At 67.4% G+C, this 57,671-nt stretch carries 51 protein-coding genes and 2 pseudogenes (2 of these 53 only partly in view); 20 read left to right on the top strand and 33 right to left on the bottom strand.

Going from position 1 to position 57,671, the window contains the following annotated elements; all coding sequences use genetic code 11:
• From CVA01_RS07445 to CVA01_RS07455, 3 genes are all read right to left on the bottom strand, one after another.
• Positions 1-270 carry the beginning of a regulatory protein RecX gene (locus CVA01_RS07445; RefSeq protein ID WP_141329712.1) on the bottom strand. It extends 348 nt beyond the left edge of the window, so only the first 270 of its 618 coding nucleotides appear in the window; the start codon lies at positions 268-270; the stop codon falls past the left edge of the window.
• Between the two features lie 3 nt (positions 271-273).
• On the bottom strand, positions 274-1,413 hold the full coding sequence (gene recA / locus CVA01_RS07450) for a recombinase RecA (RefSeq protein WP_073883651.1): 1,140 nt from the start codon (positions 1,411-1,413) through the stop codon (positions 274-276).
• A gap of 169 nt (positions 1,414-1,582) precedes the next feature.
• Positions 1,583-1,789 (bottom strand): DUF3046 domain-containing protein, encoded by a 207-nt coding sequence (locus CVA01_RS07455; RefSeq protein WP_041630597.1) that lies wholly within the window; start codon positions 1,787-1,789, stop codon positions 1,583-1,585.
• A gap of 105 nt (positions 1,790-1,894) precedes the next feature.
• Between CVA01_RS07455 and CVA01_RS07460 the strand changes: the two genes are divergently transcribed.
• Genes CVA01_RS07460 through CVA01_RS07470 form a run of 3 tightly spaced genes read left to right on the top strand, consistent with a single transcriptional unit; the run spans position 1,895 to position 3,878 of the window.
• Entirely contained in the window at positions 1,895-2,542 is a 648-nt protein-coding gene (locus tag CVA01_RS07460) for a biotin transporter BioY (protein WP_141329714.1), read from the top strand.
• Positions 2,542-3,249, top strand: a complete 708-nt coding sequence (locus tag CVA01_RS07465) for an energy-coupling factor ABC transporter ATP-binding protein (RefSeq protein ID WP_041630042.1) — start codon at positions 2,542-2,544, stop codon at positions 3,247-3,249. Before CVA01_RS07460 ends, CVA01_RS07465 begins: the two co-directional genes overlap by 1 nt.
• The gene (locus CVA01_RS07470) at positions 3,246-3,878 is read left to right on the top strand and encodes an energy-coupling factor transporter transmembrane component T family protein (protein WP_073883649.1); all 633 of its coding nucleotides are present in this window, start codon (positions 3,246-3,248) and stop codon (positions 3,876-3,878) included. Before CVA01_RS07465 ends, CVA01_RS07470 begins: the two co-directional genes overlap by 4 nt.
• 3 nt (positions 3,879-3,881) lie before the next feature.
• Here the strand turns inward: CVA01_RS07470 and CVA01_RS07475 are convergent, their stop codons facing one another.
• The 14 genes from CVA01_RS07475 to CVA01_RS07540 form a co-directional block, all read right to left on the bottom strand.
• On the bottom strand, positions 3,882-4,727 hold the full coding sequence (locus tag CVA01_RS07475; protein WP_141329716.1) for a PspA/IM30 family protein: 846 nt from the start codon (positions 4,725-4,727) through the stop codon (positions 3,882-3,884).
• A 55-nt stretch (positions 4,728-4,782) separates the two neighbouring features.
• Positions 4,783-5,193 carry a helix-turn-helix domain-containing protein gene (locus tag CVA01_RS07480; protein ID WP_014010142.1) on the bottom strand — a complete coding sequence of 137 codons (411 nt, stop codon included), beginning with the start codon at positions 5,191-5,193 and terminating at the stop codon, positions 4,783-4,785.
• Between the two features lie 78 nt (positions 5,194-5,271).
• Complete coding sequence (locus tag CVA01_RS07485; protein ID WP_073883648.1) at positions 5,272-5,832, bottom strand: CinA family protein; 561 nt, start codon at positions 5,830-5,832, stop codon at positions 5,272-5,274.
• Positions 5,833-5,838: 6 nt separating this feature from the next.
• Positions 5,839-6,489 (bottom strand): CDP-diacylglycerol--glycerol-3-phosphate 3-phosphatidyltransferase, encoded by a 651-nt coding sequence (pgsA, locus tag CVA01_RS07490; protein ID WP_014010144.1) that lies wholly within the window; start codon positions 6,487-6,489, stop codon positions 5,839-5,841.
• A gap of 51 nt (positions 6,490-6,540) precedes the next feature.
• Positions 6,541-7,596: a TerC family protein gene (locus CVA01_RS07495; RefSeq protein WP_141329718.1), complete on the bottom strand. Its 1,056-nt coding sequence runs from the start codon at positions 7,594-7,596 to the stop codon at positions 6,541-6,543.
• Between the two features lie 238 nt (positions 7,597-7,834).
• The gene (locus CVA01_RS07500; RefSeq protein ID WP_141329720.1) at positions 7,835-11,194 is read right to left on the bottom strand and encodes an FtsK/SpoIIIE family DNA translocase; all 3,360 of its coding nucleotides are present in this window, start codon (positions 11,192-11,194) and stop codon (positions 7,835-7,837) included.
• Between the two features lie 68 nt (positions 11,195-11,262).
• Positions 11,263-11,886, bottom strand: a complete 624-nt coding sequence (locus CVA01_RS07505; protein WP_141329722.1) for a TIGR03085 family metal-binding protein — start codon at positions 11,884-11,886, stop codon at positions 11,263-11,265.
• A gap of 76 nt (positions 11,887-11,962) precedes the next feature.
• Positions 11,963-14,098: a ribonuclease J gene (locus CVA01_RS07510; protein ID WP_141329724.1), complete on the bottom strand. Its 2,136-nt coding sequence runs from the start codon at positions 14,096-14,098 to the stop codon at positions 11,963-11,965.
• A gap of 8 nt (positions 14,099-14,106) precedes the next feature.
• Complete coding sequence (gene dapA / locus CVA01_RS07515; RefSeq protein ID WP_014010149.1) at positions 14,107-15,009, bottom strand: 4-hydroxy-tetrahydrodipicolinate synthase; 903 nt, start codon at positions 15,007-15,009, stop codon at positions 14,107-14,109.
• A 127-nt stretch (positions 15,010-15,136) separates the two neighbouring features.
• Positions 15,137-15,907 (bottom strand): FAD-dependent thymidylate synthase, encoded by a 771-nt coding sequence (gene thyX, locus CVA01_RS07520; RefSeq protein ID WP_141329726.1) that lies wholly within the window; start codon positions 15,905-15,907, stop codon positions 15,137-15,139.
• Positions 15,908-15,922: 15 nt separating this feature from the next.
• Positions 15,923-16,693, bottom strand: coding sequence for a 4-hydroxy-tetrahydrodipicolinate reductase (gene dapB / locus CVA01_RS07525; RefSeq protein WP_073883645.1), 771 nt, complete (start codon positions 16,691-16,693; stop codon positions 15,923-15,925).
• Between the two features lie 51 nt (positions 16,694-16,744).
• Positions 16,745-19,033 carry a polyribonucleotide nucleotidyltransferase gene (locus CVA01_RS07530; protein ID WP_141329728.1) on the bottom strand — a complete coding sequence of 763 codons (2,289 nt, stop codon included), beginning with the start codon at positions 19,031-19,033 and terminating at the stop codon, positions 16,745-16,747.
• 303 nt (positions 19,034-19,336) lie between these two features.
• Positions 19,337-19,606: a 30S ribosomal protein S15 gene (gene rpsO, locus CVA01_RS07535; RefSeq protein ID WP_014010153.1), complete on the bottom strand. Its 270-nt coding sequence runs from the start codon at positions 19,604-19,606 to the stop codon at positions 19,337-19,339.
• Positions 19,607-19,704: 98 nt separating this feature from the next.
• On the bottom strand, positions 19,705-20,721 hold the full coding sequence (locus CVA01_RS07540; protein ID WP_244938194.1) for a bifunctional riboflavin kinase/FAD synthetase: 1,017 nt from the start codon (positions 20,719-20,721) through the stop codon (positions 19,705-19,707).
• 46 nt (positions 20,722-20,767) lie between these two features.
• Between CVA01_RS07540 and truB the strand changes: the two genes are divergently transcribed.
• Both truB and CVA01_RS07550 read left to right on the top strand, forming a co-directional pair.
• The gene (truB, locus tag CVA01_RS07545) at positions 20,768-21,742 is read left to right on the top strand and encodes a tRNA pseudouridine(55) synthase TruB (RefSeq protein ID WP_141329732.1); all 975 of its coding nucleotides are present in this window, start codon (positions 20,768-20,770) and stop codon (positions 21,740-21,742) included.
• Positions 21,743-21,872: 130 nt separating this feature from the next.
• Positions 21,873-22,652, top strand: a complete 780-nt coding sequence (locus CVA01_RS07550; RefSeq protein ID WP_014010156.1) for an L-threonylcarbamoyladenylate synthase — start codon at positions 21,873-21,875, stop codon at positions 22,650-22,652.
• A 43-nt stretch (positions 22,653-22,695) separates the two neighbouring features.
• On the opposite strand, the gene CVA01_RS07555 is transcribed toward CVA01_RS07550, so the two are convergent.
• From CVA01_RS07555 to rimP, 8 genes are all read right to left on the bottom strand, one after another.
• Positions 22,696-23,454 carry a 4'-phosphopantetheinyl transferase family protein gene (locus tag CVA01_RS07555; protein WP_244938195.1) on the bottom strand — a complete coding sequence of 253 codons (759 nt, stop codon included), beginning with the start codon at positions 23,452-23,454 and terminating at the stop codon, positions 22,696-22,698.
• Positions 23,451-24,275 carry a metallophosphoesterase family protein gene (locus CVA01_RS07560; protein WP_073883640.1) on the bottom strand — a complete coding sequence of 275 codons (825 nt, stop codon included), beginning with the start codon at positions 24,273-24,275 and terminating at the stop codon, positions 23,451-23,453. The genes CVA01_RS07555 and CVA01_RS07560 overlap by 4 nt, the downstream gene beginning before the upstream one ends.
• Before the next feature lie 80 nt (positions 24,276-24,355).
• Positions 24,356-25,708 carry an MATE family efflux transporter gene (locus CVA01_RS07565; protein ID WP_373862666.1) on the bottom strand — a complete coding sequence of 451 codons (1,353 nt, stop codon included), beginning with the start codon at positions 25,706-25,708 and terminating at the stop codon, positions 24,356-24,358.
• On the bottom strand, positions 25,701-26,180 hold the full coding sequence (rbfA, locus tag CVA01_RS07570; protein WP_141329734.1) for a 30S ribosome-binding factor RbfA: 480 nt from the start codon (positions 26,178-26,180) through the stop codon (positions 25,701-25,703). Before rbfA ends, CVA01_RS07565 begins: the two co-directional genes overlap by 8 nt.
• 120 nt (positions 26,181-26,300) lie before the next feature.
• Positions 26,301-29,171 (bottom strand): translation initiation factor IF-2, encoded by a 2,871-nt coding sequence (gene infB, locus CVA01_RS07575; RefSeq protein ID WP_141329736.1) that lies wholly within the window; start codon positions 29,169-29,171, stop codon positions 26,301-26,303.
• 126 nt (positions 29,172-29,297) lie between these two features.
• Positions 29,298-29,615 carry a YlxR family protein gene (locus CVA01_RS07580; RefSeq protein ID WP_014010162.1) on the bottom strand — a complete coding sequence of 106 codons (318 nt, stop codon included), beginning with the start codon at positions 29,613-29,615 and terminating at the stop codon, positions 29,298-29,300.
• 129 nt (positions 29,616-29,744) lie between these two features.
• Entirely contained in the window at positions 29,745-30,779 is a 1,035-nt protein-coding gene (gene nusA / locus CVA01_RS07585; protein WP_141329738.1) for a transcription termination factor NusA, read from the bottom strand.
• Positions 30,776-31,336 (bottom strand): ribosome maturation factor RimP, encoded by a 561-nt coding sequence (gene rimP, locus CVA01_RS07590; RefSeq protein WP_141329740.1) that lies wholly within the window; start codon positions 31,334-31,336, stop codon positions 30,776-30,778. Before rimP ends, nusA begins: the two co-directional genes overlap by 4 nt.
• A gap of 42 nt (positions 31,337-31,378) precedes the next feature.
• Between rimP and CVA01_RS07595 the strand changes: the two genes are divergently transcribed.
• Positions 31,379-32,263, top strand: coding sequence for a hypothetical protein (locus CVA01_RS07595; protein ID WP_141329742.1), 885 nt, complete (start codon positions 31,379-31,381; stop codon positions 32,261-32,263).
• Between the two features lie 35 nt (positions 32,264-32,298).
• On the opposite strand, the pseudogene CVA01_RS15580 reads toward CVA01_RS07595, so the two are convergent.
• Positions 32,299-32,394, bottom strand: a pseudogene (locus CVA01_RS15580) (PTS nitrogen regulatory IIA subunit); the annotation flags it as partial.
• 135 nt (positions 32,395-32,529) lie between these two features.
• Positions 32,530-34,287 (bottom strand): proline--tRNA ligase, encoded by a 1,758-nt coding sequence (locus CVA01_RS07600; protein ID WP_141329745.1) that lies wholly within the window; start codon positions 34,285-34,287, stop codon positions 32,530-32,532.
• 50 nt (positions 34,288-34,337) lie between these two features.
• On the opposite strand from CVA01_RS07600, the gene yaaA reads away from it, so the two are divergent.
• Together yaaA and CVA01_RS07610 are read left to right on the top strand one after the other, a co-directional pair.
• Positions 34,338-35,153 (top strand): peroxide stress protein YaaA, encoded by an 816-nt coding sequence (yaaA, locus tag CVA01_RS07605; protein ID WP_141329747.1) that lies wholly within the window; start codon positions 34,338-34,340, stop codon positions 35,151-35,153.
• Between the two features lie 140 nt (positions 35,154-35,293).
• A complete protein-coding gene (locus CVA01_RS07610) occupies positions 35,294-36,424 on the top strand; it encodes an ATP-binding protein (protein ID WP_141329749.1) in 1,131 nt (376 codons plus the stop codon).
• Positions 36,425-36,441: 17 nt separating this feature from the next.
• Here the strand turns inward: CVA01_RS07610 and cobA are convergent, their stop codons facing one another.
• Together cobA and mqo are read right to left on the bottom strand one after the other, a co-directional pair.
• Positions 36,442-37,449, bottom strand: coding sequence for a uroporphyrinogen-III C-methyltransferase (gene cobA / locus CVA01_RS07615; protein WP_170209723.1), 1,008 nt, complete (start codon positions 37,447-37,449; stop codon positions 36,442-36,444).
• A 98-nt stretch (positions 37,450-37,547) separates the two neighbouring features.
• Complete coding sequence (gene mqo, locus CVA01_RS07620; RefSeq protein WP_174775617.1) at positions 37,548-39,047, bottom strand: malate dehydrogenase (quinone); 1,500 nt, start codon at positions 39,045-39,047, stop codon at positions 37,548-37,550.
• 188 nt (positions 39,048-39,235) lie between these two features.
• On the opposite strand from mqo, the gene CVA01_RS07625 reads away from it, so the two are divergent.
• A complete protein-coding gene (locus CVA01_RS07625; RefSeq protein WP_141329755.1) occupies positions 39,236-40,297 on the top strand; it encodes an alpha/beta hydrolase in 1,062 nt (353 codons plus the stop codon).
• A 105-nt stretch (positions 40,298-40,402) separates the two neighbouring features.
• On the opposite strand, the gene CVA01_RS07630 is transcribed toward CVA01_RS07625, so the two are convergent.
• Entirely contained in the window at positions 40,403-41,410 is a 1,008-nt protein-coding gene (locus CVA01_RS07630) for a putative endonuclease domain-containing protein (protein ID WP_244938196.1), read from the bottom strand.
• 344 nt (positions 41,411-41,754) lie between these two features.
• Between CVA01_RS07630 and mtr the strand changes: the two genes are divergently transcribed.
• The gene (gene mtr / locus CVA01_RS07635; RefSeq protein ID WP_174775619.1) at positions 41,755-43,248 is read left to right on the top strand and encodes a mycothione reductase; all 1,494 of its coding nucleotides are present in this window, start codon (positions 41,755-41,757) and stop codon (positions 43,246-43,248) included.
• Positions 43,249-43,255: 7 nt separating this feature from the next.
• Positions 43,256-44,176, top strand: coding sequence for an SDR family oxidoreductase (locus tag CVA01_RS07640; protein WP_141329759.1), 921 nt, complete (start codon positions 43,256-43,258; stop codon positions 44,174-44,176).
• Between the two features lie 117 nt (positions 44,177-44,293).
• On the opposite strand, the gene CVA01_RS07645 is transcribed toward CVA01_RS07640, so the two are convergent.
• Entirely contained in the window at positions 44,294-44,650 is a 357-nt protein-coding gene (locus CVA01_RS07645) for a hypothetical protein (protein WP_170209724.1), read from the bottom strand.
• 360 nt (positions 44,651-45,010) lie between these two features.
• On the opposite strand from CVA01_RS07645, the gene CVA01_RS07650 reads away from it, so the two are divergent.
• Together CVA01_RS07650 and CVA01_RS07655 are read left to right on the top strand one after the other, a co-directional pair.
• Entirely contained in the window at positions 45,011-45,799 is a 789-nt protein-coding gene (locus CVA01_RS07650; RefSeq protein WP_141329763.1) for a YoaK family protein, read from the top strand.
• 401 nt (positions 45,800-46,200) lie between these two features.
• A complete protein-coding gene (locus CVA01_RS07655) occupies positions 46,201-47,703 on the top strand; it encodes an MFS transporter (protein WP_141329765.1) in 1,503 nt (500 codons plus the stop codon).
• Positions 47,704-47,754: 51 nt separating this feature from the next.
• Here CVA01_RS07655 and CVA01_RS07660 read toward each other — a convergent pair whose 3' ends face one another.
• Entirely contained in the window at positions 47,755-48,828 is a 1,074-nt protein-coding gene (locus CVA01_RS07660; RefSeq protein ID WP_041630050.1) for a hypothetical protein, read from the bottom strand.
• Positions 48,829-48,930: 102 nt separating this feature from the next.
• Here CVA01_RS07660 and CVA01_RS07665 point away from each other — a divergent pair, with 102 nt between their 5' ends.
• From CVA01_RS07665 to CVA01_RS07695, 7 genes and pseudogenes are all read left to right on the top strand, one after another.
• The gene (locus tag CVA01_RS07665) at positions 48,931-50,337 is read left to right on the top strand and encodes a lipase family protein (protein WP_141329767.1); all 1,407 of its coding nucleotides are present in this window, start codon (positions 48,931-48,933) and stop codon (positions 50,335-50,337) included.
• 109 nt (positions 50,338-50,446) lie between these two features.
• The gene (locus tag CVA01_RS07670) at positions 50,447-51,265 is read left to right on the top strand and encodes an ABC transporter ATP-binding protein (protein WP_141329769.1); all 819 of its coding nucleotides are present in this window, start codon (positions 50,447-50,449) and stop codon (positions 51,263-51,265) included.
• Positions 51,262-52,197: an ABC transporter permease gene (locus tag CVA01_RS07675; protein WP_141329771.1), complete on the top strand. Its 936-nt coding sequence runs from the start codon at positions 51,262-51,264 to the stop codon at positions 52,195-52,197. The genes CVA01_RS07670 and CVA01_RS07675 overlap by 4 nt, the downstream gene beginning before the upstream one ends.
• On the top strand, positions 52,197-53,222 hold the full coding sequence (locus CVA01_RS07680; protein ID WP_141329773.1) for an ABC transporter substrate-binding protein: 1,026 nt from the start codon (positions 52,197-52,199) through the stop codon (positions 53,220-53,222). Before CVA01_RS07675 ends, CVA01_RS07680 begins: the two co-directional genes overlap by 1 nt.
• The gene (locus CVA01_RS07685; protein WP_141329775.1) at positions 53,219-54,640 is read left to right on the top strand and encodes an LLM class flavin-dependent oxidoreductase; all 1,422 of its coding nucleotides are present in this window, start codon (positions 53,219-53,221) and stop codon (positions 54,638-54,640) included. The genes CVA01_RS07680 and CVA01_RS07685 overlap by 4 nt, the downstream gene beginning before the upstream one ends.
• Before the next feature lie 290 nt (positions 54,641-54,930).
• A pseudogene (locus CVA01_RS07690) lies at positions 54,931-56,400 on the top strand (anion permease); the annotation flags it as partial.
• A gap of 6 nt (positions 56,401-56,406) precedes the next feature.
• A complete protein-coding gene (locus tag CVA01_RS07695; protein WP_141329777.1) occupies positions 56,407-57,402 on the top strand; it encodes a hypothetical protein in 996 nt (331 codons plus the stop codon).
• Here CVA01_RS07695 and CVA01_RS07700 read toward each other — a convergent pair.
• Positions 57,381-57,671, bottom strand: the 3' portion of a protein-coding gene (locus tag CVA01_RS07700) for a YpsA SLOG family protein (protein WP_141329779.1). It continues 228 nt past the right edge of the window; 291 of the gene's 519 nt are visible here — the last part of the coding sequence; the start codon falls outside the window, past its right edge; the stop codon is at positions 57,381-57,383. The two genes, CVA01_RS07695 and CVA01_RS07700, sit on opposite strands and share 22 nt — an antisense overlap.

Below are 57,671 nucleotides of genomic sequence, written 5' to 3' on the forward strand. Positions count from 1 at the left end.
CCCGTTGTCCAGGCAGCGGCTGACGACCGTGTCCACCAGACGGGGTTCCTCCCCCTCCTCCAGCGCCTCGGTGAGCCGATGACGCAGTTCCGCCTCGGAGCGGTCCCGGTGGTTGATCAACCGGGTGGCCTTGGCCACCAGCGGGGCGAGTTTCTTCTCGAGCTCGCGGTCCACGATCGGCTCAGCCTGCCCCTGGCCGACCTCGGAGACCGCCCGCCGCAGCCGGTCGATCAACTCCGGGTCCGGCTGCCCCGACGTCTCCCCGGACATGGTCTAGTCGTCGTCCTCGTCATCGTCGAAGGTCGGCACGACGTCGATCGGCGCATCGGCCGGGTCCATGCCGGGCACGTCCATCGGGGCGTCCTCCTCCGCGGTGGCGTCAGCCTTGGCGTAGGGGCCGACCTTGAGGGCACGCATGATGCCGTCTTCGATCTCCGCGGAAAGCTCCGGGCTCTCCTTGAGGAACTCGCGGGCCTTCTCCTTGCCCTGACCGAGCTGGTCACCCTTGTACGTGTACCAGGAGCCGGACTTCTTGATCAGCCCGTTCTCCACGCCGAGGTCGATGATCGAGCCCTCGCGGGAGATGCCTTCGCCGTAGACGATGTCGAACTCGGCGATCTTGAACGGCGGCGATACCTTGTTCTTGACGATCTTCATCTTGGTGCGGTTGCCCACCGCGTCCTGGCCGTCCTTGAGGGTCTGGATGCGACGCACGTCGCAACGCACCGAAGCGTAGAACTTCAGGGCCTTACCACCGGTCGTCGTCTCCGGGGATCCGAACATGACGCCGATCTTCTCGCGGAGCTGGTTGATGAAGATCGCGGTGGTGCCGGTCTGGCTCAGCGCGCCGGTCATCTTGCGCAGTGCCTGGCTCATCAGACGGGCCTGCAGACCGACGTGACTGTCTCCCATGTCGCCCTCGATCTCGGCCTTCGGTGTCAGCGCGGCGACCGAGTCGACGACGATGACGGAGATCGCGCCGGAGCGGACCAGCATGTCGGCGATCTCGAGGGCCTGTTCACCGGTGTCCGGCTGGGAAACCAGCAGGTTGTCGGTGTCCACACCCAGCTTCTTGGCGTACTCGGGGTCCAGGGCATGCTCCGCGTCGATGAACGCGGCGATACCGCCGGCTTTCTGGGCCTCGGCGATGGCGTGGAGCGCCACGGTGGTCTTTCCTGAGGACTCCGGTCCGTAGATCTCCACGATGCGGCCACGGGGGAAGCCACCGATGCCGAGAGCGACATTGATGGCGATGTTGCCGCTGGGGATGACCTGGATCGGCGGGCGCTCGTCGTCACCCAGACGCATCACGGCACCCTTGCCGTAGTCCTTCTCGATCTGGGCCATCGCCAGGTCAAGCGCCTTCTGCCGGTCGGCGCCTGCCCCGCCCGGACCCTTCTTCTTAGCAGCCATGGTTCTCTCCTTCACGTGTGTACGGGCTCAGACCCTGCGGACTGTCCCGGGACAGGTCCGGTTGACCTGCCCCACTGTTCTAAGACTCCGCGGAGCCCTCCGTGGTTCACTACAGTTTTACCGTCACCACCGGACTACCAGAGACAGTACACGAACATCTTTTCGAATGTCACTCATCCTCGCCGAGCCGTCGCTCCTCCGGGACATCGAAGTCGTCACACAGTGCCCACCACAGCTCACGGAGGTCATGACCCCGTTCTATGAGCTGGGCGGATGTCGCCCCGAGACCGGAGAGGACATGGGATCCCGCGATCCAGGATCCGAAGGAGTCACCGAACTCTCCTGCGACCAACCGGTCGAATTCTGTGCGACGCATGTCCACCACGCTAACAGAGCACCTGACCACCTCCTTCCGCGTCCCCGGGTTACTTCGGACACGGTCGCTTGAACACCGTACAGTCAGATGACTAGAATCCTTCGCATGTCGAACAGAACTTCCACCGCGCGTGCGTCACGACCCGTCAGCGCCGCCGATATCGCGGTGATCGCGGCCTTCGCCGCCCTGATCATCGTCCTCGGTGCCGTCTCGATCCCCGTCGGCAGCGCCGGCGTGCCGATCGTCCTGCAGAACATGGGCGTCCTCCTGGCAGGCATGATTCTCGGCTGGCGCCGCGGTGGCCTGGCGGTCCTGCTCTTCCTCGGGGTCGGTTTCCTCGGCGTCCCGAACATGGCGGGCTGGACGCCCGCCCTGACCTCGGTCTCCGGCCCGACCGTGGGCTACCTCGTCGGCTACGCCGTCACCGGCATCCTCGTCGGCGCTCTCTGCGAGTTCGCCCCGCGCCGCCCGCAGTGGCTGCAGGTCACCTGGTTCATCGTCGCCGGAGCACTGTGCGTCGGTGTCCAGTACCTGTCCGGTTCCGTCGGCCTGATGCTCCGCACCGACATGGACTTCGGCGCCGCACTGGTCTCCAACGGCCCCTTCATCCCCGGAGACGCCGCCAAGGTCGTCGTCGCTGCCCTGGTGTCCGCCGCGGTCCTGCGTGCTGTCCCCGATCTGCGCCGCGACCGCCGGTCGCGCGTCACCGACAGCGCCGAGGCCGCCGGACGTCCCGTCACCCCGGTCGCCTGATGCCCGCCCTCTCCTCCCCCGTGACCTTCACCGACGCCGGTGTCACCGTCGACGACCAGGTCCTGCTCCACCCCGTGTCCTGCACACTGGGCGACCAGCGCATCAGCATCATCGGGGCCAACGGCTCCGGGAAGTCCACCTTCATCCGGATGATCAACGGACTGACCACCGCCACCAGCGGGCAGGTCACCGTCGACGGTCTCGATGTCGCGAAGAAGGGCCGGAAGGTCCGCCAGCGCGTCGGGTTCCTCTTCTCCGACCCGGACAACCAGATCATCATGCCCACCGTCGGCGAGGACGTCGCGTTCTCCCTGCGGGGCACCGGGCTGTCCCGCAGCGAGACCGCGGACGCGGTCGCTGAGGCTCTTACCTCAGTCGGACTGTCCGGTAAGGAAGACCAGTCCCCGCACCTGCTGTCCGGAGGCGAGAAGCAGATGCTCGCCCTGGCGTCGGTCACTGCACTGGAGCCGGCGGTCATCGTCGCCGACGAACCGACCGGACTTCTCGACCTGGTCAACCGCAACCGGCTCCGTCGCCGGTTCGACGCCCTGACCCAGCAGCTCATCGTCGTCACCCACGACCTGGAGCTTGCTGCGGACGCCGACCGCACCCTGTGCATCGACGACGGCCGGATCATCGATGACGGAGCCCCCGCCGAGGTCATCAGCGGCTACATCGACCGGATGGAGAGGCGGGCACTGCTGTGATCAGTCCCTCCCGTGTCCCCCTGGGGCTCTACGTCCCGGGCACCAGCATCGTCCACCGTGCACGTCCGGGTATCAAGATGCTCGTCCTGGCAATCTTCCTCATCACCACGGCGATCGTCGTGAAGTCCTGGCCGATGGCGGTCGGCTGCCTCGTCGCAGTCGTCCTCGTCGCCACTGTCATCGCCCGTGTACCGCTGCGGGCACTGCTGCGACAGCTGACCCTGGTCCTGCCGATCCTGCTGGCGGTGGGCCTGCTGCTGTGGTGGCGCACGACCGGGGAGAAGGCGCTGACCACCGTGCTCGTACTCCTCGCCTCCATCTCCGCGGCACTGCTCATCACGTTGACGACGCGCGTCGCGGCGATGATGGACTCCTTCGAGAGAGGGCTGCGGCACCTCGCCCGGTTCGGCCTGCCGGTCGACCAGATCAGCCTCGCACTGACCCTCACCCTCCGACTCATCCCACTGCAGGTCCAGATGGTCGGGGAGGTCCTGGACGCGAGAAAGGCCCGCGGATCACGGTCCGCGGGCCTCTCCCCTGTGGCGTTCGGCGTCCCGGTCATCGTCCGGACGATCCTGCGTGCCCAGGGCGTCGCTGACGCACTGCGGGCCCGGGGCGCCGCCGACTGACGGTTACTCGCCGCGCAGCTGCCGCATCTTCTCGGCGACGGCGTCGGCGCTGACGTTCTGCGCGGTCGGCTGGGCCGGGTCAGCCTTGGCCTGACCGATGGCCTGCTGGTCGTTACCCTCCACAGCGGCAGGCTGGTTCATCTCGGCACGCAGCTGCTCAAGACGTGAGTGGCCTGCCATCTGCACGCCGGCCTGCTGGACCTCGGCCATGCGCCCCTGGACCGAGTTCTGGGCGAGTTCGGCCTGGCCGAGGGCGTTGGAGTAGCGGCGCTCGATCTTGTCCCGCACCTGGTCGAGGTTCGGGGTGCTGCCACCGGCGACCTGGTCCATGGTCTGGAGGGACTCGGCGACCTTCTCCTGCATCTTCGCCTGCTCCAGCTGACTGAGCAGCTTGGTGCGCTCGGCGGCCTTCTGCTGCAGCTGCATGGAATTGCGCTCGACAGCCTTCTTGGCCTGGTCGGCCTGCTGCAGAGCCTGGTCGTGGAGGGTCTTGAGGTCCTCCACAGACTGCTCGGCGGTGACCAGCTGCGCGGCGAAGGCCTCAGCCGCGTTCTCGTACTCGGTCGCCTTCTGGTTGTCGCCACCGGCCCGTGCCTGGTCGGAGAGGGTCAGGGCCTGCCGGGTGTTGGCCTGCAGCTTCTCGACCTCGGCGAGCTGACGGTTCAGCTTCATCTCGATCTGGCGCTGGTTGCCGATCACCGCAGCGGCCTGCTTGGACAGTTCCCGGTGCTGGTTCTGAGCCTCCTGGATGGCCTGCTCGATCTGCACCTTCGGGTCGGCGTTCTCCTCGATCTTCGAGTCGAACAGGGCCATGAGGTACTTCCAGCCCTTGGTGAACGGGTTAGCCATGGGTTACAACGTCTCCTTACAGGGGGATCTCACCGGCGATAACGGGCCGAGTATATCAGTGGGTCTGACCGGACTGCGCGGCCTGGGCCTGGTCCATTCCGGCAGCGAGTTCTGCGGCTGCGACATCGAAGGCCATCATTTCGGCGGCCTCCAGGATCACCCGGGACACATTCACACCGAGTGCGTGACAGATGCTCGCGAGCAGTTCCGAGGAGACTTCCTTGCGCCCACGTTCCAGCTCGGACAGGTACCCCGGGCTGACGCTCGCGGCGACAGCGAGATCACGGAGCGTCCGTCGGGCATCCTCCCGGAACGCCCGGAGGGTGGTCCCCAGGGCCTCACGCAGCAGCGGTTCCGCGACGGTCGGGGCGACCGGAACGGTCACCGGGTCATGGACATCGTTGACAGTGGCACCGGCCCGCAGATTCGGGTGCCTGGGCTCGAGAAGTGTCGTGTGATTTGCCATCACTACCTCCAACGGACGATGGAGTGGTTATGTTCCCGCGAGTTTACCCGTCGTGACGGAAACCGCAGTACCAGAGGCTCACAGCGGATCCGCGGCAAGATCCGGGATCACCGCACACACCTGGTCCAGGGCGCGGTGCACGGTATGGCGACGGATCGCGTCCCGCACCCCGGATCCTGCGTCCACCCGGGCTCGCCAGCCGTCGTCCAGTGCGGTGACCCTCGGTTCCCCACCGTCGAGGTCCCGGCACCAGACACCGAGCCACACCTCGCCGACAGGATGACCGTCCTGGCTGTCAGGACCGGCCACGCCGGTCACCCCGACACCGATATCGGCCCCGCAGCGCTGCGCGGCTCCCCTGGCGAGCTGACCGGCGACCGTAGGGTCCACCGGGCCCTGTCGGTCCAGCAGGGCGTCGTCCACCCCCGCCAGCGAGTGTTTGAGGTCGGTGGCGTAGACCACCAGGCCCCCGCGCAGCACATTCGATGCTCCGGGAACGTCGGCGACGGTCCCAGCGAGAAGACCTGCGGTCAGTGATTCGGCGGTGGCGAGGGTGAGCCCAGCTTCCCGGCACAACGTCACCACCCGCGTAGCGGCACCGGCCGTCTCCTCCCCCGCCCCGGACGCCGGCACCGTCATCGTCGGTCAGTTCTCCGGACGGTTCCGGGAGTCCAGCAGGTACTGGACACCGGTGATCACGGTGACCGCCACAGCCAGGAGGATCAGCGGGACGGTGATCCAGTCGGTCCAGTCCGGCAGCGGGGCGATGACCATCGCGACGGCGAAGGTCTGGAGGACGGTCTTGAGCTTGCCGCCCTTGGATGCCGGAACGACCTTGCCACGGCGTGCCAGTGCCATGCGCCAGAACGTGATGCCCAGCTCACGGATGACGATGACGATCGTCACCCACCACCACAGGTCACCGAGGATGTTGAGGGAGACCATGGCCGAGATCATCAGCGCCTTGTCGGCGATCGGATCAGCAAGCTTGCCGTAGTCGGTGATCACCTCGTAGCGGCGGGCCAGGAACCCGTCGAGCTGGTCGGTGCCCATGAGCACGCAGAACGCGACCAGGGCCCACCACCGCAGTGGTGTGTCCAGCTCGCGGGAGCCGTCGAGCGGACCGGCTGCGATGAGCAGCCACACGAACACCGGGATAAGGAGGATCCTGACCGTGGTCAGGACGTTCGGCACGTTGTACCTGTGCACGGCCTTCCCCACGGTCGACCGCTTCTCTTTCCGGGAGGGTCGCCCGCCATGCTGCGTCTGTCGCTCTGTCTCCTGCACGCCCCTCACACTACCCGCCCACCCGTGAGGTGGGCGTGGCGAGGGCACCCGTGCAGGTCGTCAGTCCTCGTGTGCGGGCTTCTCCGCCCCGGCATCCTCGAGGACGTGCCGTTCCGGACGTTCCACCACGGCGTTGCGGGACTTGATGAGACTGGCCACGACGGTGATCACCAGCACACTGACGATCACAAGGAGAGAGGCGCTGGTGGAGATATCCGGCGCCCCGTGGATACCTTCGCCACCGTTGATGAACGGAAGGTTGTTCTCGTGGAGGGCATGGAGGACCATCTTCACACCGATGAAGGCCAGGATGACGCCCAGACCGTAGGGCAGGTAGACCAGTCGCTCCAGCAGACCGCCGAGCAGGAAGTACATCTGGCGCAGGCCGAGCAGCGACAGGGCGTTGGTCGTGAAGACGATGTACGGCTCCTGGGTGATGCCGTAGATCGCGGGAATCGAGTCCAGGGCGAACATCACGTCGGTGAGCCCGATGGCCACCAGGCAGACAGCCAACGGGGTCAGCATGATTCTTCCGGCCCGACGCAGCGTCAGCTTGTCGGACTCATAGCCCTCGGAGACCGGGATGACCTTCCGGATGAATTTGATGATCTTCATGTCGTTCGGGTCGGTCTCCGGGACGTCCCTGGCCTCGTCCAGCACGGTCTTCGCCGCGATGATCAGCAGGAAGAGTCCGAAGAGGTAGAACACATCCGACCAGGCCTCGATGATCGCGGCGCCCATGGCGATGAACAGACCACGGAACACCAGGGACAGTGCGATACCGATGAGCAGCACCTTCTGCTGGTACTTGGGCGGCACCTTGAACGAGCCCATGATCAGGGCGAAGACGAAGAGATTGTCGACACTCAGCGCCTTCTCCGTGACATAGCCGGAGAAGAACTCCATGCCGTGCGCGTGCGGGTCACCCGGCTCACCCCAGGTCACCCAGAGGAAGACGCCGAAGGCGACGGACAGAAGGACGTAGAACAGGGTCCAGAATCCGGATTCCTTCATCGACGGGGCATGCGGTGTGCGGACATGCGAGTAGAAATCGAAGATGAAGAACCCGGCGATCACCGCGATAGTGATGATCCAGGTGAGGGCATTGACTTCCATGACGGACTTTCCTCCGGTCGCGACAGTTCGTTGACCGGAGGTCTCCCCCACCACGTGTCGTCCCGGTTCCGGGACTCTCCGTGGCCGACACGACCGGGTGGTACGCCACACCCGCTACGGAGCGGACGGGCGGTGACCACCGTGTTGACGATCGATGTCGCGGGCGGGGTACTCCCCTCCATGACAGGAGCCGAGTCTAGCAGAGTCGCCCACGGAGCCCACCGGGGGGTGAAACCGCTCAGAACACCCCGCCGGTGCCGGAGGCGTCCGCCCGGACGACGCGGACCGCGGGATCGTCCGCACCGGTGTCGGAGGTGGCCGAACCCGCACCGTCACCGGCAGCCGGGTCACCCATGTCATCCTGCCCGTCGAGCAGTTCCTTCGGCGCATCGGCCGGGTCGGCACCCTTGATCATCCAGATCACGGTCTCCAGCTCCTCCGGCTTCACCAGGACCTCGCGGGCCTTGGATCCCTCGGACGGACCGACGACACCGCGGGTCTCCATGAGGTCCATGAGCCGGCCGGCCTTGGCGAATCCGATGCGTAGCTTGCGCTGCAGCATCGAGGTCGAGCCGAACTGACTGCTGACCACGAGCTCCACGGCCTGGATCAGATCCTCGAGGTCGTCGCCGATGTCGGCGTCGATCTCCTTCTTCGCCTCGACGGACTTGTCCTCGGTGACACCGTCGGTGTAGTCCGGATCGGCCTGTTCCTTCGCCGCGTCAACCACGGCCTGGACCTCCTCGTCGGTGACGAAGGCACCCTGCAGACGCTTCGGCTTGTTCGCCCCCTGCGGGATGAACAGTCCGTCGCCCATACCGATGAGCTTCTCGGCACCACCCTGGTCCAGGATGACGCGGGAGTCGGTGAGCGAGGAGGTCGCGAAGGCGAGGCGCGAGGGCACGTTCGTCTTGATCAGACCGGTGACCACGTCCACGGAGGGACGCTGCGTCGCGAGCACCAGGTGGATGCCGGCGGCACGGGCCTTCTGGGTGATCCGGACGATCGAATCCTCGATCTCCTTCGGGGCGGTCATCATCAGGTCGGCGAGCTCGTCGACGACACAGACGATGTAGGGGTAGGGACGGTACTCACGCTCAGACCCCAACGGAGCCTCGAACTCACCGGAGACGACCTTGCGGTTGAAGTCCTTGATGTGGCGCACGCGCGCGGACTTCATGTCCAGGTACCGCTGCTCCATCTCCTCGACCAGCCAGGTCAGTGCGGACGCGGCCTTCTTCGGCTGGGTGATGATCGGGGTGATCAGGTGCGGGATGCCCTCGTAAGGGGTCAGCTCCACCATCTTCGGGTCGACGAGGATGAGACGGACCTCCTCCGGGGTGGCCCGGGTGAGGATGGAGACCAGCAGCGAGTTCACGAACGCCGACTTACCGGAACCGGTGGAACCGGCGACGAGCAGGTGCGGCATCTTCTGGATCGAGTGGGCGACCATGTCGCCCTCGATGTCCTTGCCCAGACCGATGAGCATCGGATCGTGATCCTGGGCCACGGCGGGCGCGTTGAGCACGTCACCGAGCCGGACCATCTCACGGTCGGTGTTCGGCACCTCGATACCGACCGCCGACTTCCCCGGGATCGGGGTGAGCAGGCGGACATTGTCGGTCGCGGCGGCGTAGGCGATGTTGGACTGCAGGTTGGTGATCTTGGAGACCTTCACGCCCGGGCCGAGTTCCACCTCGTACCGGGTGACTGTCGGGCCACGGGAGAAACCGGTGACCTGCGCGTCCACCTTGAACTCGCTGAAGACCTCGGTGATCGCGGCGATCATGCGGTCATTGGCGGCACTGTGGGTCTTCGGCGCCTCACCGGGGATGAGCAGGTCGATCGAGGACGGCAGGAAGTAGTCGCCCTCGGACGCCGGACGTGCCGGTGCCGCGGCAGCCTCCGGACGCCGGGTAGCGACCTCCGCGGCGTCGACACCCGAACGGGCTGCGATGCGGCGGCGGGCCTCCTCCATCGCCGCCGAGGGGCGGGAGGCGGGTGCAGCCACCGGCGCAGGTGCCGCCGGGGCGACCTCGACCTCATCCGTGCCGTAGTCGTCGTAACTGACGTCATAGCTGTCGTCACGGCTGTCATCGAGTTCAGGGACAGCGCCCTCGACCGGTGCGGCCTGCGGGATCGGGGCGTCGTACTCGGGATCGGCCAGCGGAGCGTCGCCGAGGTACTCGGTCTCCGCCGACGCGAGGGTCTCATCGACCGGGTAGTTGTCCATGGGGCTGCCCGGCGAGACGACCTCCGGCTCGACAGGAGCGGCCGGCGCAGGACGCTCCGGGTGCGCGAAGTTCCGGGCGGCAGGACGCGTCCGACGCACCGGGCTCCGGTCAGCGTCGGCCGCGCGTGACGGCTGTGCCGGCTGTGCCGCACTGCGGTAGTCGTCGTGATCGGGCATCGGCTCATCGTCGAAGGGGTCGGCGACCCCGTCGTACCCGTCGTACCCGCCCTCGTCACCACGGCGCGCGGAACGCGTGCCCCGGGAGACACCCAGCCAGGACGCCACGGAGCGGTAGAGCTGCGCGACGGTCATACCGGTGAGCTGCAGTGCACCGTAGACGATGATCAGCAGCAGCAGCGGCACCGCCAGGAAGGAACTGAATCCGACGGCCATCGGGCTGCCGATGATATTGCCGACCATGCCACCGGCGGTGGCACGTCCCTCGACATCGGACGGTTGCCCGGCGAGGACGTGGAAGACCGCGAGAACGCCGACGACGATGAGCGCCAGTCCGATAGCCAGCCGGATCCGGGAGCGCTGGGTGACCTCGACGCCGACCATGAACACCCAACCTGCACCGAGCAGCAGCACAGGGACGGCGTAGGCGCCGGCACCGATGAGCCAGGTCAGGGCAAAGGCCACACCGGATCCGACCGCGCCGCCGACACCGAACCACAGGGCTGCAGCGAGAATCACCGCCAGGGCCAGGCTGATGAAGGCGGGGCCGTCGTAGTTCCGGCCGATCAGGACCTTGTCGGGAGCGTCGCCGTCCACACCGTCAACGCCGTCACTGCCGTCCACACCGGCAGCATCCGCCGACCGGTTCTGACGACGCGCCGCGGCGCGGTCCATCACCGTGGTCGGAACGGCGTCCTCCGGCTGGTCGTGGCCCTCGTCGGCCGCACGACGTCGCGAGGTGGACTTCCGACCGGCAGGGCGGGCGTCCTCAGTATCGCGGGCATCACGCGACGACCGGTCCCCCGGACGGGCGGAACCCGTGGAGCGACGTGAGGACTTCTTCCGGGCACGGGTTTCCCGGGTAGACGAGTCGTCGACGACATCCATGACGAGGTCATCATCGGGATCGCCTTGGAGGGAGACCTTGCGGGCCAGGCCGCCGAGTCCCCGCGCCGCGCCACCGAACATCGAGCCGAGTGAGGATCCGACCACGCCGAAGGCGCCGGAGGTGCGCTCGTAGTCGCTCGTGTCGTAGCTGGGCGTGCGCCGGGCAGGACGTGAGGACGGGGAGGTACGGCCAGACCGGCCGGAGTTACCGGGGCGTCCGGAAGACCCGGAGTTACCGGAACTCCGGGAGGTCCTGGTGGACCGCGACGTTGAGGTACTGCTGCGGCTGGTCGTAGGCATGCCAGCCAGTCTAACCCGATAACAACTTCTTCAACAGTTGCAACACGCGTCACATCCGTAACTCGCGCTCAGAGGTCCCGTCGGGCGACCTTCTCCACCGGCCCCTCGAGCGTCAGGTCGCAGGCCTTGTCCCGACCGAAAACCCAGAGCGTGAGCTCCGGGGCGGCACCCGTGACCGTGACCTCGGGCGCCCCACTGCCGACCGTCACCGTTTCCTGCTCGCCCCCGGTGCCGTCGGTACGCACCAGCCGGACCGTCGGGCCCGAGGGGATGATGAGACCGCGCGCAGCGAAACCCGTGGCCCGCCACAGCGCATCGCGCGTCCCCCGCGGCAGTACACGGGAGGACCACTCCCCTCCCCCACGGCGGACATCCTCATGGTGGACGAAATTCTCCGTGAGGTTGGCGAACCGGTCGATCAGCCGCATCGGGTTCCACCGCGGCGGTCCGTGCCGGTAGGACGCCACCAGGTCCTCGTACGGGCGGGTCGACTCCTTCCCGGTCACCTTTTCCAGGTGCCCGCGCGCCAGACCGAGGAACATGCCGGCCGCGGCGTCCGGCCGGTACTCGCGCACCACGAGGTGGACGACGAGGTCTCTGGTAGTCCACCCTTCGCAGAGCGTGGAGGCGTCCGGCCCCACAGACAGGAAAAGGTCCGCCAGGGCAGTGCGTTCATCATGGGAGACTGACATGTCTCCGGATGCTACGCGCTGTCCGGGCGGACCGCTGTGGCTACGGTGGCCCCAGTGTTTCCGGCGCCGACTCCCGCTACAGAGAGGGAGCGTGATCCTCGGGATCGAGCTCCTCGACGACCTCACTGGTCATCGGGACGATCGTCGGGATGATCATCGGCTCGCGCTTCCACTTGTCCTTGACGAACTTGGCGACCTTGCGGCGCAGCGTCTGCGCCATGCGGTACGGGTCGTTCTCACCCTGGCCGGACAGGTCCAGCATCGCGTTGTCGACGACCTCGGCGACCTGCTTCATCATCTCCTTCGACCCCTCGGAGAAGCCCTTGGCCACGACCTGCGGGTCCTCGAGCGGGCGACCGCTGCGGTTGTCGATGACGACGGTGACCGAGATCAGACCACCCTCGGACATCTGGGTGCGGTCCTCGATCTCCTCGGCGCCGACGTCACCCATGGTGACACCGTCGACGTAGAGGTTGCCGACCGGGATCTGGCCGACGACCTTGGCGTGGCCGTTGACGAGGTCGACGACGACACCGTTCTGCGCCAGCACCGTGTTGTCCGGGTTGACGCCGGTCGAGATCGCCAGCTCGCGGTTCGCGCGCAGGTGACGCCACTCGCCGTGGACCGGCATGGCGTTCTTCGGGCGGGCGGCGTTGTAGAGGAACAGCAGCTCCCCGGAGTAGCCGTGGCCCGAGGTGTGGACCATCGCGTCCTTACCGGTGATGACGGTCGCGCCGATCTGGGACAGCATGTTGATCACGCCGAAGACCGCCTCCTCGTTGCCGGGGACCAGCGACGAGGACAGGATGATGAGGTCACCCGGGCGGATGGTGATCTGGCGGTGCTCACGGCGGGCCATGCGGGACAGGGCCGCCATCGGCTCACCCTGGGTACCGGTGGTGATCAGCACGACCTTGTGCGGGGCGAGGCGGGAAGCCTCGTCCATCGAGACGATGGTGCCACGCGGTGCGGTGAGCAGGCCGAGACGCTCGGCGATCTCCATGTTGCGGATCATCGAGCGGCCGTTGAAGGCGACCTTGCGGCCGGCCTTGACGGCGGCGTCGACGGCCATCTGCACACGCGAGACGTTCGAGGCGAAGGACGCCACGAGGACGCGCTGCTTCGCGTTCGAGATCAACCGCTCCAGGGTCGGCGCGATGCCGGCCTCAGACGGGGACACGCCCGGGGTGGTCGCGTTGGTGGAGTCGCAGAGCATGAGGTCCACGCCCTCGTCACCGAAGCGGGACAGAGCCGGCAGGTCGGTCGGGCGACCGTCGGCCGGGGTCTGGTCCATCTTCACGTCACCGGTGTGGATCAGCAGGCCAGCCGGGGTCTTCAGGGCGATACCGAGGCATTCCGGGATGGAGTGGCCCACGTTGAAGAAGCGGATGTCGAAGGGACCGCGCTTCTCGTGGGAGGTGTCGTCGACCTGGATCAGCTTCGGACGCTGGCGGTGCTCCTGGCACTTCGCGGCGATGAGCGCACAGGTGAAGCGCGACGCGATGATCGGGATGTCCGAGCGCTGCTTGAGCAGCCACGGGATCGCACCGATGTGGTCCTCGTGACCGTGGGTGACGACCAGTGCCTCGACCTTGTCCCACTTGCCCTCCAGGTAGGAGAAGTCCGGCAGGATCAGGTCGACGCCCGGCTCACCGGAGGACGGGAAGAGCACACCGCAGTCGATGATCAGCAGACGGTCGTGGTACTCGAAGACGGTCATGTTGCGGCCGATCTCGGAGATACCGCCGAGAGCGACGAGACGCAGGCCGTCCTTCGGGGCCTTCGGCGGCTTCGGCAGACGCTGGGTCAGGTCCGCACCCTGCATGGTCTGCACGGCGTTGCGGCGACGGTCGCCGCCGCCACGGTTGCCACCCCTGTTGTCGTTGCGGTTCTGACCGCCACGGTTGCGGTTGCCGCCCTTGTTGTCGTTGCGGCTGTTGTCGTTGCGCTCGGAACGGTTGCCGCGCGAACGACGGGAACGGTTACGGTTGCCGCCCTGGGAGTTCCGGCCCTCGTTGCCGGACTCGTTCTTCCGGGAGTCAGTGGACTCGCCGGACTCCGTGGCCGACGCGGACGCCTGCCCGGACTGGGCTGCGTCGGCGACTCCACCGTCGTCGAAGGCGGGGGTACTTGCCGCCGAGGCGGCGGTCTCCGCGCTCGGCGGAGCTGCCTTGCGGGTCACCTTGCGGGCCCGGGAGCGGTTGTCAGTCATGCGTGTCCTTACACGCCTGCGGAACGCAGGTCTTCTTCAAGCCGGGAGTATTCCTCCGGCGTCGGTTCGATGATCGGCAGGCGCGGTGCGCCCACCTCGATCCCCTGGAGCTTCAGTGCCGCTTTCGCGAAGGTCGCACCACCGAGCCGGCCCTGCGCCGCCATGAGCGGACGCAGCCGGTTGGAGATGGCGCGGGCGCCGAGGATGTCCCCGGCGTCAACAGCGTCACGGAGGGCACGAAGCTGGGCGGGAGCGGCGTGGCCGATCACGGAGATCAGGCCGGTGGCGCCGACTGCCAGCCACGGGACGTTGAGAGGGTCATCCCCGGAGTACCACGCGAGACCGGTCTCCTCCATCAGCTCCATACCTGCGGCCAGGTCGCCCTTGGCGTCCTTGACGGCCCGGATGTTGGGGTGGGCCGAGAGCCGTCGCAACGTGTCCGTCGCGATCGGAACGACCGACCGGGAAGGGATGTCGTAGAGGCAGATGGGGGTGTCGACCGCGTCAGCCACTGTCGTGAAGTGCCGGTACAGGCCTTCCTGGCTGGGGCGGGAGTAGTACGGGGTGACCACGAGCAGACCGTCCGCACCGGCCGCTTCAGCGGCCTTCGACTGCGCCACGGATTCCGCGGTGCTGTAGGTGCCGGATCCGGCGACGAGCTTGACGCCGGTACCCAGTTCGGAACGGATGGCCTTGAGCAGGTTGAGCTTCTCATCAGGGGTGATGGTCGGGGATTCCCCGGTCGTGCCGCCGATGATCAGAGCGTCGAGTCCCTTGTCGACCAGATGCCCTGCGAGGGCGACTCCGGCGTCGGTGTCAAGGTCGCCGTCCTTCGTGAAGGGGGTGACCATCGCCACCGAAACCGTACCGAAGAACTCAGCGCCCGACGTCGCTGCAATACCTGTGCTCATGACCCCACAGGTTACCGTCCCCGGCAGCGTTCGTGTGTACCGGGGTTACGGTGGGTCGCCGGTCCGTGTCCCCCGTCGACCCCCGCCCGACTCCCCGCCCGACTCCCCGGCCGTCTCCCCGGCTGTCTCACATGTCCGCGACGTAAGGGCTCGTCGCGGTCTCTGAACCGTCACGCAGCCTGGTCACGGTGAAGTCGGAGAAGACCTCCGGGCTCAGCTCCTGCAGCAGTCGCAGGCAGGCGACGGCGACACGCCGGATCTCCGGATCGGCGTGCTCGGCGGCGCGCATGGCGATGAAGTGACGCCAGGACCGCAGGTTGCCGGTGACCACGAACCGGGTCTCGGTGGCGTTCGGAAGCACCGAGCGTGCCGCCTGGCGGGCCTGCTTGGCACGCAGCACCGTGTTCGACTCGCCGGCGAACCGTTCCTCCAGCCCGTCGAGCAGCTCTTCGTAGGCCTCGCGGGCCATGTCCGTGGAGCGCAGGAACAGCTTCTCCAGGTCCTCGTCCCCCGCGATGCTGTCGGGGATGACGACCTGGGAGTTCCCGGAGGGGACGTACCGCTGCGAGAGCTGGCTGAAGGAGAAGTGCCGGTGACGCATGATCTCCTGGGCACATGACCTCGACACACCGCGCAGGTACATGGACGCCGAGGCGTGCTCCAGTAGGCTGAGGTGTCCGACATCCATGATGTGCCGGACGTAGGCGTCCGTGGCCGCGGTGTGCGGATTCGGGCGGTCCCAGGTCTCGTAGCAGGCGCGTCCCGCGAATTCGATGAGGGACGCCGCGTCCCCGGCCTCACCGTCCGGGGCCCAGTCCACGTCCTCCGGCGGGGTGAACGTGGTGTAGGCGATGAGCCGGACCGAGAACTCCGCCGGTGTCGAACTCGTGGATCTCACAGTCGCCGTGCTCCCCTACTCGGCGGCCGGGACGCCGAGACCGTCGAGACCGAGGAACTTCTCGAGGCCGACGGTGAGACCCGGGGTGGCGGGGACCTTGTCGACGCCGAGCAGGACGCCCGGGACGAAGGACTCGCGGTCGTAGGAGTCCTGACGGATGGTCAGGGTCTGACCGGCGGCACCGAGGATGACCTCCTCGTGGGCGACCATGCCGGTCATGCGCACGGCATGCACCGGGACGCCGTCGACGTCGGAGCCACGGGCACCGTCGAGGGTCTGGTCGGTGGCGTCCGGCTGGGCACCCAGACCGGCCGCAGCACGGGCCCGGGCGATGCCCTCGGCGGTGTGCACGGCGGTACCCGAGGGGGCGTCCTTCTTGTTCGGGTGGTGGAACTCGACGACCTCGGCAGAGTCGAAGTACGGCGCGGCGATCTCGGCGAGCTTCATGGTGAGCACGGCGGAGATGGCGAAGTTCGGGGCGACGAGGACGCCGACGGACGGGTTGGCATTGAGCCAACCGCGCAGGGTCTCGTAGCGCTCCGTGGTCCAGCCGGTGGTGCCGACCACGGCGTGGATGCCGTTGTTGACACAGAACTCCAGGTTGCCCATCACCGCGTCCGGAACGGTGAAGTCGACGATGACCTCCGTGCCGGAGTCGACCAGGGCCTGCAGGTCGTCGTCGTGGTCCAGTGCGGCGGAGAGCTCAAGGCCCTCCGTGTTCTGGACCGCGGCGACCACCGCGGTGCCGACCCTGCCGTGTGCTCCGAGTACGCCGACCTTCGTCATTGTCATCTGCTCCTTAGGTGTTGGTGATGGGGTTGGGGTGGTGGACTGCGACTAGTCCTCGACGAGGATGAGGGAGATCTTGCCGCGGTTGTCGATGTCCGCGATCTCGACCTCGAGGGAGTCTCCGACGGAGACCTCGTCCTCGACCTTCTCCACCCGGCGGTCGCCGCCGAGGTTGGAGATGTGCAGCAGTCCGTCGCGGCCCGGCAGCAGAGAGATGAAGGCACCGAAGGCGGTGGTCTTCACGACGGTGCCGAGGAAACGGTCACCGACCTTCGGCAGCTGCGGGTTGGCGATGGAGTTCACCTTGTCGAGGGCTGCCTCGGCGGCCTTGCCGTCGGCGGCGGAGACGAAGACGGTGCCGTCGTCCTCGATGGAGATGTTGGCGCCGGTCTCCTCGGTGATCTGGTTGATCGTCTTGCCCTTCGGCCCGATGAGCTCACCGATCTTGTTCTGCGGGATCTTCACGGTGGTGATGCGCGGCGCGAAGTCGCTCATCTCCTCCGGGCCCTCGATGGCCTCGGCCATGGTGGACAGGATCTCCAGGCGTGCGCCGCGGGCCTGGGACAGGGCCTCGGCGAGGACCTTGGCGGGGATGCCGTCGACCTTGGTATCGAGCTGCAGGGCGGTGATGAAGTCGGCGGTACCGGCGACCTTGAAGTCCATGTCACCGAAGGCGTCCTCCGCACCGAGGATGTCGGTGAGGGTGACGTAGGTGTCCTTTCCGTCGACCTCGCCGGTGACCAGACCCATGGCGATACCCGCGACCGGGGCCTTCAGCGGCACGCCTGCGTTGTACATCGACAGGGTGGACGCGCAGACCGAGCCCATGGAGGTGGAGCCGTTGGAACCGAGGGCCTCGGAGACCTGACGAATCGTGTACGGGAAGACTTCGCGGGACGGCACGACCGGGAGCAGGGCGCGCTCGGCGAGGGCGCCGTGGCCGATCTCGCGACGCTTCGGGGAGCCGACGCGGCCGGTCTCACCGGTGGAGTACGGCGGGAAGTTGTAGTGGTGGATATAGCGCTTGGAGGTCACCGGGCCGAGGCTGTCGATCTGCTGCTCCATCTTGAGCATGTCGAGGGTGGTGACGCCCAGGATCTGGGTCTCGCCACGCTCGAACAGGGCGGAGCCGTGGGCGCGGGGCACCAGGTCGATCATGACGCCGAGGTCACGGATCGCGGTGGTGTCGCGGCCGTCGATGCGGAAGCCGTCGGTGAGGATGCGCTCGCGGACGATCTGACGGGAGACCTCGTTGTGGGCGTTGCGGATCTCGGACTCGCGGCCCTCGAACTGCTCGCCGAGTGCGTCGACGGCGGCGTCCATGTTCGCGGACAGGGCGTCATCGCGCTCCTGCTTGTCGGCGATCGCCATGATGCCGCGCAGGGTCTCGGCCGACTCGGACTCGACGGAGGCGTAGACGTCTTCGCCGAAAGCCGGGAAGAGCTCGAACTCGCGTGCGTGGGATGCCTCGACGGCGTCGACGAGGGCGGCCTGGGCGCCACAGAGCTCGGCGATGAACGGGCGGGCGGCCTCGATACCCTCGGCGACGATCTTCTCGGTCGGGGCCGGGGCACCCTCGGCGATGCGCTCGACGACGTTCTCGGTCGCACCGGCCTCGACCATCATGACGACGACGTCGTCGCCCGGGACGGCCTTGCGGCGACCGCGCGGCTTCTTGACCTCGGAGACACGGCCGGCGACGACCAGCTCGAAAACGGCCTGCTCGTGCTGCTCGCGGGTCGGGAAGGCGACCCACTGGCCGTCGGCGTGTGCCTCGTCGACGACGAGGGCCATGCGGACGCCACCGACCGGGCCGGAGACCGGCAGGCCAGAGAGCTGGGTGGAGGCGGACGCGGCGTTGATGGCCACGACGTCGTACATGTCCTCCGGGTCCATGGACAGGACAGTCACGACGACCTGGACCTCGTTGCGCAGGCCCTTGGCGAAGGTCGGACGCAGCGGACGGTCGATGAGGCGGCAGGCGAGGATGGCCTCGGTGCCCGGACGTCCCTCACGGCGGAAGAAGCTGCCGGGGATGCGGCCGGCGGCGTACATGCGCTCCTCGACGTCCACGGTGAGGGGGAAGAAGTCGAGGTTCTCGCGCGGGTGCTTGGAGGCGGTGGTGGTCGACAGCAGCATCGTGTCATCGTCGAGGTAGGCGGTGACGGAACCGTCGGCCTGGCGGGCGAGCAGCCCGGTCTCGAAGGTGAGGGTGCGGGTGCCGAAGTCGCCGTTGTCGATGGTGGCGTTGGATTCCCAGACTCCGGAGTCCGGGTCGATCAGTTCGGCGGTGTGGGTGGGCGCCGGGGTGTTTTTCTTGGTGTTCTTCGTCGTCATGACGGTGCTGCAGTCCCTTTCGGGTCATCTCTCCGTTGCCCCGCGGTCGCGGGCGCCGATCATCGGTGTCGGCGTCGGAAAATTCTCGGACAATTACCGGTAAAAGCGTACACCACGTCGGCCGTCACGTCGGGGACGCTGGCCGCGCGTACACGATCATGACGGATCGGCTCCTTCCGCTGTACGGAGGACGCGGATCCGTGACGATCGTGTACGCAGGAGGACACCGGAGGACGCCACAGACGCAGTTACCCCCGGATACGCGAAAACCCCGCTCCGTGGAGCGGGGTTTCAGGCGGAGAACTAGCGGCGCAGGCCGAGGCGTTCGATGAGCGAACGGTAACGCTCGACGTTGTTCTCCTGCAGGTACTTCAGCAGGCCCTTACGGCGACCGACGAGAAGCAGCAGGCCACGACGGGAGTGGTGGTCGTGCTTGTGGAACTTGAGGTGCTCGGTCAGCTGACGGATACGGACGGTCAGCAGGGCGACCTGAGCCTCGGGGGAACCGGTGTCGGTCTCGTGGAGGCCGAACTCCTTGAGGGTCTCGGCCTTCTGGTCCTTGGTGAGAGCCATGGTGAATCTCCTGTTAGTTGTTTCAGTCCGCGCAAAGTGAAGGTGAAACCGTCAGTGACTACCGCGAACCACAGTCACGCAACCGGAGCAGAATAGCATCAGCGGTCGCGTGGGACCAAACGCCTCGTCTCGGAGACGTCCCGATTGATCGCGGTGATGAGCTGGTCGAGGTCACCGTAGGCCTCCATACCGCGGATCCGCTCGATGAAGCTCACCGTGACCTTACGTCCGTAGAGGTCCGCCTCATGGTCGAGGACGAAAGCCTCCACACTGCGGGTCTCGTCGCCGAAGGTGGGGTTGGTGCCCACCGAAATCGCGGCCGGCATGTGCACCTCCACCGGCATATCACCGACGAGTTCCCCGGCCGGATCCTTGTGGGTCGGCAGGATGCGCAGGTCGCCGGCGTACACGCCGTCAGAGGGAAGGGCCTGGGCATCCGGGAAGTAGAGGTTCGCCGTGGGGAATCCGAGGGCCGCACCGCCGCGTCCTGCACCGCGGGTGACCACGCCACGGACCGTGAAGTTGCGGCCCAGGGCGCGCCCGGCGGCGGCGACGTCGCCTTCGGCGAGTCGGTCGCGGATCCAGGTGGAGCACACGACATGGTCCACGGCGGATGCCCCGCCGAGTGCCGGATCGCCGGCGTCGGTCAGCAGGTCGTGGGTGATGACCTCCACTCCCCTGGCGTCGCCGAGCGTCCTCATGGTGTCGCTGGTGCCGGCGGCGAGGTGCCCGAAGGTGAAGTTGTCGCCGATGACCACGCTGCGGGCGTGGAGGGTGTCGACGATGACGCGCTCGAAGTACTCCTCCGGGGTCCAGCCGGCCAGCTCACGGTCGAAGTTGATGGCGAGCATCGCGTCGATGCCGTAGCGCGCGGCGGAGACCGACCGCTGCTCCAACGACGCCAGGGCCGGCGGGATGGCCTCGGGCCGGAAGAAGACGGTGGGGTGCGGGTCGAAGGTGACCATCACCGCGGGCACACCGAGATCGTGCGCCCGCTGCACCGCAGAGGCGATGAGCCGCTGGTGACCCCGGTGAACGCCGTCGAAGACGCCGATGGTGACGACCGAGCCCGCCAGATCGGCAGGCACCTGTTCCAGTCCGTTCCAGATATCCACGGGCACCAGAATACGACATGGCCGGCCACCTCCTAGACTGTGCTCCATGCCCAGAACGGACCCCCGCCCTATACTCGACCGCTCCGGCCTCGTCGTCGTCGACAAGCCGGCTGGAATGACCAGCCACGATGTGGTCTCGCGCCTGCGCCGGATCTTCGGCACCCGTCGGGTCGGCCATTCCGGAACCCTCGATCCGATGGCCACCGGAGTGCTCGTCGTCGGCATCGAGCGCGGCACCCGCTTCCTCGCCCACGTCGTCACCCACGACAAGCGGTATGCGGCGACGGTCCGGCTCGGCGCGTCCACCCTCACCGACGACGCCGAGGGCGAGGTCCTCACCACCGCGGACGCCGCGACGCTGGCGTCCCTCACCGAGCAGCAGGTACGGGACGCGTTCGCCCGCCAGACCGGGGAGATCATGCAGCGGCCGAGTTCGGTGAGTTCGGTGAAGATCAACGGTCGCCGCGCCCATGAGCTGGTGCGCGAGGGGGTGGACGTGGTCCTGCCGGAGCGGCCGGTCACGGTGTTCTCCCTCGACGTGGACGCCGTGCGCATCAGCGAGGGGTCGGTCGAGGCGGACATCCGGGTGCACTGTTCCTCCGGCACCTACATCCGCTCGATCGCCCGTGATGTCGGGGCGGAGCTGGAGGTCGGAGGACATCTGACCGCGCTGCGTCGGACCTCGGCCGGCCCGTTCGACATCGCGGAAGCACGCACGCTCGACGAGCTCAACAGGCAGAAGGACGCGGTACTGGCGTCCTCCCCGGAAGGGACGGACCCGCGGGGCGTCTCCCCGGAGCTCTCACTGTCGCTCGACGGGGCGATGGTGCGGTGCTTCCCGGTCCGGAACGTGACCGAGGACCAGGGCAGTGCCCTGGCCCTCGGAAAATGGCTGGAACCGGTGGGCGACCGTGAGGTGGTCGCAGCGGTCACCCCCTCAGGTCACGCCGTGGCGCTGCTGGAGGAGAAGGGGAAACGGGCGGCGAGTGTGTTCGTCGCCCGCCCCGCCGGGATGGAGTGAGGACCGGCGGTCACACCCGATTCCCCGCGCGTCTGCCGGATAGGCTACGATGCCAATCAGTGAGACGCTGTCTCCCGACCTGTGAGACAGCGCCAGCCCCTGAAGACCACGAAGGATGAGTGAGGAACCCATGGCCAACAACCAGATCACCTGGAACGGCGGACTCCAGGAGGAGGCCGTCGAGCTCCTCCGCACCCCCGGACACATCGTCGTCACCCCGACGAAGGTCGGCTACATCATCGCCACCAGCGACCGCGAGGGCCTCGAGCGCAAGTTCGCCGTCAAGCACCGCAAGCGCAACAAGCCGGGCGTCGTCCTCTGCGGCTCCATCGAGCAGCTCAAGGAGCTCGCCCAGCTGACCCCGGAGATCGAGAAGTTCTACCAGACCTGTGTCGACCGCGACATCCTCATGGGCTGCATCCTCCCCTGGAAGGAGGGCGCCCAGGAGAAGTACCTGCCCGAGGGTGCCTCCGAGCTCGCCACCGACGTCCGTGGCACCAGCTGCTTCGTCCTGAAGTTCGGCGTCCCCGGCGAGAACATCGCCCGTGAGCTGTGGGAGAAGGACCGCCGTCTGGTCTTCGCCTCCTCCGCCAACCCGTCCGGCAAGGGCAACCGCGGCCTGGTCGAGGGCATCGGTGACGAGATCGCCAACGAGGCCGACCTGGTCATCGAGGGCGATTCCTACGTGGCGTCCATCCAGCCCGACAAGTCCATCGAGACCCGCTACGAGCAGGGTGTCATGGTCTCCATGGTCGACGCCGACGGCACCATCGTCCCGGAGCAGCACGGTGAGCGCGGCATCACCCCGTGCCCGACCCTGATCCGCAAGGGGGTCTACAACGACGAGATCGTCCTGATCCTGTCCGAGCAGTTCAACTCCTGGGACTTCCGCCAGGGCGCCTACTACTGATCCGGTAGCCTGCCCCGGGGCCGTCACCCCTGTGTCGTCACCGTCACCTGCGGATTCCGCAGACGGTGGCGACATAGCTGTCTCTGATGACCCACGAGCCGGTGATCTCCTCGACCGGTGTGGGGCTGGTGAGCAGCCGGGCCCGCCAGGTTCCGCCGACATCCCCGGAGCCGACAGCCCCCCGGCCGAAGCCGTGGTCGATCTCCAGGTGGAGTTCCGCCTCGTCGAAGTCGAGGAAGCGTCCTGCCAGGGGGAACCAGGACTTGTAGACACATTCCTTGGCGGAGAAGAGCACGGTGCCGAGCAGGTTCTCGCTCCGTTCACTGCCGGTCAGCCGGGACAGTGACCACCGTTCCAACGGCGAGGTCACCGCATTGAAGACACCGCCGGTCAACGGCTGCGCCTTCTCCACATCCAGGCCCACACTGCGCCAGACGCCGGCGTCCCCCACGAGTGCGCCGCGGAGGCCGTCGGTGTGGGACAGGGTGCCCACGATGCCCTCAGGGAACAGCGGCATCCCCTTCTCCCCGCGCAGGATCGGTTCATCCCTCCCCCAGCGTCGCAGCGCCTCGTGGGCGCACCAGCGGGCGTCACCGAAGTCCGACTTTCGGGACGGCACGGCGCGGGCGACAAGTCGCCGCTCGAGCTCGTGCAGCCGCAGGAACCGGTCGAGGTCAGGGGTGCCGTCGGTGTGCAGTTCGACCACGGAGGTGCCGGCCGGCAGCTCGAGAGCGGCGAGCAGGGACTCCCGCGGGGAACCGTCGCGGTTCATCGCGGTGATGCGGGGTGCGGAAAGGATCATGGGAGGACCTCCGTAAGGACGGGGAAGGGCCAGAGACGGCGGTCACGTCGCGGCGGCAGGGACCGCTCGTGCTCGCGCGGGTAGCCGAGGGAGACTTCGGCGTGGGTGACGCCGTCGAATTCCCTCACCAGGGGGATGTGCAGGTGGCCGTAGACCACGGTGGACGCCCGGAACCGTACCGGCCAGTCCTGGGTGTCCCGGGTGCCCGACCACAGGGCGATCTCGGGCAGCACGAGCTTGTCGGTGACCTCACGGATCAACGGCCAGTGGTTGACCAGGACCGTGGGCCCGGTGACCCGGGACAGCCGACGGACGGTGTAGCTCAGCCGCTCACGGCACCAGGCCGGCACGTCGACGAACGGCGCGATCGCCACCTGGTCGGTGAACATCACGCCGTTGCCTTCTGCCGCGGTGAGCGCCTCGGAGACACTGAGCGCGGGGTCGCGCCAGCTGTGGTCGTAGAGGGTGAACATGGGGACGACGGTGTGCCCGCCGAAGACCGGGTAGCTGTCTTCGGGGGTGGTCACGCCGATCTCCCGGCAGCCGTCGACGAGCTCCCGGTAGCGGTCACGACCGCGGTGGGGGTCGCTGGAGCGGCAGAACAGTTCATGGTTGCCGGGCACCCAGATCACCCGGGCGAAGCGCTCGGTGAGCCTGCCCAGGGTCTTGAGGACGGTACTGACGCGCTCGGCGACGTCACCGGCGACGATGAGCCAGTCCTCGGGGTGTTCCGGGCGGACGAGGTCGTCGACGAGATCCCGGTTTCCCGGGGCTGCGACGTGCAGGTCGGAGACTGCCCAGAGCGTGCGGTGCTCTGTCATGGTCTGGGTCTGCCTCCTGTTCTCGACGTCATCTGTCCTGGCTCCCGGGTCACTTTAGTCACACAAGTAACATCTGTCACTCAGTTCACACCCGTGCGTTGCCACCGGTCCGACCGGTAGCGCAGTGCCACCGCCGCCAACCGCAGCAGCAGGAAGGCCAGCAGACCGCACCACACGCCGGTCAGTCCCAGGTCTGCGGCACCTGCCACCAGCACGCCGGGAATGAAACCACACGCCAGTGAGACAATCGTCGCGGTCCGCAGGAACGCAACATCACCGGCTCCGAGCAGCACCCCGTCAAGGGCGAAGACCACTCCCCCGACCACGGCCATCACCACGAGGACCCACCACGCGGAGTGCAACGCACCCCGCACATCGTCGTCCGTGGTGAACAGGCCCGGCAGGACGGTAGCCCCGAGTGCCAGTACCACGGCCAGTACGCTACCTGCCCCGACAGAGAAGCGCAGCACATTCCGTGCAACCTGCCTCGAGGCGTCCCGCGCCGCGGCACCCAGCGCCGCGCCGACGAGCGCCTGGGCGGCGACCGCCACCGAGTCCAGCAGCAGCGTCAGCAGATTCCACAGCTGCAGCAGCACCTGGTGGGCGGCCAGCGCCCCGGAACCGGAGCGTGCCGAGACCGCCGCCGCGGAGACGAAGGCGACCTGGAAGCCCAACGAGCGCAGTATGAGGTCACGACCGGCGACGAGCTGGGGCCGGATCACCGACCAGGTGGGACGCACCGGGCGTCCGTCCCCGACCTGACGCCAGGTACGGACCAGGCAGGCCACGAAGCAGCAGGCGGTGACGGTCTCCCCCGCCACCGTCGCCCACGCTGAGCCGATGATCCCGTAACGGGAGACCGACCAGGGCACCGCGACAGCCACCGGGACCAGGCCGGCCAGGGTGAACCAGAGCGGGAGTCGGGTGTCGGCAATCCCGCGTAACCAGCCGTTGCCGGCCATCACGGTCAACGCGGGGATGATCGCCAGGCACGCGACATGGAGCCACCGGGTGGCCTCACGGGCGATGCGGGTGGCGTCCTCACCGTCGCCGGCGAGCCACCCGGTCACCGGAGCTGCCACCAGGGCCACGGTGACGGCGAGGGTGGCACCGACCGCCAGGGCGACCCAGGTGGCCTGGACACCCTCGGCCACGGCCCCGGTGCGGTCACCGGCGCCGAAGCGTCGGGCGGCCCGGGCGGTCGTCCCGTAGGACAGGAAGGTCAGCTGGGTGGTGACCTGGGTCAGCACGGTCGTGCCGGCGGCGAGTGAGGCCAGTTCCACGGCACCGAGACGCCCCACCCAGGCGGTGTCCCACAGCAGGTACAGCGGGGTGGCGGCAAGAACCGCCAGTGCGGGCAGGGCGAGACCGAGAATGGTCCGCACATCTGCCCGCACCGGCGGTCGTGACGTGTCCGTCAGGGTGTCAGCCACGGTCGGCGTCGGCACCGTCCTCAGCGTCCGCCGCGTCCTCTTCGCCAGGAACCCGGTAAGGGTCGGACTCACCGGCGGGGGCGGCCCCGGCAGCCTGGGCGCGGACCCGCTCGTCGATCTCGCGGGCCCTGGCCAGAAGCTCCTCCATGTGCGCGGAGGCCTCCGGGACGGTGTCGAGGGAGAAGCTCAGAGTCGGGGTGAACCGGACCGAGAGCTGGTCGCCGACGATCTTGCGGAGCTGACCGCGGGCACGGTGCAGTGCCTCGGCCGCCGCTTCGGTGTCCGGCTCCTCGTCGATGCCCGCGCCACGGACGGTGTAGAACACCGTGGCGTCATGCAGGTCACCGGTGACACGGCAGTCGGTGACCGTCACGTACTCGAGGCGACGGTCCTTGACCTCACGCTCGATAGCGGAGGCGACGATGGTCATGATGCGCTTCGCCATTCGGGCTGCGCGGGCGTGGTCTGCCATGGGAGGCACCTTCACTTCACTGGATTCTGGACAATGAACAATACTGCGGGCGACGGACGACCCCGCGGGAACGCACAGGGCGTGAACCCTGACCCGCGGGGCCGTCGTGGTCAGAAGGGACTACTTGTCCTTCTTGTCGTCCTTCTTGACCTGGTCGCGGGGAACCTCGACCAGCTCGTAGGCCTGGATGGTGTCGCCGACCTGGATGTCAGGGTACGAGAGCACCATACCGCACTCGTAACCGTGGCTGACCTCGGTGGCGTCGTCCTTCTCGCGGCGCAGCGAGTTGATCGTGGCCTTCTCTGCGACGACCTTGCCGTCGCGGACCAGGCGGATCTGGGCGTTGCGGCGCATCTTGCCGGTCTGGACCATGCAACCGGCGATGAGGCCGACGGCGGAGGCCTTGAACAGCTGGCGGATCTCGGCGGTACCGATTTCCCGCTCCTCGTAGACCGGCTTGAGCATGCCCTTGAGGGCGGACTCGACCTCGTCGATCGCGTCGTAGATCACGGAGTAGTACCGGATCTCGACACCCTCGGCGTTGGCCACCTCGGTGGCCTTGCCCTCGGCGCGGACGTTGAAGCCGATGATGATCGCGTCGGAGGCCGCAGCCAGGTCGACGTTGGTCTTCGTCACGGCACCGACACCACGGTCGACAATGTTGAGCTGCACCTCGTCGTCGATCTCGATCTGGAGGAGGGAATCCTCCAGAGCCTCGACCGTACCGGCGTTGTCACCCTTGAGGATGAGGTTGAGGGTGCTGGTCTCCTTGAGCACGTCATCCAGGTCCGCGAGGCTGATGCGCTTGCGGGACCGGGCCTGCATGGCGTTACGACGACGGGCATTGCGCTGGTCCGCGATCTGGCGGGCAGTGCGGTCGTCGTCGACGACGAGCAGGTTGTCGCCGGCGCCGGAGACGCTGGTGAGACCCAGCACCTGGACCGGACGGGACGGCTCGGCGTCGTGGACGTCGGCACCGTTCTCGTCGACCATGCGGCGCACACGACCGTGGGCGTCACCGACGACGATGGAGTCGCCGACATGGAGGGTACCGCGCTGGACGATGACGCTGGCGATCGGACCACGACCACGGTCGAGGTGGGACTCGATGGCGACACCCTGGGCCTGCATGTCCGGGTTGACCATGAGCTCGTCACCGAGCTCGATGTCGGCGGTGAGCAGCACCTGCTCCAGCAGCGTCTCGACATTGGTGCCCTGCTTGGCGGAGATGTCGACGAACTCGGTCTCGCCACCCCACTCGGTCGGGGTCAGACCGTACTCGGTGAGCTGGCCGCGGATCTTCTCCGGGTCGGCGCCCTCCTTGTCGATCTTGTTCACGGCGACGACGATCGGCACGTCGGCGGCCTTCGCGTGGTTGATGGCCTCCACGGTCTGCGGCATGACGCCGTCGTCCGCGGCGACCACGAGGATCGCGATGTCGGTGGCCTTCGCACCGCGGGCACGCATGGCGGTGAACGCCTCGTGACCCGGGGTATCCAGCAGGGTGAGCTTGCGCTCGGTGCCCTCGACATCGAGGGAGACCTGGTAGGCACCGATGTGCTGGGTGATGCCGCCGGCCTCGCCGGAACCGACGTTGGTCTTACGGATCGTGTCCAGCAGTCGGGTCTTACCGTGGTCGACGTGACCCATGACGGTGACGACCGCGGGACGACGGACGAGATCTTCCTTGCCGCCCTCGTCCTCACCGAAGGTCAGGTCGAAGGACTCGAGCAGCTCGCGGTCCTCGTCCTCCGGGGAGACGACCTCGACCTTGTAGTCCATCTCGTCGCCGAGCAGCTTCAGCGTGTCGTCCGGCACGGACGCGGTCGCGGTGACCATCTCGCCGAGGTTGAACAGCGCCTGGACCAGAGCGGCCGGATCGGCGTTGATCTTCTCGGCGAAGTCGGCGAGCGACGCGCCACGACGCAGGCGGATCTTCGCGCCCTTGCCGTTGGGCAGACGGACGCCGCCCACCACGGACGGTGCCTGCATCGCCTCGTACTCGTTACGCTTCTGCCGCTTCGACTTGCGCCCACGACGCGGAGCGCCGCCCGGACGTCCGAAGGCACCTGCGGTACCGCCGCGACGTCCGCCGCGACCACCGCGGGGACCGCCACCGGTGGGACCGGAGCCACCGGGGCCGCCCTGACCGCCGCGACCGCGACCGCCGCCGCCGTTGTTCGACGACTTGGCCGGCATCTGGCCCGGCGACGGGTGGCTCGGCATCGAGGCCGGCGACGGACGACGTCCGCCCGGCTTGGCTGCACCGGTACCGCCGGGGCGCGGAGCCGCACCCGGACGCGGGGCGCCCGACCGGTTGCCACCGGGACGGGGCATGTCGGACTTGGCGCCCTGTCCCGGACGGGGACGCGGCGCCGGACGCTCGGTACCGGAGGAGAACGGGTTGTTGGCGACGCGCGGGGCACGTCCACCGGGCTTCGGGCCCGGCTTGTGACCGGCGGGGCCACCCGGACGCGGGCCGGGCTTCTGGCCGGCGGCGCCCGGCTTGGCACCGGGGGCCGGCTTGGCGGCGGGCTTGTGGCCGGCGGCAGCACCCGGGGTCGGACGACCCGCAGGCTTCGCGGCGGCACCCGGGGTGGGACGCGGCGAGGACTTCGGCGCGGGCTGGGCCGGGGTGGCCTTCTTCTCGGCGGGGGCCGAGGGGGCGGGCTTGGCTGCGGAACCCGTGGCGGGCTTCGGACCGGGCTTCTGACCGGCGGCGCCCGGCTTGGCACCGGGGGTCGGCTTGGCACTGGGCTTCGCGGCGGAACCGGGCACGGGGCCCGGGGTGGCGGACGCGGCACCGGGGGTGGCGTCCTTCGACGCGGATCCCGCGCCGTAGTGGTTCCTCATCTTCTTGGCGACCGGCGGTTCAACGGTCGATGAGGCGGACTTGACGAACTCGCCCTGCTCCTTGAGCGTGGCGAGAAGTTCCTTGCTGGTTACGCCGAGCTGCTTTGCAAGCTCGTGAACGCGTAGCTTTCCGGGCACTGCTCTCCTTCATGATGGTCGGAGTCGCAGGCCCTGGCACACCGGGAACACTCCCTGCGTGCCTGACTACGTACGACTCCTGGTCGTGTGGACACTCATCGCTGATGCTGCTTCATCGTGCGCTCATCAGTAATCGGTTTCCTTTTCGTTCGCGGCCACGATGTATTCGCGGACCGGCTGTGTATCCGCCTCAGCGGGCACGTTCAACGCACGGGCGAATGCCCTACGCTGTACCGCGGTCTCGTACGCCTCCACGGTCGCGGTGATCCATGCACCACGGCCGGGACGCCGACGGCCCGGATCAGGCAGGACGCTCACGGCGCCCGCACTGTCCCAGACCGCGACACACCGCAGCAGCCGGTCAGCCGACTGCGTACGGCGGGAGGCGATGCAGGTCCGCTGGGGACCTGCCACCGGGGTGGAGGTACGCCTGTCATCGGACACTGCCGTACCTCCTCTTGTCTCCCGGTTCTCAGACCGTTGACCAGTGTAACGCCTGAGAGGCCTTCACAGCCAACCGGCACACCCGGGGTGGGAGGAGTTCCCGCGCCCGGTCCCGGATCCGGTGCCCGGTCAGTCCTCGCGGGTGTCGCGGTACTCCCCCGCCTCGCCGGTCTCAGCGGGGTCGGACTCCGGTCGGATATCGATCTTCCAGCCGGTGAGGCGGGCCGCCAGGCGGGCGTTCTGGCCCTCGCGGCCGATCGCCAGCGACAGCTGGTGGTCCGGGACAACCGCCCGGGCGACCTGCATGTCGTGGTCGGTGACGTCGACGCGGACGACCTTGGCCGGAGCCAGGGCATTGCCGACGTAGACCGCCGGGTCCTCGGAGTAGTCGACGATGTCGATCTTCTCACCGCCGAGAGCGTCCATGATCGAGGTGACGCGCTGGCCACGCGGGCCGATGCACGCACCCTTGGCGTTCAGTCCGTTGACCGTCGACCGCACGGCGACCTTGGAGCGGTGGCCGGCCTCGCGGGCGATACCGGCGATCTCCACGGCCTCGTCGGCGACCTCGGGGACCTCGAGGGCGAAGAGTCCACGGACGAGCTCGGGGTGGGTGCGCGACAGCAGGATCTGGATGCCGCGCTGACCACGGTGGACGGCGGTGACGTAGCACTTCACGCGGTCGCCGTGCTCGAGCTTCTCACCGGGAATGTGCTCGGCGGTGAGGATCATGCCGTCATGTCCGTCGGCCTCGGTGCCGAGGTGGACGACGGTGAGGCCACGCTCGTTGGCGCGGGCGTCCCGGCTGACGACGCCGGAGACGACGGTACCCTCCAGGGCGGAGTACTTGCCGTAGCTCGTCTCGGCCCGGGCGGCGTTGACCTGGCCACGGATGGCGTCGCGCACCGCGCGGGCGGCGTCGCGTCCAAAGTCGGTGGGGGTGTCGTCGAACTCACCGGTGACATTGCCGTCGTCGTCGATCTCGGAGCGCAGGACGCGCACCGTGCCGTCGACCCGGTCGATCTCCACCCGGGCGCGGTCCTCCACCTTGGTCAAATCCCGGTAGGAATCGAGCAGGGCGAAGGAAATGGCCCTGATCAGGGACTCCTCCTGGACATGTTCCATGTCCTCCAGGGCTTTCAGGGCACTCAGGTCAATTTTCACTTGTCGTCCTCCTGCGCGGTCAGCGCACGGTACTTCTCGGGGTCCAGACCCACCAGCGCGGATTCGGCGGCGGGAGCATCGGAAAACTCTACTTCTACCAGGGCACCGGCCGCTTCCGCCAACTCCGTGGCCAGGACGGTCGGGGCGTCCTTCTTCTTCGCGGCCGGGCGGATCAGCCAGACGGTACCGTCGCCGTCCTCGTCGACACCGGCGATGCGCAGCTTCTTACCGCGCAGCAGGACGAGGCGTCCGACATTGCGGCGGAAGTGGCGCCCGGCGGTGAGCGGAGTGTCCAGACCGGGGGTGGTCAGCTCCAGGGTGTAGCCGGGGCCGAAGTTCAGGGTGCCGGCGGTCTCGCGGGCGTCGAACTCGGCGGAGACGGCCTGGCTGAGCTCCTCCAGCTGGTCCAGGTCCGGGCGGGTGTCGCCGTCCACGGCGAGACGGACCGCGGACTTCGCCCCGGCCCGCGTGATGTTCACCGCCTCGACATCGAATCCGAGGGACGCCGCCAACGGCTCCGCGATCTCGCGGAGTTCCTGTTCAGAGGGAAAAGCCATGCCCAGAAGAGTAGCACCGGCCCAGGATGGCACACTGGGAGAGTGCACGAGACTCCCCTGCCCCGACTGTCACGTCGTCGATTCCTCACCCGGACCCTGTTGGTCGGACTGGGTGTGACCGCACTCCCCGCCGCCGGAGCGCTCACCGCCTGCTCCCCTGACCAGCCGGAACCCGATGAGCGGATGCTGGAGATCCTCGGGGCACTGCGGGCCCTGGACGGGTCACCGGCGGCCCCGGGATCCTTCTTCAGTACCCAGGCAGACCGGGTCTCCGCGGAAGTGGTCCGGCAGTGCGGCACCGACCCCTCCGATTCCTGTACCGCGTCCGTCGGGAACGTCCCCACGCCCGCCGAGAAGCCCTCGGTGGCGTCTGTGCGGGGCATGATGACCGCGCTGCTGCCTGAGGCCGCCGACAAGGATCAGGCGGCCCTCCTCGCCGGTCTCTTCGCCGCACAGGCCACCGTCGCCGACAAGGATGCCGGGGCCCCCGCGGTCGACTGGGCCGTGGTGGACGGGCCGCTGTCCGGTTCGACGCCGACCGAACTGGAGGACGCCACCTCCCGGATCCACGAGGCGATCTGGTTGACCGGGCGCATCCTGCCGACCGCCGGCTCCTCGACATCGGCGGTCGCCACGGTCGGGACGCGACTGCGCCGGGTCCGCGATGCGCTCGTCACCGCCACCGGGATCCCGGCCTCCGCCGGCTACACCTTCCCCTCCGGTGCACCGTCCGGTGCCGACGCCGTATCTGTGCTGCATGATGCGGTGCACGGGGTGACCGTGGACCTGCGGCGTTCGGTGCGGACCGTGTCCTCCGAGGATCGGGTCACCGTGGCCATGTGGTGTGCGGTCTCTGCGCGGTGCGAGGTCGCACTGGAGGACGCCCTGGGCGAGGATCCCTTCGCCGTCGCCGTGCGTGGTGAGTAAGTTCCCCGGATACCCCGAAGGGCCTGCCGGGAGTTCCGGCAGGCCCTTCGGTCGTTCTGCTTCTTCTTGTCGGGGACGGTGCGTGCCCGGGACTTCAGCAGCAGGTGCTGCTGCAACTGTTCCGGGCTCATCTTCCACGTCCCGGGCCGGGTTGCCCCGGCCGTCGACTGAGTCCGCTTCTTCGGCGCCAAGTGATCAGCTCCTACGATCGTGTGGTCCCGCATCAGCACGGGACGACCGCAGGACAGCCTAGCGCAGGAGCCGGACTACTTCCCGGCGAGCTCGCGGATCGTGGCGACGGCGTCCCCGTAGGCGATGTTCGTGGTCTCGCCGGTGAGACGGTTGCGCAGCTCCACGGTGCCCTCGGCGAAGCCGCGGCCGACGATGACGACCAGCGGCATACCGAGCAGTTCGGCGTCCTTGAACTTCACACCGGGGCCCACCTTGGGGCGCTCGTCGAAGATGACCTCGAGGCCCGCGGCGTCCAGTTCGCCGGCCAGGGACTCGGCCGCCTCGCCGGCGGCGGCGTCCTTGTTCGCGATGACGACGTGGACGTCGAAGGGCGCGACGGTGGTCGGCCAGCGCAGACCCTTGTCGTCGTGCATCTGCTCGGCGAGCACCGCAATGAGGCGGGAGACGCCGAGGCCGTAGGAGCCCATGGTCGGCACGGAGCGCTTGCCGTTCTCGTCGAGGATCTTCACGTCGAAGGCTTCGGTGTACTTCCGGCCGAGCTGGAAGATGTGGCCGATCTCGATGCCGCGCTCCAGAGTCAGCGTGCCCATGCTCTCCGGCGCCGCGTCGCCCTCACGGATCTCGGCGGCCTCGATGAAGCCGTCGACGGTGAAATCGCGGCCGGCGACCATGTTGGCGACGTGGCGGTTCTTCGCGTCCGCACCGGTGATCCAGGCGGTGCCGTTGACCACTCGCGGGTCGGCGAGGACCTTGACGTCGTTGTCCGCCAGACCCTTCGGTCCGACATAGCCCTTGACGAGGAAGGGGTTCTTCGCGAAGTCCTCGTCGGAGGCGAGCTCGACCACGGCGGGCTCCAGCGACGCCTCGAGGCGCTTCATGTCGGCCTCACGGTCACCCGGCAGCAGGATGCCGGTGAGCTCCGGCTCTCCGCCGGGCTCGGTGATCTTCACGACGAGGCACTTGAGCGTGTCGGTGAGCTCGGCGGGACGTCCGTCGATCTCCAGCCCCTCGGACCGTGCCCAGTCCAGGAGGGTGTCCATGGTGGTGGCGTCCGGGGTGTCGTAGACCTTCGCCTCGGGCTGACCGTCGATGGGGCGCTCGGCCGGGGCCGGGGTGATGACGGCCTCGACATTGGCGGCGTAGTCACCGTCGGTGGCGCGCACGAAGGTGTCCTCACCGGACGCGGAAACCGCGAGGAACTCCTCGGAAGCCGAGCCGCCCATCGCACCGGAGGTGGCGGCACAGATGGCGTACTCGACACCGAGGGAGTCGAAGATGCGCTGGTAGGCGACACGGTGCGCCTTGTAGGCCTCGTCGAGTCCGGCGTCATCCATGGTGAAGGAGTACGAGTCCTTCATGATGAACTCGCGGCCACGCAGGATGCCGGCGCGCGGACGCTCCTCATCGCGGTACTTCGTCTGGATCTGGTACAGGGTGACCGGGAAGTCCTTGTAGGACGAGTACTCACCCTTGACCAGGTCGGTGAACATCTCCTCGTGGGTCGGGCCCAGGAGGTAGTCGGCACCCTTGCGGTCCTTGAGGCGCAGCAGGGAGTCGCCGTACTCGGTCCACCGGTTGGAGCGCTCGTAGGGCTCACGCGGCAGCAGGGCGGGCAGCCGGATCTCCTGGGCCCCGATGGCGTTCATCTCGCGGCGGACGATCGCCTCGATATTGTGCAGGACACGCAGACCCAGCGGCAGCCAGGAATACACACCGGGTGCGACACGCCGGATGTAGCCGGCACGGACGAGAAGCTTGTGGCTGGGGACTTCCGCATCAGCGGGATCTTCGCGCAGGGTGCGCAGGAAGAAAGAGGACATCCGGGTGATCATGACCGGTACTCTAGTTCATCGCTTCCACGCGTATCGATAGGGTGTCCCTCATGCTGATTCTCCTTCCCCCGTCCGAGTCCAAGGCCGACGGGGGCACCGGGGCCGCACTGGACCTCGACACTCTGTCCTTCCCCACTCTCACCCCGGTCCGCTCGGAGATCCTCGACGATCTCTCATCCCTCGATGAGGACGCCGCGTTGCAGGTCCTGGGCATTTCTGAGGCGCTGCGTGGGGAGGCTGTGGCCAACCGTGAACTGCGCACCGCCGCGACGATGCCGGCGCTGGAGCGCTACACCGGGGTCCTCTACGACGCCCTGGACGCGGCGTCCCTCACGGACAAGGACGCGGACGCCAGGTCCCGGCTGGCCGTCGGATCTGCCCTGTTCGGGGTGGTCCGCGCCGACGACCTCATCCCCCACTACCGGTTGTCCTCGGGCACGAAGCTGCCGGTACAGGACGCCGGGCGGGGCACAGGGTCCGCGGTGCTCACCGCGGTACCGACGCTGAAGAAGCGGTGGGGACGCCTGATCACCGAGGCCCTGCAGTGTACCCCGGACGGCTCCGGGGACGGTGTGATCGTCGATCTGCGCTCCGGCGGCTACCAGGGACTCGGCAAGGTGCCGGCGGCGGTGACGGTGCGGGTCGAATCGGTGCGCCCGGACGGCAGCCGCAAAGTCGTCAGCCACTTCAACAAGCACTACAAAGGCGTCCTGGCCCGGGTGCTGTCCACCGCCGGTGCAGATGCCGATGCCGCCCGCACAGCCGCTGACGTCGCCGCGATCGCCGAGTCTGCGGGGATGACCGTCGAGATCAACGAGGCGGTCGGCGGCAAAGCCCCCAAGGACACCCTGACGCTGGTGGTGTGATGCCGAGGCGGCCGAAGGTCACCGAATCTCGGACTATCGGAGTCTCTGACTGCGTCGACCACACCCGTTCTATCGTTTTATCGGATTCTCGGAACTCACGAAGACTATCGGTTTATCGTTTTATCTGGCAGTCTGACAGTGTGAGCGCATCAGTCCCCAATCCCTTCAGTCCGACTTTCGGAGCGTCGCCCCGCCACTGGGCCGGACGACGCATCATCCTCGATGACTTCACCCGGGCATTGGAGAGCGGCCCGGGTTCCCCCACCCGCAGCATGGTCATCAGTGGTGCCCGAGGGATCGGAAAGACCGCCCTCCTCACAGAACTCGAGGACATCGCCGCCACCCGCGGGTGGATAGTGCTGCGAGCCTCCGGCAGAGACAACCCGGTCGCCGACCTCACGGACACCGTGATCCCCGGCAAGATCCTGGAGCTCGATCCGCCGTCACGCCGTAAGGTCTCCGGCGTGAGCATTGCCGGACTGGGATCGGTGAGCACATCGACATCCGACCCCCTCCAGCCGGTTCCGACCATCAACACACGGCTACGCGAGCTTCTCGCACTACTGGAGGGCACAGGCGTCCTCATCACGGTGGACGAGATCCAGGACGCTGATGCGGAGGACATCACCCGGCTGGCCGTCGCCTACCAGGATCTCGTCCGTGACCGCATGGAGGTCTCCCTGGTCGTCGCCGGACTGCCGTTCGGCACCGACCGACTCCTCAATCTGCCCGGGACGACGTTCCTCCGTCGGGCCGAACGGTATGACCTGGGGCCACTGACCGATGAGGACGCAGGAGACGTCATCCGGCACACCACAGACGGGTCCGGTATCGAGTTCACTCCCGAGGCGGTCGAGACAGCCGTCGACATCGCCGAGGGTTATCCGTACCTCGTCCAGCTCATCGGTTACCTCTGCTGGGAAACCGCACAGCGGAAGGAGCGGACTGTCATCGAAGCCGCGGACGTTGACAGGGAGCGGAGCGAAGCCGTCCAGTCCATGGGTGCCCAGGTCCACTTCATCTCCCTCAAGGAGGTTCCGGCGGGCCAACGCCGCTATCTCTCGGCGATGGCAGAACTCGGCGACGGGCCACAGTCCACCGCAGATGTCGCCGAAGCGCTCGGGAAAACCACGGGTTCCACCTCGGACGTCCGCGCCCGGCTCATCGAACGCGACCTCATCCAGCCCGCAGGGCGCGGCAAGGTCGAATTCACGCTCCCCCACCTCGGTGAATGGCTCCGCGGACCGGGTACTGTCCGCCGGGTGCAGTAGATCCCCGCTGCGGTGACCTACCCCAGCTCGGCGATGTGCCCCGCGGCGTCCCCGATGACGATGACAGCGGGATGACCGAGACCCTCCCGCTCAATGGTCTCGCCGAGGGTCGCCAGCGTCGCGGCGGTGACCCGCTGGCCGGGCATGGAGGCGTTCTCCACGACGACCGCCGGGGTGGCGGCGTCCCGCCCCTGGGCGATGAGCTCCGCGGCGATCGCGCCGGCGTTCTTCACCGCCATGATGAGCACGAGGGTGCCGGTCATACCGGCCAGTGCGGTCCAGTCCACCAGCGACTTCGACGAGTCCGGCGGCACATGTCCGGAGACCAGCGTCAGGTCATGGTTGAGCCCGCGGTGGGTCAGCGAGATCCCCGCCACCGCAGGTCCTGCGGTCATCGAGGTCACCCCGGGAATCACCTGGACCGGAATGCCGGCAGCCGTGCAGGCCTCGATCTCCTCGTAACCGCGGCCGAAGATGAACGGATCACCACCCTTGAGCCGCACGACCTTCTTCCCCTCGCTCGCCCGCTCGACCATGAGTTCATTGATCCGCTCCTGGGCGACCTGGCGGGAGTACGGGATCTTCGCGACGTCGATGAGTTCGGCACCGCGGGCTGCGGCGTCCTCGGCGAGATCCACCGGGCCGAGATGGTCGGTGAGGATGACGTCAGCCTCGGCCAGTGCCTTCGCCCCGGCCACCGTGATCAGCTCCGGATCGCCCGGTCCACCACCGACGAGGACGACCTCGCCGACAGTGGATGATGAAGTGGCGTCGGGGGTGGCGTCCTTCCTCTCCTCCCGGGGGCGCCGGTCGTCGACGGGGATACCGTTGCGGTGCGCCCACGCCAGCGCCTCGTCGGCAGCCGTGGTCTCCGTACCCGCGGGAATGCGGACCAGGCCGATCCGCGTGGCGACATCCCCCCACCCCACAGGCACGGCCCCCTGCTCGCACAGCAGCTCGGCGGCGACATCCGCCTCCGGCCCGTCGACCACCAGCACCGGTACCCCGGTCAGTACAAGACTCATAGCCACCGAGTCTAGTGCCCGCACATGAACGACCCGGCAGGGTGGTCTGAGAATTCAGGACCACCCTGCCGGGTCGTTGTCAGTGCACGGCCGGACGCCTAGGCCAGCTTCAGGGCCTTCTGGCTACGCTCCCACTGCTCGTTGTACAGAGCGTTGTCGTCGGAGAGCTTGCTGCCGTAGGACGGGACCATGTCCTTGAGCTTCGGGGTCCACTCGTCCATCTTGTCGGAGAAGCAGGCCTGCAGGACCTCGAACATCGCCGACGGGGCGATGGAGGCTCCCGGGGACGCGCCCATCAGGCCGGCGATGGAACCGTCGGCGGAGTTGATCAGCGCGGTACCGAACTCGAGGGAACCGAACTTCGGGGCCTTGGCCGGCTTGATGACCTGGACGCGCTGACCGGCGGTCACGAGCTCCCAGTCCTCGTCGCGGGCCTCGGGCATGTACTCACGCAGCGATTCGACACGGGCAGCCTGGTTCTTGAGCACCTCGGTGACGAGGTACTTGGTCAGACCGAACTCCTGGGCGGCGACACCCAGGTAGGACGGGATGTTGCCCGGGCGCAGGGACTTGAACAGGTCCAGGTAGGAACCCTGCTTGAGGAACTTCGGGGTCCAGCCGGCGTACGGGCCGAACAGCAGGCCCTTCTTGCCGTCGATGACGCGGGTGTCCAGGTGCGGGACGGACATCGGCGGGGCGCCGACGGCGGCCTTGCCGTAGACCTTCGCGGCGTGCTGGTCGACGAGCTCCTGGTTGGTGCAGCGCAGCCACTGGCCGGAGACCGGGAAGCCGGCGTAGCCCTTGATCTCGGAGATGCCGGACTTCTGCAGCAGCGGCAGGGCCATTCCGCCGGCACCGACGAAGACGAACTTCGCGTGCACGGTGGTGGTGTCGCCGTTGTGCAGGTTCTTGACGGTCAGCTTCCAGCCGTTGCCCTCGCGGGTGATGTCGGTGGTCTGCGAGCCGTAGCGGACCTCGACACCCTGGGCGGTGACCGCGTCCAGGTACTGGCGGGTCAGGGCACCGTAGTTGATGTCGGTACCGGCGTCGATCCAGGACAGGCCGACACCCTCGGAGTAGTCGCGACCCTTGTCCATCAGCGGGACCTTGGAGGCGAAGACCTCAGGATCGTCGGTGTAGTGCATGTCCGGGAAGAGCGGGTTGTCCTTCAGGGCCTCGTAGCGGGCCTTGATGTACGCGACATCCTTGGCACCGTGACCGAAGGACATGTGCGGGGTGGGGTTGATCCACTCGCTCGGGTCACCCAGGGTGCCGTTCTCGACGAGGTAGGACCAGAACTGGCGGGAGACCTGGAACTTCTCGTTGATGTTGACGGCCTTGGTGATGTCCACCTTGCCGTTGACCTCGGGGGTGTAGTTCAGCTCGCACAGCGCGGAGTGGCCCGTACCGGCGTTGTTCCACGGGTCCGAGGACTCGGAGGCCGGGATGTCCTGGCGCTCGATGATGAGCTGGCTCCAGTCGGGCTGGAGCTCACGGAGCATCACGGAGAGAGTCGTCGAGATGACGCCGGCGCCGACAAGGGCGACGTCGACGCGGTCATTCTGGGAGGGTGACACGTTTAGCACAATCCTTTTCATCGCTGCTGTTCCGCCGTCGCGACCGGCCGGGCGGCACCGTTGTACGGTGTGCGACCGGAGAGGCCGGGGCGTCCACAATCAGGTAATGGTACGCGGTGACGTGCCATGTTCACCATCGGGGCCCGTTCTGCCGGGTAGCATGGCCGCCTGTGACTGATCTCAATCTTGCCTCCGTACTGTCCCAACCAATGGGAACAAGTATCCATGACCTGGGCTTTGTGCCCGACCTTCTGGGTGAGGGATACGAGCAGACGACCGTCGAACTCGGCGACGACCCGGACGGCGAGGCACCGGGTACACCCGTGGTGACCACGCTGGTGCGCTACCGGCCTTCCGGGGAGGACGCCGGGTCAGACGCCGCCTATGCTGGGCGCCCCGCCATGCTCCTCGTCCACGGCATGACCGACTTCTTCTTCCATACCCACGTCGCCGAGCACTTCGACGCCCTGGGGTACGCCGTCTACGGCATCGACCTCCGCAAGTGCGGACGCTCCCACCGCCCCGGCCAGACCTGGCACCATGTCACCTCGCAGGCGATCTACGACGAGGACCTCTCCGTCGCCCTGTCCCTGCTCGGTGCGGGACACCCCTCGGTCGTCCCGGTAGGCCACTCCACCGGCGGTCTGGACGTCACCATGTTCGTCGCCCGCCTCCACGCCGCCGCCCGGCGCGGTGATGCGGCCCGCGGCGTCCTCCACGGTGTGATTGACGCGGTCGTGCTGAACAGTCCGTGGCTGGACCTCCAGTTCGACGGGTTCACCAACTTCGTCATCCGGCAGGTGTTCCCGAAGGTCGCGAAGGTGGCGCCGGCATGGCACGTGCCCGGGGGCATCAACCCGACCTACGGGCGGACGCTGCACGTCGAGGAGTTCGGCGAGTGGGACTACGACCGCGAGTACAAGCCGCTGCTCCCCCGCCCGAAACAGGTCAGTTGGCTGGTGGGTGTATCCCGTGAGATCGCCAAACTGCACACCGGCCGGTTCTCCACCGGTGTTCCGACTCTTCTGCTGTGCTCGGACACCGACAGCCCGGGCCGCAGCACCAAGGCCACCGACGGGGTGGAGGTTCCGGAGGAGATCGCCTTCCTCACCGACACGATCCTCAAGCCCTCACAGATGCGGGACGCCGCCCACCTGGTCGACCCGGACTGTGTGGTCGTCACGGTGCCCGGCGCGATGCACGATGTCTTCCTCTCCCGACCGGAGGTCCGCGAGACCGCCTTCCAGGCAGTGGACGCCTTCCTGGGCTGAGGTTTTTACCTGGTGTCAGCATCTTGGGACCGCAGGATGGTTTTCCGCCGGATTTCCATCCTGGGATCCCAAGATGCCGACGCGGTGGGTCCGGCGAGCTCCTGACTACTCAGCCGCACTCCTTGCGATCACTGCCGAGGCAATGGCCAGGGCAATCTGACGCAGCATCTTCCGTGGGTTCGCCATGAGCTTCCGGTTGATCCGCACGACGATCCACTGACCATCGCGCAGATCCTGGAGCTGCTCGAAGTCTTTCTCGGTCTGGTCAGCATCCTCGTGGTGTTTTCCGTCATAGTAGAGACCGATCCGCAGACTCCGGCAGGCGAGGTCGAAGAACGTCGCACGGGTTCGCGTCGCTCCCCAGGAGGTCTCCTCCCGGTACTGCACCCCGACCTGCGTCTCCCACACGTGACTGTCTGGCAGCATCTCGCGGACGAACAGCCGCAGCTCCGTCTCCCGGGGTGATTCCGCTCCCGGCATACTCAGTGCCAGCAGCCGCGTGAGTTGTCGACTGCCGACGATCCCGCGGCAGGCCTCCCGTATCTGCGTATGCGTGATCGTCGTGCACTGGGTGAAGGCGTCGAGCAGTTGGACCGCGCAGATGTCGGTGTGACTGAGCCCGGCGATCTCCACGGTCCGCCAGTCGTGCTTCCCCGACAGCACCGACCGCAGACACTGTGCCAGAGCAATCGGCGCACTGACCACGCGGAGTGTCGGGAAGGCGGGGTCGGGCGTGACAGTGTCCCGCTCCAGATCGAAGCCCGGTGGCAGGGCCCTCACCGCGGCACGCAAGGGGTGCTCTGCAGCATCCGCTGTCACATCACTGCCCCTGGGTGGAACGGTATCGCTGAGCAGGAGGATCGGCGCGGCATCCGCCCAGTACTTCAGCCCGTGGTAGCCGGCCGCTCCCCACCCACCGAGCACGCACTCCGGGTGCAGCAGCAGCTGTGCCCGCGCGCGCATGATGACGCAGTGCCGGTACGCCCCACAGTCCTCGTCGGTGCGCTCCGTGTCCGTCGCCAGCAGGACGCCATGGGCGACCGCATCGTAGCGGGTGTCCACACGCCAACGGCTCACCCCGGAGTCGAGCAACTGCTGTCTGATCAGCGGCACATTGTCCGGCAGGATACGACTGCAGTACCAGGGGCCGTTCCCTGGCCGGTACCTCCCCTCACGCATTGCCTCGGCCACATGTCCAGGCAACCGGTACGCCGGATTCGTCAATCCCATCTGTGTCTCCCCTTGTGTCCCCTGAATTCCCCAGAATTCCCCTGTGTCCCCGCCGGTCCCCGTCGTCCCCGTTGTCCGGCTGAGCCCATGAGACCATGCCGCGGCGTCCTCCCACCACCCCTGTCAGCATCTTGGGTCCGCAGGATGGTTTCCGCGCGATTTTCCATCCTCCGGTCCCAAGATGCCGGCACACCCAGCGACGCGCGAAGATCACTACAATCGTGCCCATGGCAGATATCGCGGCAGACAGCGCAGAGCACGCAGAGCACGCAGAACACGCAGAACACGCAGAACACTACGACCTGATCATCGTCGGCACCGGCTCGGGCAATTCCATCCCCGAGGAACTCAACGACCGGAAGATCGCTATCGTCGAGAAGGGCATCTTCGGCGGCACCTGCATCAACGTCGGGTGTATCCCGACGAAGATGTACGTCTACACCGCCGATGTCGCCCGGGAGCTCACGGAGGCCTCCCGCTACGGGCTGTCCCCGGTCAACCCCGGCACCGGTGAGCCGGTCGACCAGCCGCAGTGGCGTATCGACTGGGACGGTCTCAAGGAGCGCGTCTTCGGCCGGCGCATCGACCCGATCTCCCGCGGCGGTGAGGAGTACCGGCGGGGCGACGAGACCCCGAACATCACCCTCTACTCCGACGTCGCCCGCTTCACCGGCGACCGCACGATGCAGATCGGCACCGGGGAGAACGGGAACGCCACCACCATCACCGCCGACCAGGTCATCCTCGCCACCGGCACACGTACCTGGGTGCCGGACGTCATCGCGGAGTCCGGCGTGCGCTACCGCACCAATGTGGACGTCATGCGGATGGAGCAGCTGCCGCGCACCATGGTCATCCTCGGCGGCAGCATCATCGCCACCGAGTTCGCCCACGTCTTCTCCTCCCTGGGCGTGGAGGTCTTCGTCATCAACCGCTCGGACATCCTGCTGCGGAAGTTCGATGAGACGGTGAGCAGCCGCTTCACCGAGGTCTCGGGCACCCAGTGGACGAACCTGCTGGGTCGCACGGTCACCGGTGCCCGCGAGCACGGCGGCCTGGTCACCGTCACCCTCGACGACGGCCGCGAGATCGACTGTGACGAACTGCTGCTGGCCCAGGGTCGCGTCCCGAACTCCGATCTGCTGGACTGCGCGGCCGGCGGGGTGGAGCTCGACGACGACGGCAAGATCATCGTCGACGACTTCGGCCGCACCTCCGCCGACGGTGTCTGGGCGCTGGGCGACGCCATCGCCGGCCCGGAGCTCAAGCATGTGGCGAACCAGGAGGCGCGGGCGGTCTTCCACAATGTCGCCACCTCCGACGAGTTCGATCTCGAGCCGCTCAAGCACGACAACGTCCCCGGCGGCATCTTCAGCCACCCGCAGATCGGCTACGTCGGCATGACCGAGGCGGAGGCCCGCACGTGGGCCGAGAAGAACGACCGCACCCTCACCGTGAAGGTGCAGGAGTACTCCGATGTGGCCTACGGCTGGGCGATGGAGGACACCACCGGGTTCTGCAAGCTCATCGCGGACGCCGGGTCTCGTCGTCTGCTCGGCGCGCACATCATGGGCCCGCAGGCGGCGACGCTGATCCAGCTGCTCGTCACCGCGATCGAGTTCGACCTGGATCTGGTCGACTTCGCCACGAAGCAGTACTGGCCGCACCCGTCCCTGTCCGAGCTGGTGGAAAACGCCCTGCTCGGCCTCGAGTTCGAGTAGGTGGACCATGGACCTCGACTACAGCGTGGTGACGGGGGCGGCGTCCGGCATCGGCCGGGAGGTCGCCCGCACCCTGGCCCGTGAGGGACGCCGACTCGCGCTCACCGACCGGGACGAAGAGGGGTTGGCCTCGCTCCGCACAGAACTGGAGGACGCCGCCCCCGGGTCCGTCGTGGACGTGACCTCCCTGGATGTCGCCGACCATGAGGCCGTGTCGTCCTGGGGTACTGCGCTGGTCGACGGCCACGGCGCACCCGAGGAGGTCTTCCACGTCGCCGGCATCGCCATCTGGGGTGACCCGACCACATTGCCGCACGAGAAGTGGGCGAAGGTCATCGACGTCAACCTCATGGGCACGGTGAACGTGGTCGAGGCACTGGTGCCTGCCATGGCGTCCGCGCCGGGGCTGAAAGGTCGGGAAGGACGCCGCGTCTTCGGGCTACTGCCCGGGAGGAAGCGCTCCCGGCACCTGTGCTGTGTGTCTTCGGCGGCCGGGTTCCTGGGTCTGCCGTGGCACGGGGCGTATGCGGCGTCGAAGGGTGGCGTGCTGGGACTGTGTGAGGTGCTGCGCTTCGACCTGGCGTCCTCCGGGATCGCCGTGCACTGTGCCGTGCCGGGTGCGGTGGACACTCCCCTGGTCCGCACCATCGACATCGACGGTGTCGACCAGTCGAAGCCCCGGGTCGCGAAGGCGAAAGGCCTGTTCCAGGGCATCGCGGTGACGCCTGAGGAGGCGGCGTCCTCGATCGTCGGTGGTGTGCGCAAAGGCCGCTACCTGCTGTACACCAGCCCGGACATCCGGGTGGGACGCTGGGCACAGGTGAACATGCCGTGGGCGTACCGCGGGGTCATGCGGCTGTTGAACCGCGGGCTGCGGTGGGCGGCGAAGGACACACCGGGGACCGGGGCGCCCGGTAGTCCCGGTTGAGAGGAGCTGTGTTGACCACCTGGTTGGCCGGGATGAGCGACACGGGCGGACACAGTTGCGGGGTGCCGTCTGCTGGCTTGTCCCTGTCCTCGGCCCCATCCTGTGGTGGACGTCGGGTCAGCGCCGGAGATTTTCGAGGACCTGGTCTGAGTGGGAATTCGTCCTGCCGTCCGGCGCCCCCATGTACTGCTGGAGGGACAGTCGCTCAACTGCGCCGACGTCACCCGTCACCATGGTGTCGACCGCCTGCTCCGCCCTTTCGTCTGACATCCCGCTGCTCTCCGGGAACTTCGGAAGTCCTTTCATCTCCATTCCCGGGGCCAGCGAACCCGGCGGCAGGATGCTGATCGTCGGAACCCCTGCTGGTCCGTCGGCTGTGTTCCCCCTCCATGGTGCTTTCCCCGACTCCGACTCTCCTCCGGAGCACCCGGTGAGTATCAGGACCGCGAAGGTGGCGACCACCAGTGTGGTCATTGCGCGTGTATGCGTGAACCCCATGTCCCCGCCCTCAACTTTCATGTCGGCTTTCGTCTCGACGTATGCGACGGCCCCTCGCCGGCATCCCCGGAACCCGGTGAGTTCTCTTCCTGAAAACAGTAGCAGCATTCGCGCGAGCCAGGCGGGGAAACCATGAGCGCACTGTGCCCTGCATCTCCACACTGGTCGGACGTGTCCGGAATCATGAGGTGAAGAGCGTACACCCCACATAGACTGGCCGACCCCGGGACACACCGCCGACTCTCCTCGCACCGGCGGTGTCGCCCCGGGACCGATCTGGCCGTCCGGCCAGACGGGACAGACCAGACAGACCCTTACCCGGAAAGGCGCCCGATCGTGCCCTCACATCTCACGACCACGCATACCCAGACCACAGCTACCCCGGTCAACCGACCGGACGAGCACAGTCCGCCGAGCACCCCGCACCCCGCCCTCGGCCCCTATCACGACGGTCGTGAAATGGCCCTCGGCATCGTGCTTGCCGGCTTGGCCGGCGCGATGGGCGCAGCTGCCTGGCTGCACACCGACGGCTGGTACGTCACCTTCATGACCGGCAACACCGAGCGGATGATCCTCGAGCATGCCAAGGGGGAGCATGTCCTGGGTATCAGCGCCCTGACCACCGTCCTCGTCTTCGTCCTCGGTGTAATGGTCGCGACCTGGGCCAGGATCCGCTGGTGGCGCAAGTCCCGGCACGGCGCCACGGTCCTCACCACCGGAGCAGCCTATCTCGCCTGGTTCGCGGACGTGGCCACCGAGGGAGCATCGGACCTGTTCGGCGTCATCCCCGTCCTGTGCCTGGCCTTCGGACTCGGCGCACTCAACACGTCCGTCAGCCGCAACAACCAGGTCGCGATGCCGCTGTCCTATGTCACCGGGACGCTGGTGAAGATGGGCCAGGGGTTCGCCCTCCACATGGCCCGCGTGAGCCGCTGGGTGTGGGTCTCCCAGGCCGTGACCTACGCAGGCTTCCTCGGGGGCATCCTCACCGGCGCCGTACTCTTCGTCTCCGCCGGCACCGATGACACACTCGCCGTCCTGGCGATCCTGTCCACCCTGATCACCCTGGCCACCTGGCGCCTGGACCACCCGCTCTACGCGGTGAAGGACGCGGGCAAGGCCTGATCTCTTCTCGCCCGTGCCACTCCCGTCCCTTCAGAGTGGCACGGGCTCTGATGAGTCCGAGGTGAACCACGGACGCCAGGACCGGTCTTACCACTCCCTAATCTTCCCCCGACCTGCGACGATGTAGTTCACCCCAGATTCACGGAGGCTACCTGCGTAAACGCCGGTCACTTCGCCTCTCAGCTTCAGTAGAGAGAGGCGATCAGGTTGCTCATATCGATAAGGCAACTATACAGTAGAACGAGTATTTCATTACCGGACGCCATTCCCCGGCGTCCTCACGGTCCCGTGCACTCCGTGCCACGGGACCCGTCTGTCAAGACCCGACGAAAGGACCGCGGCCCAGGACAACCCCACCCACTGCACACCCCGGAACCCCGGAAGGACGGCTGACCCCAGCCATGTTCGGATCACACCCGAAGACCCCCACCCCCACCAAGGGAAAGAGGTGGAAGGCAGACGACGTGACCGTCACCGAGCCCGCCACCGTCAGAACCGCCATCAACGCCGCCGCCATCGGAAACGTCACCGAATGGTACGACTTCGGCGTCTACGGCTACCTCATGCTGACCATCGAGGGGGTGTTCCTTCCGGAGGACTCCGGCGCAGCAGGCAAGATCATCACCGCCGGCCTCTTCGCGGTCTCCTTCCTCGTCCGCCCGATCGGCGGCCTGATCTTCGGACCGCTCTCCGACCGCATCGGACGTAACCGTGTCCTCGCCATCACGATGATCATGATGGCGACCGCCACCTTCCTCATCGGCATCATCCCCGACTACGCCACCATCGGCATGGCCGCACCGTTCCTGCTGCTGCTCTGCCGCCTCCTGCAGGGCTTCTCGACCGGCGGCGAATACTCCAACGCCATGACCTTCATCGCGGAGTACGCCCCGGACCGTAAACGTGGCTTCTTCGGCAGCCTGCTGGAGGTCGGTACCTTCGGCGGCTACGTGCTCGGCGCTTCTGTCGCGGTGATCCTCGAGTCCGTCCTCGGCGACGACGCCATGCAGTCCTGGGGCTGGCGCCTGCCCTTCTTCGTCGCCCTTCCACTGGGCTTCATCGGCATCTACCTCCGCGCCAAGCTCAGCGACACCCCCGCCTTCGAGGCACAGGAGGCCGCCAAGAGCGCACCGGAGAGCGAGACCCACGCGGCCCGCGACTTCGAGGGCCACGAGTTCAAGAAGATCGCGTCCCTCTGGCCCTCCATCCTGGTCTGCTGTGGCCTGGTGATCGCCTGGAACGTCACGAACTACATGCTGACCTCCTTCATGCCCTCCTACTTCGACGAGGTCGGCAACCGGCAGGACGGCTTCGAGATCACCAGCCTCACGGCCAATATCCTCGAGATCATCGTCATGCTGATCTGCCTGCTGCTGATCCCCGTCTTCGGCAGGCTGTCGGACCGTGTCGGACGCAAGCCGATCGTCCTCGCCGGCTGCGTCTCGCTGATCGTGCTGGCGGTCCCCTCGATCCTCCTGGTCCGGGTCGACAACGTGGTGACGGTCTTCCTGGGAATGCTCATCATGGGACTGTCGCTGATCTGCTTCAGCTCGATCATGCCGTCGACCCTGCCCTCCCTGTTCCCGACGGTGGTGCGCGCCGGTGCCCTGGCGATCGCCTTCAACGTGTCGATCTCCCTGTTCGGCGGCACGACCTCCACGGTCATGGAGGCCCTGATCTCCGCCACGGACAACCTGATGTGGCCCGCCTACTACCTCATGATCGCCGGTGCGATCGGGTTGATCGCCCTGCGCTACCTTCCGGAGACCAACGGCCGACCGATGTGGGGTTCCAATCCCGCAGCCGCATCCCGGGAAGAGGCCGTCGAGCACGCCGCCGAGCTCAACCGAGAGATCGAGGAGCTGGAGCGCGAGGCCAACAGCGTCCGCTCCGCTGCGCGGTAGGGCGCCCCCTGTAGGACTTCTCTCCCTCTGCCCCGCCCTGAAGTGTCTGACTCAGCCTGCGACGGCGTCTGCCTGGTGGTCGGCACCGGTTCTCAGGTCCTTCAGCAGCCCCGGCATGATCTCCTTGTTCCACATGTAGCCGCAGTAGTGCGCCACGCCGAACTCGGGCAGGAACTTCCGGGCGGATGCGGCCCTGCGCTCCATCTCCTCCGCACCATCGTTGACTTCGATGCCGAGATAGATGGTCGCGTCCCCGGTGGTCAGGTCCGCCAGCGGAGCGAAGTATTCGTCGCCGGAATCCTGCATCGCCGGCATATGGAAGTAGTTCACCTTGTTTCCGGACGCAGCCTGGATCGCATTGGCCAGACGAACCGGCAGGTCGATCGTGTCGAGCGGCTGGACCGGGTAGTACGGGGCAGTGCCGCAGCAGATGTGGAATCCGATCCGGACCTCCTCGGGAAGCCCCGCGAGGTGCGGGCCAATGTACTCCAGTGAGGTGTACCGCTCGAACAGCTCCTCGGCGGGCAGGTCAGGCACCCACGGGAGGAGTTTGGCCCATGCCCCACCGATGTGGTCCAGCTCGGTGCAGTAGTCGATCTGGATGCACAGTTCGTCTGCAGGGATAACCTCGAGGATGCGGCGGTATTCGTCCTGCAGCGCCTCCTGCCATGCTGCGATGGCGACGGGCCATTCCTCGTAGTAGGCGAAGCTGATGGAGACCACGTCGTGGGCTCCTGGCACAGAGACCTGGAAGAGGGTGTCAGCAGGGATCTTGCCCTCCTTCTTCATCCGGGTGAAGACCGCGTAAGAGTCGATCGCATCCTGCGCGTACGGAAGACGACCGCGCAGATCCACCGTGGCCCCGGGGCGGATGCGCAGGCGGTGGCGTCCTTCTTCATCATGTACCGCCGGCTTAGGGACGTCCCTGTCGTCCACGATCTCGAAGCACTCGGCCGGCGTCAGGACGCGCTTGTTGACACCTCCGATCCATTTGAGGCGGGCCGGGGTGTTCTCTCCGTCAGGCCAGGAGATCGCCCGGTCACCGACTGCCTCGGCGAGAAGGCTGTAGACCTCTTCGGTGCTGTCGGCGGGGATGCCCCCAGCGAACATGATGTTGCGGCTCATACAGGTCATGACTTTCTCTCGGATGTGCGTGGAACCTTGCCGAATCTACCCGCCTGCGCGAGGGGACTACCTATGTAGTTTTATGACCCGTAACATCCGGGCATGACGTTCACACACCGGCTCTTCACCGCCGGGCTCTCCACGCTTTCCGTCCTCGCGCTCAGCACCGCCTTCGCCACGGCCACGGCGGTAGCCTCCCCGACCACCACAGACACCGCCCCCGGTGTCCCGCCGAGTCTCGCTGCAACAGACCCGACGATCGGAGCCCCGGCGGACGACCCGTTCTACACTCCCCCGGCCTCCATTCCCGCCGCCCCAGGCAGCCTGATCCGCGACCAGTTCGCCCCGCATCTGCTCGCCGGGTTCGATCAGGAGGATGCCCCCGCCCGCGCCGACAGGATCCTCTACACCACCACCGCCCAGGACGGCTCACCCGTGGCCACCAGCGGCTTCGTCATGGAACCCGCCCGCCCCTGGACCGGTGAAGGCCCCACACCCACCATCGTCTTCGCACCTGGCACCCGCGGCGCCGGGGACTACTGCGCCCCCTCACGCGCCGGCAACCTGTTCGCCAGCACCGACATGGCCGCAGGCAGCATTAACGTCAACTACGAGTATCCGTTCTATGCGATGGCCTCGGCCGCCGGATACCGGGTCGTCGTCACCGACTACATCGGCCTCGGCACGCCCGGCCAACACACCTACGTCAACCACACCGAGGAAGCCCACGCTGTGTTGGACGCGGCCCGGGCCGGACTCGCTTTCGCAGGCGCTGTAGCGGACTCCCCCGTCGCCCTCTTCGGCTACTCCCAGGGAGGTGGGGCCACCGCCGGTGCGGCGGAACTCGCGGCGTCCTACGCCCCGGAACTCAACTTCAAGGGAGTCTTCGCCGGAGCTCCGCCGGCGAACCTACAGGACGTCACCGATACCGTGGACGGGTCGATGGGCGGCAACGTCCTCGGCTTCGCGCTCAACGGCGCGATCGCCCGGAATCCGGAGCTCGCCGGGCTGGCCGACATGTACTTCAACGACGAGGGCAAGGCCTTCCTCGCCGAAACGGCCGACCAGTGCACCTTCACCATCGACACCTCCACACCGGATCTCAGCGAGATCGACCCGACCGATCCGATGGCCTCGATGATGTTCGACTCGCGCGAACTGACCACCGACGGCCGCTCGTTCGGTGAGATCATCCGGGAGGACGCCGACCTGCGCGGCGTCCTGATGGGACCGGACTACCGGCTCGGCGACCGGCCGGTGGACGTGCCGATGTTCATCCTCGGCGGCACCAATGACGACACGATCCCCTACGGCCAGACCCGTCAGCTCGCCGCGGACTACTGCGCCTCCGGGGCATCGGTGACGTTCCTCACGGACGGCTCTCCGGCCGTGCTGCCTGGCACCGGACTGGGCCATGCCGTCCCCCAGGCCAACCACACCTTGCAGGCCCTGGACTGGCTCGGCGACCGGTTCACCGGGGTGGAGGCCGCTTCGACCTGTGGCGGGTGATGTCGGGCACGCGTGTTGCAGCGCCGTTGTCAACCACCCTCCCGTTGTTCAGCGTGACGAGAACAGAACCTCTTGTTGAAGTCAGAACCTGTTGGCAGAATCCCGCGCCATGACCAACACAGACCTGAGCAACAGCCCACCGAAAATCTCCGTCCGGGAAGTGTCCAAGATCTTCCCGGCCGGCGCCTCCGGCACCACAGTCACCGCGCTCGACCGCACCAGCCTCGACGTCCGCGACGGTGAGTTCCTCTCCCTGCTCGGCCCCTCCGGCTGCGGGAAATCCACGCTCCTCGACCTGCTCACCGGCCTGACCACGCCGACCGACGGCGAGATCCTCATCGACGGCCACCCCGTCGTCGGCCCCGGCACCGACCGCGGCATCGTCTTCCAGCAGTACGCCCTGCTCCCCTGGCGCACCGCCCTGGGCAATCTCGAGTTCGGGCTGGAGAACAGCGTCCGCTCCCGGCGCGAACGGCGCGAGACCGCCCGCCACTACCTCGACCTCGTCGGCCTGTCCGACTTCGCCGACCGCCACCCCGGGGAACTCTCCGGTGGCATGAAACAGCGCGTAGCCATCGCCCGCAGCCTGTCCTACGACCCGGATGTGCTGCTCATGGACGAGCCCTTCGCCGCCCTTGACGCCTTCACCCGCGAATCCCTGCAGGACATGCTGCTGACGATCCGCGAGGAGACGCAGAAGACCATCGTCTTCGTCACCCACAGCATCGACGAGGCCGTGTACCTCTCCGACCGCGTCGCGGTGATGAGCGCCCGCCCGGGCCGGATCCGGGCGCTGGAAGACGTCCATATCGACCGCTCGGTGCCGGATGCCCGCTCCACCGAGGACTTCCGCACCCTGCGTCACCACCTCTGGGCACTGCTCCAGCAGGAGACCACCCCACGACCCCTCACAGGAGCCCACCGATGAGCACGACACTCACCTCCACATCCACCGCACCGGACGCCTACGCCACCACCGGGACCTCCCCCGGGTCCACCACCTCACCCGCCGGCGCTGACCCGGCGTCCTCCCCTGAGCACCCCACGACCCCGGACTCCGATGCCACGCCCACCGCGTCCTCCCGCGCCCGAGGCATCCTGCACGCCCTGCCGCGTCTCGCAGGACGCACCGCGACCCGCTCGCTGCTCATCCTCGTCCTGCTCGCCGTGTGGGAGATCGCGCCGCGCAATGACTGGGTCAACCCGATCTTCCTGCCGCCGCTGAGCGAGGTACTCGATGCGGCGTGGCGGCTGACCACCGACGGCACGCTCGGCCACCATGTCGGTGCGAGCCTGACGCGCTCGGTCGTCGGTTTCGGTATCGCCGTCGTCGCCGGTGTGACGCTCGGCCTGCTCATCGGCTGGTACCGCTTCCTCGCCGACCTGCTCAACCCGGTTCTCGAGATCCTGCGCAACACCGCCGCCCTCGCCCTGCTGCCCGTGGTGACTCTGCTGCTCGGCATCGGCGAGACCGCGAAGATCTCCCTGGTGGTCTACGCCGCACTGTTCCCGATCCTGCTCAACACGCTCACCGGGGTACGTACCGTGGACCCGCTGCTCGTGCGCTCCGCCCGGTCGCTGAACCTGCGCCCGCACCAGATCTTCATCAGGGTCGTGCTGCCCTCGGCGGTGCCCTCGATCTTCACCGGCCTGCGGATGGGTGCGGCGGCGTCCATCCTCGTCCTCGTCGCCGCCGAGATGATCGGTGCGAAGTCCGGCCTCGGCTACCTCATCCAGGCATCCCAACTGAACTTCCAGATCGCCAACATGTATGTCGGCATCATCGCCATCGTCGCGCTCGGCCTGCTGGCGAACTACGGCCTGCTCGCCGTGCAGCGTCGGCTGTCGAGGTGGCGCTGATGCGACGCCTGCTCACAGCCCTGCTCGGCATACTCGGCCTCCTGGCCTCCCTGGCACTGGCCGGATGTGCCGGCACCGGCGGCGCCACCGAACTCGCCGACGGACGCTATGAACTGAAGTACCAGGGGACGCCGGGCTCGGTGAACCTCCCCGAACTCGCCGAGGACCTGGGCTACTTCGACAACATCGCCCTGAACCGCGTCAGCGACACCTCCTCGGGGCCGATCTCGATCCAGAATGTCGCGACCGGCGAGACCGACTTCGGCTCCGCCTTCAACGGTGCGATCGCGAAGCTCCGGGCGTCCGGGGCGAAGATCACCGGCGTCGTCGATTCCTACGGGGCGGACGCCGAGACCTACAACGGCTTCCTCGTCAAGAAGGATTCGGACATCCACACCGGCAAGGACCTCATCGGCAGGACCATAGGTATGAACACCCTGGGTGCCCACGCCGAGTTCATCACGCGCGAGTGGCTGCGCCAGCAGGGCCTGACGCCTGAGGAGATCGGGAAGGTCAACCTGGTCGTCGTCGAACCGGTGAACAACGAGGAGGCGTTGCGCTCCGGGCAGATCGACGTCGGCGCGGTCAGCGGACCCTTCCTCCAGCGCGCCGCGGCGTCCGGGGACTTCCGGGAGATCTACACCGACAAGGACCTCTTCGACGAGTTCTCCTACGGCTCCTGGATCTTCCGCGACAACTTCATCGAGAAGTCACCCGACGCGGTCGCCGACTTCACCCAGGGTGTCGCCCGGGCGATCCGCTGGCTGCAGACCACCGACCGGCAGACCGTCGTCGACCGCTACAAGACCATCATGGCGGGCCGCGACCGCGACGAGGACCCTGCGCTGGCCGAGTACTACCGCAGCTCATCGATACTGAAACCCGGCGGTGTGATCCAGCCCGAGGAGTTCAGCATCTGGACCGACTGGCTGGTCCGTAACGGCGAGTTCCACGACGACGAGGTCAACCCCGACGACCTGTTCACCAACGAGTTCAACCCCTACGCCACAGGAGAACTGACATGACCGACCACACCCACCGCACCAGCTACACCGACCGTACCGACCAGCTCGTCCTCAACGCCTTCGTCTACCCCGAGGGCCACCACGAGGCCGCCTGGCGACACCCCGCCACCACCCCGGAGCGACTGCTCGACCCGGAGTACTTCGTGGACATCGCCGGGACCGCCGAGCGTGGCCGGCTCGACGCGATCTTCTTCGCCGACTCCCCGGCCGTCACCGGCAATGTCGAGCTGCGCCCCGGCGCGGGCTTCGAGCCGCTGACACTGCTCTCGGCCATCGCCGCGCGGACCGAGCACATCGGTCTGGTCGCCACGGCGTCCACCACCTACAACGACCCGTACACCCTCGCCCGGGCGTTCGCGTCCCTGGACCTCATCTCCGGCGGACGGGCAGGCTGGAACATCGTGACCACCGCCGCCGACGTCGCCTCGGCGAATTTCGGCCTGACCGGGCACCCGTCGGTGGAGGAACGCTACGCCCGCGCCACCGAGTTCGTCGAGGCAGTAGTCGCGTTATGGGACTCCTTCGAGGAGGACGCCCTGCTCGTCGATCCGGTCGCAGGACGCTGGGCCGACCCCTCCCGGGTGCATCCGGCGGACTACCGGGGCCGGTACGTGTCCACGAAGGGGCCGCTGAATGTGCCGCGCTCGCCGCAGGGGCATCCGGTACTTGTCCAGGCCGGATCCTCGAACGCGGGGCGTGCCCTGGGCGGACGCTTCGCCGAGGCGATCTTCACCGCCCACCAACAACTGGAGGACGCCGTGGACTTCGCCACGGACATCCGTTCCCGGACTGTCGCGTCCGGCCGTTCCGGGTCGGACGTGAAGATCCTGCCGGGGCTCTCCCCCTTCATCGGTGAGACGGAGAAGGAGGCCGCAGAACTGGAGGCGGAGTTCACCGACCTCATCAATCCGGCGTTCAACCTGCCCACGCTCAACGGCCTGTTCGACCTGGACTTCACGGAGGATCACCTGGACACGGTGATCCCGCTGTCCGCGATTCGGGCGACCGGGCAGACGTTGGACAACAACCACAGCAGGTCGCAGGTGGTCGCCGGCATCATCGAACGGGAACTCCCGACGGTGCGTCAGCTGCTCGGCCGGCTGGCCGGAGCGCGTGGTCACCGGGTGTTCACGGGCACTCCGGTGCAGGTCGCGGACACGATCGAAGAGTGGTTCCGGGCGGGGGCGGCCGACGGGTTCAACATCATGCCGCCGTTCTATCCCGGTGGCCTGGAGATTTTCGTCGACGAGGTGGTGCCGATCCTGCAGGAGTGTGGCCTGTTCCGCACCGGGTACCCGGGGTCGACGCTGCGGTCGTCCTACGGGCTGGACGTGCCGGAGAACCGGTGGACGGTGCAGCGGGCCGGGCGGGTGTCCGCGACTGATGGACTGAACGCAGTAGCCGACCGCTCGGCCTGACCACGGGGCGGGGTGCTCCCGGCCCCGGATAAGGCGTGTCTCTGGTCACGGGGACTGTCCGACCGGGCACTGTGCTTCTAACCTAGACGTGAACGCATCAGTGACTACACCGGCGTCACCCCTACCGGGAAGGAATTCAGGCGATGTCCAGACACTCAGAATCCTCAGGTCGGTCCGCCACCCCGACGGAGCCGCAGTCGGAAACCCCGGCGGAAGCGAAGAGACCGGAGGCGACCGGGTGCGCTGAGTCCACCGGGTCCGCCGGATCTACGGACTCCGGTGCACCTCAGCAACCGCATCCGCGGGTCGATGCCCCGCCCTCGGACCACTGGCGCAGCGTCCTCACCGGATTCGGTGTCGCTGTCGCCATCACCGTCATCTTCTGGTTCGTTCCCCATCCCTCCGAGCTCTCCGACCAGGCCTGGCGCATGTTCGGCCTGTTCGTCGCCACCATCGTCTGCATCATCATGGCGCCGATGCCGATGGGTGCCGTGACCATCATCGGTATGGTCGCCGCCGTGCTGCTCAACCTGGTGCCCCTGTCAGCGGACAGTGACGACGCCAGCGCCCCCTACGCACTGATGGGATTCAGCAACGCCACCATCTGGCTGATCGTCATGGCGTTCCTGCTCTCGCGGGGCTTCATCAAGACCGGGTTCGGACGCCGCATCGCCCTGTACTTCGTCTCCAAGGTCGGTGGACGCATGCTCGGCGTCGGCTACGGACTCAGCCTCGCCGACCTGGTGATGTCCCCGGCCATTCCGTCGGCGACCGCCCGCGGCGGCGGCATCATGGCCCCGATCATGCAGTCGGTCGCCCTGACCTATGACTCCGAACCCGGCCCCACCGCGCGTCGGGCCGGCGCCTACCTCGCGCTCGTGTCCTCCAACTCCAACTCCATCACCTGCGCGATGTTCCTCACCGCGATGGCAGGCAACCCGCTGATCGCCTCGCTCGCGTCCCAGCAGGGTGTCGAGATCTCCTGGGCGACGTGGGCGCTCGGCGCGATCGTCCCCGGACTGGTCGCGCTCATCGTCGTCCCGGCACTGATCTACACCGTCTACCCGCCCGAACTGAAGAAGACGCCGAAGGTCAGGCAGATGGCCGCCGACGAGCTCAAAGCCATCGGCCCCATGAGCTACGGGGAGAAGGTGCTGGCGGCCACGTTCGTCGTCCTCCTGCTGCTGTGGACCGTCGGCGATCTGGCCTTCGACATCTCCGCGACCACGACCGCGTTCATCGGCGTTATCATCCTCATGGTGTTCCACGTGCTGACGTGGGAGGACATCATCCGGGAGAAGTCCGCGTGGGACACGATGACCTGGTTCGCGGTGCTCTACATGATGGCCACTGCACTGTCCGAGTACGGCTTCATCGACTGGATCTCGACGCTCATCGCCGATTCCCTGGGGTCGATGGGATGGATGCCGGCACTGATCCTGCTGGTTGTCATCTACTTCTTCGCCCACTACTTCTTCGCGTCCGCGACGGCGCACATCTCCGCGATGTACATCGCCTTCCTCGGCGCGGCGCTCGCCCTGGGGGCACCGCCGCTGCTGGCCGCGTTGGTCCTGGGCTACTGCTCGAATATCTTCCAGTCCCTCACCCACTACGCCGGCGGGGCGTCCCCGACGTTGTTCGGGACCAAGTACAACACCGCCGCGCAATGGTGGACTGTCGGGCTCATTGCCGGGGTGGCGTCCCTGCTGATCTGGATCTTCGTCGGTGGCGCGTGGATGAAGGTCGTCGGGATCTGGTGACGGACGATGCTCCTCCCCGTCATCTTCCGTGGCAAGGACGGCGCCGAGGCGGCCGCGATGCTGGACCGGTGGAATCCGTGGTTCACCCGACGGGTTCCGGCGATCGTCCGTGAGACCGCACTGGATCTCGCCGAGGGACTGGTTGATGTGGCTTTTCACCGGCTGACCGGGGCATCGCACTTCGATGAACTCCACCACTTTTTCGGCGCATCGGTCTGGTATCCCTGGGGATCGTCGGTCTCCAAGGACCGGGAGATCGACGAGGTCCTCCTCAATGGCATGATCGTCACGCTCGACGAGGAATTCCAGGCGTTGTGGGTGCAGTGTCTGGTCATGGCGCTGACGGAGAACGGGACGGTGCCGTTGACACAGAGGACGTGGAAGCTTCTGTTGAAGTCCATGGGCCCGATCATCAAATACGCCGTGTCTGACAGCGGCCTGCAGGAGGTGGATGTCGACATCCGGATCGACCCGAAGTCCCTGATCGCCCCGACTGGCCCGACGACCGCAGTTTCCTGGGTCGGAGATGTGCGTGGGCACCGTACGGCCGCTCTCGCCTCGTGGTGGGACCGTGTGGACAGTCTCTTTATCGACGCGGCGTCCCGCGAGGCACTGATCGGCGCGGCGAAAGCGACTGTCGCTGCGCTGGCGCGGTTGACCACCCGGGATGGCGGACTCCTCCGCGTCGGGCTGCCCGAGGTGGCCCGACGCGGTCCGGCGAATGTCCTGCCGATCGCGCGGGACTCCGCGGTCATCGAGTGCCCGCTACGCGTTTTCGACACCGAGGCACCGCGTGAGCTCGTCCTGTTCCCTGTGCCGGACCACCGCACCGCCCGGGAGCTGAGGTTCGCACTCGCCGGCCCGGTGGACACCATCCATGCCCTGTGGGCGCCGGCACTGGCCGCGGCCGCCCAAGTCCATGACGGCTCACACGGTGAGCCGCCGTGGATGGAGAAGGTGGTCAACGCATCACTGCGGGACTACGCCGAGGCCGAGGGCTGACTTCCTGCGTTGAGCCGCAGCAGGTCACCGACGATCCGGAAGGACGCCTCGTACGCCCCGGGCCACTCGCTCTCCCGCGGTCCGGTGATGTTCACGGTGAGGCCGGTGCCGAGGCGACGCAACCACTCGCCGGGTTCGGCGACATCCCCCTGCCCCACTGTCCGGACGGGACGGGAGAAGGAGGACGCCAGTTCCCGTCTCAGCGCAGTTCCCGGTGACGCATCGGAGCTTTTCATGTCTGCGACGGGGCCGATGATCAGCGTGACGTC

Origin of the sequence: Corynebacterium variabile, assembly GCF_006539825.1 — a bacterium.
Lineage (GTDB): Bacteria > Actinomycetota > Actinomycetes > Mycobacteriales > Mycobacteriaceae > Corynebacterium > Corynebacterium variabile.

What these genes read in the sequence shown, in the direction of transcription:
- recA (WP_073883651.1), bottom strand. Translation starts at nt 1,413, where the DNA reads ATGGCTGCTAAGAAGAAGGGTCCGGGCGGGGCAGGCGCCGACCGGCAG.
- CVA01_RS07455 (WP_041630597.1), bottom strand. Translation starts at nt 1,789, where the DNA reads ATGCGTCGCACAGAATTCGACCGGTTGGTCGCAGGAGAGTTCGGTGAC.
- CVA01_RS07460 (WP_141329714.1), top strand. Translation starts at nt 1,895, where the DNA reads ATGTCGAACAGAACTTCCACCGCGCGTGCGTCACGACCCGTCAGCGCC.
- CVA01_RS07465 (WP_041630042.1), top strand. Translation starts at nt 2,542, where the DNA reads ATGCCCGCCCTCTCCTCCCCCGTGACCTTCACCGACGCCGGTGTCACC.
- CVA01_RS07475 (WP_141329716.1), bottom strand. Translation starts at nt 4,727, where the DNA reads ATGGCTAACCCGTTCACCAAGGGCTGGAAGTACCTCATGGCCCTGTTC.
- CVA01_RS07480 (WP_014010142.1), bottom strand. Translation starts at nt 5,193, where the DNA reads ATGGCAAATCACACGACACTTCTCGAGCCCAGGCACCCGAATCTGCGG.
- CVA01_RS07485 (WP_073883648.1), bottom strand. Translation starts at nt 5,832, where the DNA reads ATGACGGTGCCGGCGTCCGGGGCGGGGGAGGAGACGGCCGGTGCCGCT.
- CVA01_RS07495 (WP_141329718.1), bottom strand. Translation starts at nt 7,596, where the DNA reads ATGGAAGTCAATGCCCTCACCTGGATCATCACTATCGCGGTGATCGCC.
- CVA01_RS07500 (WP_141329720.1), bottom strand. Translation starts at nt 11,194, where the DNA reads ATGCCTACGACCAGCCGCAGCAGTACCTCAACGTCGCGGTCCACCAGG.
- CVA01_RS07505 (WP_141329722.1), bottom strand. Translation starts at nt 11,886, where the DNA reads ATGTCAGTCTCCCATGATGAACGCACTGCCCTGGCGGACCTTTTCCTG.
- CVA01_RS07510 (WP_141329724.1), bottom strand. Translation starts at nt 14,098, where the DNA reads ATGACTGACAACCGCTCCCGGGCCCGCAAGGTGACCCGCAAGGCAGCT.
- dapA (WP_014010149.1), bottom strand. Translation starts at nt 15,009, where the DNA reads ATGAGCACAGGTATTGCAGCGACGTCGGGCGCTGAGTTCTTCGGTACG.
- dapB (WP_073883645.1), bottom strand. Translation starts at nt 16,693, where the DNA reads ATGACGAAGGTCGGCGTACTCGGAGCACACGGCAGGGTCGGCACCGCG.
- CVA01_RS07530 (WP_141329728.1), bottom strand. Translation starts at nt 19,033, where the DNA reads ATGACGACGAAGAACACCAAGAAAAACACCCCGGCGCCCACCCACACC.
- rpsO (WP_014010153.1), bottom strand. Translation starts at nt 19,606, where the DNA reads ATGGCTCTCACCAAGGACCAGAAGGCCGAGACCCTCAAGGAGTTCGGC.
- truB (WP_141329732.1), top strand. Translation starts at nt 20,768, where the DNA reads ATGCCCAGAACGGACCCCCGCCCTATACTCGACCGCTCCGGCCTCGTC.
- CVA01_RS07550 (WP_014010156.1), top strand. Translation starts at nt 21,873, where the DNA reads ATGGCCAACAACCAGATCACCTGGAACGGCGGACTCCAGGAGGAGGCC.
- CVA01_RS07555 (WP_244938195.1), bottom strand. Translation starts at nt 23,454, where the DNA reads ATGATCCTTTCCGCACCCCGCATCACCGCGATGAACCGCGACGGTTCC.
- CVA01_RS07560 (WP_073883640.1), bottom strand. Translation starts at nt 24,275, where the DNA reads ATGACAGAGCACCGCACGCTCTGGGCAGTCTCCGACCTGCACGTCGCA.
- rbfA (WP_141329734.1), bottom strand. Translation starts at nt 26,180, where the DNA reads ATGGCAGACCACGCCCGCGCAGCCCGAATGGCGAAGCGCATCATGACC.
- rimP (WP_141329740.1), bottom strand. Translation starts at nt 31,336, where the DNA reads ATGGCTTTTCCCTCTGAACAGGAACTCCGCGAGATCGCGGAGCCGTTG.
- CVA01_RS07600 (WP_141329745.1), bottom strand. Translation starts at nt 34,287, where the DNA reads ATGATCACCCGGATGTCCTCTTTCTTCCTGCGCACCCTGCGCGAAGAT.
- yaaA (WP_141329747.1), top strand. Translation starts at nt 34,338, where the DNA reads ATGCTGATTCTCCTTCCCCCGTCCGAGTCCAAGGCCGACGGGGGCACC.
- cobA (WP_170209723.1), bottom strand. Translation starts at nt 37,449, where the DNA reads ATGAGTCTTGTACTGACCGGGGTACCGGTGCTGGTGGTCGACGGGCCG.
- mqo (WP_174775617.1), bottom strand. Translation starts at nt 39,047, where the DNA reads ATGAAAAGGATTGTGCTAAACGTGTCACCCTCCCAGAATGACCGCGTC.
- CVA01_RS07625 (WP_141329755.1), top strand. Translation starts at nt 39,236, where the DNA reads ATGGGAACAAGTATCCATGACCTGGGCTTTGTGCCCGACCTTCTGGGT.
- mtr (WP_174775619.1), top strand. Translation starts at nt 41,755, where the DNA reads ATGGCAGATATCGCGGCAGACAGCGCAGAGCACGCAGAGCACGCAGAA.
- CVA01_RS07640 (WP_141329759.1), top strand. Translation starts at nt 43,256, where the DNA reads ATGGACCTCGACTACAGCGTGGTGACGGGGGCGGCGTCCGGCATCGGC.
- CVA01_RS07645 (WP_170209724.1), bottom strand. Translation starts at nt 44,650, where the DNA reads ATGACCACACTGGTGGTCGCCACCTTCGCGGTCCTGATACTCACCGGG.
- CVA01_RS07655 (WP_141329765.1), top strand. Translation starts at nt 46,201, where the DNA reads ATGTTCGGATCACACCCGAAGACCCCCACCCCCACCAAGGGAAAGAGG.
- CVA01_RS07660 (WP_041630050.1), bottom strand. Translation starts at nt 48,828, where the DNA reads ATGAGCCGCAACATCATGTTCGCTGGGGGCATCCCCGCCGACAGCACC.
- CVA01_RS07665 (WP_141329767.1), top strand. Translation starts at nt 48,931, where the DNA reads ATGACGTTCACACACCGGCTCTTCACCGCCGGGCTCTCCACGCTTTCC.
- CVA01_RS07670 (WP_141329769.1), top strand. Translation starts at nt 50,447, where the DNA reads ATGACCAACACAGACCTGAGCAACAGCCCACCGAAAATCTCCGTCCGG.
- CVA01_RS07675 (WP_141329771.1), top strand. Translation starts at nt 51,262, where the DNA reads ATGAGCACGACACTCACCTCCACATCCACCGCACCGGACGCCTACGCC.
- CVA01_RS07680 (WP_141329773.1), top strand. Translation starts at nt 52,197, where the DNA reads ATGCGACGCCTGCTCACAGCCCTGCTCGGCATACTCGGCCTCCTGGCC.
- CVA01_RS07685 (WP_141329775.1), top strand. Translation starts at nt 53,219, where the DNA reads ATGACCGACCACACCCACCGCACCAGCTACACCGACCGTACCGACCAG.
- CVA01_RS07695 (WP_141329777.1), top strand. Translation starts at nt 56,407, where the DNA reads ATGCTCCTCCCCGTCATCTTCCGTGGCAAGGACGGCGCCGAGGCGGCC.